The organism is Xanthomonas graminis pv. graminis, assembly GCF_030168915.1.
Lineage (GTDB): Bacteria > Pseudomonadota > Gammaproteobacteria > Xanthomonadales > Xanthomonadaceae > Xanthomonas_A > Xanthomonas_A translucens.
The window spans coordinates 860876-916465 of sequence record NZ_CP076255.1 but is presented as its reverse complement, the minus strand read 5'-3'; the positions used below and the strand labels follow the sequence as shown (position 1 = coordinate 916465).

The following is a 55590-nucleotide window of genomic DNA, read 5'->3' as shown; positions in this document are numbered from 1 at the left end:
CGAGCCGCCGCGCTGCTGGCGGCGACGCGGCGCATGCGCCAGTGACGCGCGTTGGCCGCGATGACGCTGCAGGCACGCATGGCATGCCGGCAAGCGTTTTGAACGCCGGGCTATACGCCAGCCGGACGAGCCGCTACGCTTCGGGCATGAGCGCCAAAGCCGATTTCATCGCGTTGAACCTGTGCGTATTGACCGTCTCGGACACGCGCAGCCTGGCCGAAGACAGTTCCGGCGATTACCTGGTATCGGTGCTCGGCGAGGCCGGCCACCGCCTGTACGCGCGCGAATTGTTGCCCGACGACCGCTACCGGATGCGCGCGGTGGTCTCGGCGTGGATCGCCGACCCGCAGGTCGACGGCATCCTGGTCACCGGCGGCACCGGCTTCACCGGCCGCGACTCCACCCCCGAGGCGCTGCTGCCGCTGCTGGACAAACAGATGCCCGGCTTCGGCGAGCTGTTCCGCGCGATCAGCTTCGAGGAGATCGGCACCTCTTCGCTGCAGTCGCGCGCCTTCGCCGGCCTGGCCAACGCCACCTTCGTGTTCTGCCTGCCCGGCTCGACCTCGGCCTGCCGCACCGCCTGGGAAAGGATCGTGGCCGCGCAGCTCGACGCGCGCACCCGGCCGTGCAACCTGGCCACGCTGCGCCCACGCCTGAAGGAATGATCTGGAACCGCGCATGCCCCTGGACACCACCCTGCGCCTGCTGGCCAAGGCCAGCGGCATGAGCGCGGCGGACATCGCCGCCGCCATCCCGCGCGCCGGCGCGGCCACGGTCAAGGCCTGGCTGGCCGGCGAAAAGATGCCCGGCCGCGACCAGCTCAATGCGCTGGCGCGCGCCTTCGGCGTTCCCGCCGGCGCGCTGCTCGGCGAACTGGCCAGCCAACTCGACCCGGCCCGCACCCGCGGCGAACACGACCTATTGCAGGCCTACCGCACGCTCGACAGCCGCCAGCAGGGCGCGCTGCTGGAAGTGGCGCGCAGCATGGCCGGCACCCGCACGAGACGCAGCAAATGAGCAAACTCAAACGCAAGCAGTACCAGGCATTGATGCAACCGCTGCAACTGGAACTGGCGGCACTGGCGCAGGCGCTGCAGCACAGCGGCGAACGCGTGCTGGTGCTGTTCGAAGGCCGCGACACCGCCGGCAAGGGCGGCGCGATCCAGGCCATCGCCGAACATCTGAACCCGCGCCAGTGCCGGGTGGTGGCACTGCCCAAGCCGACCGACCGCGAAAGCACGCAGTGGTATTTCCAGCGCTACGCCACGCATCTGCCGGCCGCCGGCGAAATGGTGCTGATGGACCGCAGCTGGTACAACCGCGCCGGGGTGGAACGGGTCATGGGCTATTGCAGCGACGCGCAATACCAGGCCTTCCTGCGCCAGGCGCCGCTGTTCGAGCAATTGCTGGTCGACGACGGCATCCGCCTGTTCAAGTACTGGCTGTGCGTGGACCAGGAGCAGCAGGAGAAGCGCTTCGCCGAGCGCCTGCACGATCCGCTGAAGGGCTGGAAGCTGTCGCCGGTGGACCTGCAGTCGCGCGCCCAGTACGCCGAATACACCCGCGCCCGCGAGGCGATGCTGGACGCCACCCACCGCGACCAGGCGCCGTGGACGCTGGTCGATTTCAACGACCAGAAACGCGGTCGCCTGAGCCTGATCCGGCACCTGCTCGACCAGTTGCCCGACACCCCGCTGCAGGAACCGGAGCTGGAACTGCCGCCGCTGAAGCACAAGCCGCGCAAGGAGAAGTTCGGCGTGTTGCAGCCGATCGCGGCGTATCCTGGGTGAGGGCGGGACTCGGGACCGGGGACTCGGGACTCGACGGCGCAGCATGCAACCGACGGTGCACTGGTTTTCTGTAGGAGCGGCTTCAGCCGCGACCGGACACCTCCACAAAGACACGCCGGATTGAAACTCCTCCTGCAGCGGCATTCTGTTGTGAGAGGAGCTTCACCCGATCGCGAAGCCCACCGCCACAGGTGCCGGCCATGGCGCGCGCAGCACCTGCTCGACCCGTGCCGCCGGCGGGCCGTGCTGCAGCCACTGGGCCAGCGCCTCCAGCGCCGCGGCCTCGCCAGCGGCGACGACCTCGACGCGGCCGTCGGCCAGGTTGCGTGCCTGCCCGTCCAGCCCCAACGCCAGCGCGCGTTCGCGGGTGGAGGCGCGGAAATACACGCCCTGCACCCGGCCGGCGACCAGGAAGCGGGCGGCCGCCATCAGCCAGCGGCCTTCGTCTGGCCGGCGACCTTGCCGCCGGCCGCGGCGATCGCCGCCTCGATGTCGTGCGCATTGACCGGCCCCAGGAACTGCTTGGCGACCTTGCCGTCCGGGGCGATCAGATAGGTCATCGGCAGCCCGCGCGGGGTGGCGAAATCGGCCGGCGGCGCGTAGGTGTCGAGGATCGCCACCGGGTAGGCCACCGGATGGTCCTTCAGGAACGCCCGCATCTCCGCCGGCTCGATGTCCTCATAGGCCAGGCCCACCACTTCGATGTTGTCGCGCATCACGTGCAACGCCGACAGCTCCGGCATCTCCTTCAGGCACGGCGCGCACCAGGTGGCCCAGAAATTCACCACCACCCAATGCCCGCGATGCGCGGCCAGGTCGTAGTCGCTGCCGTCCACCGTCTTCACCTTCAACGTCGGCTGCGGCCGGGTCTCCTGCACCACGTTCGGCCCTTCGCCAGCGGCGGGCGCGGTCGGCGCAGCGGGCGCGGCAGGCGCCGGCGGGGCAGGGGGAGCCGCAGGCGCCGGCGCGCCCGGCGCGGCGCCGGCGGCGGGCGAAGGATGCCGATCGCAGCCCGCCAGCAGCGCGGCAGCGGCGAACAACGGGAACAGGATGCGCGGGGTCATGCGAGGTCTCCGATATCGGTGTAAAGATCGCCGACGCGACGTTTCAGCACGTCGCGCAGCGGCATGCGCAATTCGTCCAGCGCGCGCCACGCCGCCTGCCCCAGCGCGTCGTCGCGGCACGGCAGGTAGGCTTCGGCGATCGGGATGCGCAGCTGGCAGTTTTCGTAGAGTTCGGTCAGCGGCACGTCGGCCAGGTCGCGCGCCAGCAGCCATTCGCCATGCGCGGCACGGCTGAGCAGGCGGCTGCGCTCCAGTTCGCACAGCAGTTCCTGCACCAGCGAATCGGTCAGCATCGGCTCCAGTTCCAGGATCCGGTCCTCGTGCAGGCCGTGGCCGTCCTTGCGCGCCTGCGCGAAGCGCCCGAGCAGACGCAGCAAGCCGTAGATTTCGTAGCCGGCCGGCAGCCGCATCGACGCCGGCTGGTAGCGGAAGGCCGCGATCGAGGACGCCAGCGAGGCGCCGAGCAGGATCCCGATCCAGCTCAGATAGATCCACAGCAGGAAGATCGGCACGAACGCGACCGTGCCGTAGATGCGTTGGTAGGACTGGAAGCTGCCCAGGTACAGGCTCAATCCCCACTTCACCAGTTCCAGCAGCGCCACCGCCAGCAGCGCACCTGGCACCGCGTGGCGCAGCTTGACCGTGTGGTGCGGCACCACCCGGTACACCAGGGTGATGCAGACGAACTCGATCAGCACCGGCGCCAGGCCCAGCGCCATCTGCGCCAGTAGCCGGCCTTCGCTGGTGCGGAACAGCGGCAGCGCGAAGAACCGCGCCGACGCCGCCAGCGACGCCGCGGCCAGCAGCGCGCCCAGGGTCAGCACCGTCCAGTACACCAGGAAGCGGGTCAGCCGCGGCCGCGCCGAGACCACCCGCCAGATCCGGTTGAAGGTCTGCTCGACGCTGTTCAAGGTGATCAGCAGCGACACCATCAGCGCGATCGTGCCGGCGCTGGTCAGCTGCCCGGCGCTGGCCGAGAACTGGCGCAGATAGGCCTCCACCGAGCGCGCCGCGGCCGGCACGAAGTTGGAGAAGATGTAGTCGCTGAGCTGGTCGCTCCAGCGGTCGAACACCGGGAACGCCGACAGCACGCCGAACACCACCATCGCCAGCGGCACCAGCGCGAAGATCGTGGTGTAGGCCAGCGAGGCGGCGGCCTGGAACAGGCGGTCGTCGAGGAAGCGCCGCCACAGGAAGCCGGCGAAGCTGCGCATCCGCGCGCGGTCGCGCACCCGCTCCGTCCAGAGATTGACCGTGTCCAAAGGCTGCATCGGCCAAGGGTACCCGATGCGCACGGATGCCGGCATCGCCGATACTGGCGGCCGTTCTGGTGCAAGCAAGCGAGGGCCGCATGGCCGAGATCCTGGTCCTGTACTACAGCCGTGGCGGTTCGGTGGCACGCCTGGCGCGGCAGATCGCGCGCGGTGTCGGCGAAGTGCCCGGCATGGTCGCGCGCCTGCGCACGGTGCCGCCGGTGGCCGCGGTCACCCAGGCCAGCGCGCCGCCGGTCCCCGACAGCGGCGCGCCGTACGTGGACGCCAGCGACCTGCGCGACTGCGTCGGCCTGGCCCTGGGCAGCCCGACCCGGTTCGGCAACATGGCCGCACCGGTCAAGCACTTCATCGACGGGCTCGGCGCCGAATGGGCCAGCGCCACCCTGGCCGGCAAGCCGGCGGCGGTGTTCACCTCCACCGCCTCGCTGCACGGCGGCCAGGAAGCCACGCTGCTGTCGATGCATCTGCCACTGCTGCACCACGGCTGCGTGATCGTCGGCATTCCCTATACCGAACCGCTGCTCAGCAGCACGCGCAGCGGCGGCACCCCGTACGGCGCCAGCCACGTCGCCGGCGCCGACGACGACCCGCAACCCAGCGAGGAAGAAGCGCAGCTGGCGCGTGCGCTGGGCCGGCGCCTGGCCAGCATCGCGCAACGCCTGGCGGCGCCATGAGCACCGCCCGCCTGCGTTATGCGCTGGCAACCACGCTGCTGGTCCTGGCGCTGCTGTACGCGGCCTGGTTCCACGACGACCGCCACCGCCTCGCCGCGCTACTGGTGTTCGCGCTGCCGCCGCTGCTATTGGCGATCGGGGTGCTGCGCGGCTCGGCGGTGGCACGCTTCTGGGCCGGCGTGTTCGGGCTGTTCTGGTTCAGCCACGGGGTGATGGCCGCCTGGAGCCATCCGCCGCAGCGCACCTATGCCTGGGCCGAACTGCTACTGGCGCTGCTGGCGATCGGCCTGTCCAGCGCGCCCGGCATTCGCGCGCGCTTCGCGCGCAAGCGCGGCGCCAAAGCGTCCGGCGGCGGCACGCCCTGAGCGGCCGCCGCCGGCCTGCCGGTATCATGGCGGCCTCGCGCGACCGCGGCCGCGCCCCGTCATGTTCTAGGAACCGGCAATGGAAGAACTCCTGATCGTCACCACCGGCGGCACGATCGACAAGATCTATTTCGACGACAAGTCCGACTACCAGATCGGAGATCCGCAGATCGGCCAGATCCTCAAGGAACTGGGCGTGACCTTCCGCTTCAGCGTGATCCCGATCATCCGCAAGGACTCGCTGCACATCACCGACGAAGACCGCGAACTGATCCGCGCCACCGTCGCCGCGCAGTCCGCGCGCCATGTGCTGCTGACCCACGGCACCGACTCGATGGTGCAGACCGGCAAGGTGCTGCAGACGATCGCGGACAAGACCATCGTGATGACCGGTGCGCTGAACCCGGCGCGCTTCCGCGGCTCCGATGCGGAATTCAACATCGGCTGCGCGGTCGGCGCGGTGCAGTCGCTGCCGGCCGGGGTCTACATCGCCATGAACGGGCAGATCTGGGACCCGCAGAAGGTCCGCAAGAACGTGGCCGCGAACCGCTTCGAACCGGCCTGAGCCGCCATGTCCAAGGCCACCCGTGCCACCCGCGCATTGGACGCGGCCGGCGTCGCCTATCGCCTGCATCCCTACGACTACGCAGCCGAAGCCGGCGCCAAGGGCCTGCGCGGCGCAGGCGCTGGGCCTGCCGCCTGCGCGGGTGCTGAAGAGCCTGATGGCCTGGGTCGACGAGCGCGCGGTGTGCGTGGTGGTGCCCTCCGATCGCCGCGTGCAGCTGAAGAAGCTCGCCGCGGCCGGCGCCGGCAAGTCGGCGCGGATGATGGAGGTGGCCGAGGCCGAGCGCCGCAGCGGCTACAAGGTCGGCGGCATCAGTCCGCTGGGCCAGCAGCGGCCGGCGCCGGTGCTGGTCGAGCAGTCGGCGCTGGCCCCGGGCAGCGTGTGGTTCAACGCCGGGCAGCGCGGCTTGCTGTTGGAAATCGACGCGGCGCGATTGCTCGACGCGCTGCAGGCGCGCGCCTGCGACCTGTGCGAATGACGCCGCTCAGTAGCTGGCGGTCACGCCCACCCCGGCCACGGCGGTGACCGCCTTCACCCGCACGTAGTAAGTGCCGGCAGGCAGGTTGAGCGTGCAGCTCTCGGCATTGGCCGCGGCGATCGAGCGGCAACCGTACAGCGTATCGGTCGGCAGGCTCCCGCCGCGCAGGGACAGGTCAGCGTTGCCGCTGCCGCCGGCCAGAGACAGCTTCAGCCAGGGCGTGCCGGCCGGTACGCTGACCTGGTAGTACAACGAGGTCCCCGCCTTCAGCGCCAGGTTGCCCAGCGGCACGCCGCGGACCAGGGTCTGCGCCTTCAGCGTGGCCGCCACCGCCGCGCCGGCATTGACCAGGCCCGCACCGCAACCAAGCGTGCAGGCCACCGGCAACGCACTGGCGGTTGCCTTCAAGCGCGCCTCCAGCAGCGCCGGGGTCAGCGGGTTCAGCGATGCCGACAGCACCAGCGCGGCCACGCCGGCCACATGCGGCGCCGCCATCGAGGTGCCGCTGTAGGACGCGTAACCGGCCGCGGCCGGGGCCAGGTTGCCGGCATTGAGGGTGGACAGGATGCCCTGCCCCGGCGCGGCGACATCCACCCCGGCGCCGTAATTGGAGAAGCTGGCGCGGGCGCCGGCCCAGGTGGTCGCGGCCACCGCGATCACGTTCGGGCAATTGGCTGGCACGCTGCCGGCGACATTGCTGTTGCTGTTGCCGGCGGCGACCACCACGTTGCTGCCGCGCGCCACGGCGGCGGCGATCGCGCTGGCCATCGTCGCCGAACAGGCGCCGCCGGCGCCCAGCGACAGGTTGATCACCTGCGCCGGGGTCGGATTGGCCGGAACGCCGGCGACGCTGCCGCCCGACGCCCAGACGATGGCATCGGCGACATCGGACAGGTAGCCGCCGCACTTGCCCAACGCACGCACCGGCAGCAGCCTGGCATTGAACGCGGTGCCGGCCACGCCGGCGGCATTGTTGGTGGCCGCGGCGATGGTGCCGGCAACGTGCGTGCCGTGCCAGCTGGACGCCGCACCGGGTGTGCCTGCAGCGCAGGTGCCGGCCGCGTAGCCGTCGCCCGGATCGGTCGCATTGGCGTCGCGGCCGCCGCCATCGCCAGCGACCCGTGGATCGCTGATGAAGTCGTAGCCGGGCAGCACGTTCGCGGCCAGGTCCGGATGCGTGGTGATGCCGGTGTCGATCACCGCCACCACGATGCCCTTGCCGCTGGCCACATCCCAGGCGGGGCGCACGTTGATTGCGGCCGATGTGGTGCCGAACGCCCACTGCTGCGACAGGCCCGGATCGTTCGGCACCAGCGTCGGCCGCAACAGCAGGTCCACTTCCACGCTTTTCACCGCCGGATCGGCCGCCAGACGGCGCATCAGCATCTCGGCCTCGACCCGGTCCAGCGCGCGGTCGGCGCCGACCACATCGGCGCCGGTCGCCAGGCGCCGCAGCGCGGCCAGGCCGAGCGCGCGGCCGCGCCGCGCCGGCACGATGCCTGCCGCATCGGCCAACGGCAGCGCGCGCGCCGACCGCGCGGGACCGACGCCGTCGCGGTAGGTGACGATGAAACGCTGCGGATTCGGCGTCGATGCCAGACCCTGCAGGGCGATCTCGCCAGCGGCGGCGCTGCCGGCGCAGGCCGCCAGCAGCATGGCGGAGACGATCGCGGCGCGGCGACCGCGGCAAGACAATGCACGCTTGGACATCGGACGTTCCCCCTGTAACGCATGGCGCAGTCGGCCGTGCCTGGCGCCGGGCGGGACACCGCGAAGCGCGCTTGGGCCGCGAAGGTATCGCCGCCGCAGCCGGTGAAGACGGTCCTGCGTCCTCCATATCGGCGCTGCCCGTAGACAACGTAGGGGGGAGTGCTGCCAATATTCCGATATGTGACAGCAAGCCACTCGTGTTGCGGACTGCACAGGCAGATCTCCGCGCAGTCGGCGACGACGGCGGACGCCACGCAAAAGAAAACCCCGCGCCGGGGTGCGGGGTTTTCGTCTGTGCAGCATCCGGGGCGTCCTGCCCTGCCGCTGCGTGCGTCGGCCGATGCCGACGCGGCGCCGCCGTCCAGGCGGACGCCGCGCAGCGGACGGATCAGTAGTTCGCGGTCAGGGTGACGCCCGAGAACGTGCTGTACGCCTTGAGCCGCACGTAGTAGGTGCCGGCGCTGGGCGCGTTGAAGGTGCAGGTCTCGTTGTTGCCGTTGAGATACGGACGGCATCCATAGGTGCTGTCGGTCGGCGCACTGCCCAGCCGCACGTACAGATCCGCATCGCCACTGCCGCCGGAGATGGTGACGGTCAGCGAACTGACCCCGGACGGCACCGTCACGGTGTAGTTCAGCTCCGAGCCGCTGCTGGCGCCCAGCCCGCTGACCGGCACGCCATCCTGCAGCGTGTTGCCGCTGGGCGGCGTGCTGCCGCCGCCCAGCGCGGCGGTCACCGCGGCGTTGGCGTCGAGCAGGCCGGCGCCGCAGCCCTGCGAGCAGGAGAAGCTGGCCGCAGTGCTCTTGATGGTGCTCTCCACCTGCGCCGGGGTCAGCGGGGTCGGGGCGACCGACTGCATCAGCGCGACCACGCCGGCCACGTGCGGCGTCGCCATCGAGGTGCCGTTGTAGCTGGCGTAGCTCGGGTTGCCCGGAGTGGTGGTGCCGTCGTTGAGCGTGGACAGGATGCTCGACCCCGGCGCGGAAATGTCGACGCCGCTGCCGTAGTTCGAGTAACTGGCCTTGGCCCGCGAGGAGGTGGTCGCGGCCACCGCGATCACGTTGGCGCAGTTGGCCGGCGACGAGGTGGAGACGCTGGCCGAACTATTGCCGGCCGCCACCACCACGGTGGTGCCGCGGCCGACCGCAGCGTTGATCGCATTCTGGTAGGTGGTCGAGCAGGTGCCGCTGCCGCCCAGCGACATGTTGATCACTTCGGCCGGGGTGGTGTTGGCCGGCACGCCGCTGACGGTGCCGCCGGACGCCCAGGTGATCGCGTCGGCGATGTCGGAGGTGTAGCCGCCGCACTTGCCGAGCGCGCGCACCGGCAGGATCTTGGCATTGAACGCGATACCGGCCACGCCGGTGCTGTTGTGGGTCACCGCGGCGATGGTGCCGGCCACATGGGTGCCGTGCCAGCTGGAATTGGTCGCCGGCGAACCGGAATAGCACTCGTTGGCCGCGGTCCAGTCGCCCTGGTCGGCCGGGTTGTTGTCGCGGCCGTTGCCATCGCGCGCCATGTCCGCATCGCTGACGAAATCGTAGCCCTGCAGGATGTTGGCGTTGAGGTCGGGATGGCTGGTGATGCCGGTATCGATCACCGCCACGACCACGCCGGTGCCGGTGGCCTGGTCCCAGGCCGGGCGTACGTTGATGCCGGCGCTGGTGGTGCCGAAGGCCCACTGGTTGGACAGGCTGGGATCGTTCGGGGTCAGCGCGATGGTCATGCGCTGATCGATTTCGACGGACTCGACGTTCGGATCGGCCGCCAGTTGGCGCATCAGCGCCTCGGCCTCGGTGCGGTCCAACGGCCGGTCGGCCTTGATCACTTCCGAGCCCACCGCCAGGCGGCGCAGGCTGGTCAGCCCCAGTGCGCGGCCGTTGTTGGCCGGCATCGCTGCGGCGACCGATTGCAGCGTCGAGCGCAACGACGGCGAAGTGGCGGCAGCACTTGCGCTGGCGACGGAGGCAGCGTCTTTGGTCTTGACGATGAAACGTTGCAAGGTCGGCTCGGCGGACAGGCCGGAGAGGTTGACGTCGCCGGCGAATGCCGGCGTCGCCAGCAACAGCGAGGTCACTGCGGACGCTCCAAGCACGATCAGCCAAGGACGCTGGCGCGAACCACGTTGCGAAATATCGGACATTCGAAACTTCCTTTTCGTTGATTGCCACCTGACGGCGATTTTTCGCGCTGCAAAGGCCAGAACAGGCACGGACTCCGAACGCAGCGCGATTCCCAGGCCGGCCCTCTGTTGCCAGCCGTTCATCCAACGCTATCTCAATACAGGCGCGTATGGACGGAGCACTGATCGTCCAAAATCCATAATTGTGACTTAGTTCACTCTATGATGCAGCGTCCACTTCGCTTTTCGCGACAAATCAATGCGCGAACTGCAGACAGTTTCTGAAAATTACTGTAATGCGCGGAGTGATCACGCGCGACACAGGATCGGCCTGGGCCGGACAATCGTGTCTTGGCTACCGGCGCCGCGGGGCTGACGCGCCCACGGCGGCAACGCCGCGGGGTGCGGCGCGCTTGCGCAAGGAAGATCGACGCTGGGCGCAGCGGTTGCCACGCCCAGCTCGGCGCCCACCAGTGGCGGCGGGCGAAGAACGCCGGGACTCAGCCCAGCCGCAGCAGCCAGCCGTGGCGGTCGGCCACGCGGCCGTACTGGATGTCGGTCAGTTCCTGGCGCAGCGACAGGGTCACCGGGCCGGCCGGCGCGGCGAGATCGCCGACCGCGAAGTCCTTGCCCTTCAACTGGCCGATCGGGGTCACCACGGCGGCGGTGCCGCAGGCGAAGATCTCGGCGATCTCGCCCGAGGCCACGCCCTCGCGCCATTCGTCGATGCTGACCTGGCGCTCGACCACGTGCATGCCGCGATCACGTGCCAGCTGCAGGATGCTGTCGCGGGTGATGCCCTCAAGGATGCTGCCGGACAGCGCCGGGGTGACCAGGCTGCCGTCGCGCATCACCAGGAACACGTTCATGCCGCCCAGCTCTTCCAGGTACTTGCCCTCGACCGGGTCCAGGAACAGCACCTGCGAGCAGCCCTGCGCCTGCGCCTGCTGCTGCGGCAGCAGCGAGGCGGCGTAGTTGCCGCCGCACTTGGCCGCGCCGGTGCCGCCCTTGGCCGCGCGCGCGTAGTCGGTGGACAGCCAGATCGCCACCGGCGCCACGCCCTTGGCGAAGTAGGCGCCGGCCGGGCTGGCGATGACGTAGTAGCCGGCCTTCTGCGCCGCACGCACGCCCAGGAACGCCTCGTTGGCGATCATGAAGGGGCGGAAATACAGGCTGGTCTCCGGCGCCGACGGCACCCACGCGGCATCGACCGCGATCAGCTGACGCAGCGATTCGACGAACAGGTCCACCGGCAGGTCCGGCAGCGCCAGGCGCTGCGCCGAGCGCTGCAGGCGCTTGCCGTTGGCGTCCGGGCGGAAGGTCCAGATCGAACCGTCGGCATGGCGGTAGGCCTTGATGCCCTCGAAGATCTCCTGGCCGTAGTGCAGCACCGAGGCGGCCGGATCCAGCGCCAGCGGGCCATAGGCGCGGACCTGGGCATCGTGCCAGCCCTGCTCGCGGTCCCATTCGATGGCGACCATATGGTCGGTGAAGTAGTTGCCGAAGCCCGGCGCGGCGAGAATCTGCGCGCGCTCGTCGGCGCTGCGCGCGGTGGTGGACGGGATCAGGCGGAACTGCGAAGACGGCTCGGTAGCGGACACCGGGGTTTCCTGTGGTAGTCGAGGGACGGCCGTGCCGCTGCATCATCCGAGCGCAGCGGCGGCGCCCTGTCCCGGCCCCAGGTCGCGCAGTCGCGCGGGTCAGAGCATGCCGGTTTCGAGGCGCGCGGCCTCGGACATCATATGCCGGCCCCACGGCGGATCGAACACCAGTTCGACATCGGCCTCGGCGATGGTCGGGATCAGCTCCAGCTTGCTGCGCACGTCGTCGACCAGGATCTCGCCCATGCCGCAGCCCGGCGCGGTCAGCGTCATCTTCACCTCGACCATGCGCTGGCCGTCCTCGCGCGGCTGCACGCCGACCTCGTAGACCAGGCCCAGGTCGACGATGTTGAACGGGATCTCCGGATCGAAGCAGGTGCGCAGCTGTTGCCAGATCAGCGCCTCGACCTGCTCGTCGCCGGCGCCTTCCGGCAGATCCAGGCCCGGCGGCGGTTCCTTGCCGATCGCGTCGCCGTCCTTGCCGGCGATGCGGAACAGGTTGCCTTCCACGAAGACCGTATAGCTCCCGCCCAGCGCCTGGGTGATGTAGCCGTAGCTGCCGGCCGGCAGGGTCACCGCGTCGCCCTGCGGCACCATCACCGCCGCGCAATCGCGTTCGAATTGGACAGGTTCGCTGCTGCGTGAGTACATGGGGGCGATATGGGGGCTGGCCCCGCCGGTGCAAGTCGCCCAGTTTATCCGAGTGCGCGGGGAACGCGGTGGAGGGTATCCTGTGTCGATTCTCAGGGAACATCGCATGCCGCCCTCCTCCACGCCGGCCAGGACTTCGCACTGGCTATGGCCCTTGCTGCTGTGCCTGGGCTGTTTCACCGCCCTGATCGCCTGGATGCTGGTCGCATTGAGCCTGGGCCACCAATCCGGCTGGATGGCGGTACTGGTGGCGCTGGAGGTCGCGTGGATGCTGCGCCTGGGCAGCCTGCCGCGCGGCAGGCTGCGCATCGCCGTGGCGGTGCTGGCCACCGCACTGGTGATCGTCGCCGCCAACTGGGGCATCGCCGCCGCGCACGTAGGCGCGGGACTGGGCCTGGATGCGTGGGATTCGTCGCTGAAACTGGGCGCGCGCTACGCGTGGACGCTGACCGTGCTGGCCAACCGCCCCGGCGACGTGCTGTGGCTGGGCATCGGCCTGATCGTGGCCTATTTCAGCGCGCGTTGAGGGAGTGGTCGCGGCTGAAGCCGCTCCTACAAGGAGCCGGCAAACCCTGTAGGAGCGGCTTCAGCCGCGACAGCATCCATCGGCACCGATCGCCGGCGCCGGTTCAATGCCCGCCGTCGAGCGCCTTCAATTCGCTGACCAGCGCGCCGGCCGCCTCGGCGCCGTCGCCGTACAGCATGCGCGTGTTGTCGGCGTAGAACAGCGCGTTCTCGATCCCGGCAAAGCCGGTGCCCTTGCCGCGCTTGATCACCACCACGTTCCTGGAATTGACCACGTCCAGGATCGGCATGCCGAAGATCGGGCTGGCCGGATCGGTCCTGGCCACCGGGTTGACCACGTCGTTGGCGCCGATCACCAGCGACACGTCGGTGCTGGGGAACTCGGGATTGATGTCGTCCATGTCGGCGATCAGGTCGTAGGGCACGCCGGCCTCGGCCAGCAGCACGTTCATGTGCCCGGGCATGCGTCCGGCCACCGGGTGGATCGCGAACTTGACCTTGACCCCGCGCTCGATCAACCGCTGCGCCAGCTCCCAGATCTTGTGCTGCGCCTGCGCCACCGCCATGCCGTAGCCGGGCACGATCACCACGCGCTCGGCGTAGGCCATCATCGCCGCCACGTCGCCGGCCTCGATCGGCTTCTGCGCGCCGCTGATCTCCTGCGCCTGGCCGCCGCCGCCGAAGTTGGAGAACAGCACGCCGCTGATCGGCCGGTTCATCGCCTTGGCCATCAGCCGGGTCAGCAGGATGCCCGCCGCGCCGACCATCATGCCGGCGATGATCAGCGCCTCGTTGCCCAGCACGTAGCCCTCGAACGCCACCGCCAGGCCGGTGAAGGCGTTGTACAGCGAGATCACCACCGGCATGTCGGCGCCGCCGATCGGCAACGTCATCAGTACACCCAGCGCCAGCGCAACCGCGAAGAACGCCACGATCGCCAGCGGGCTGAGCCCGATCGCGGCCCAGGCGCCCAGGCCCAGCATCGCCACGAACACCAGCAGGTTGAACCCCTGCTGGCCGGGGAAGGTGACGCGCTTGTCCAGCCGCCCGTCGAGCTTGGCCCAGGCGATGACCGAGCCGGACAACGAGATCGCGCCGATCGCCGAGCCGACGATGGCCAGCGCCAGCGTGGTCGCGTCGGGCTGGCGCGCGGCCAGCGCGGCGATTGCGCTTTCGCTCCAGTGCGAGGTGTCGCGGTGTGCCAGGAACGAGAAGCGCAGCAGTTCCACCGCGCCGATCGCCGCCGCCGAGCCGCCGCCCATGCCGTTGTACAGCGCGACCATCTGCGGCATGTCGGTGATGGCGACCTTCTCGGCCGAGAACCAGGCCGCACCGGTGCCGATCGCGATCGCCAGCAGGATCAGCGGCAAGTTGTGCAGGCCCGGCAGCAGGAACGTCGCCGCGGTCGCCAGCAGCATGCCGAACCCGGCCCAATGGATGCCGCTGCGCGCGGTCTTGGGCGAGGCCATGCGCTGCAGGCCGAGCAGGAACAGGGTGGCGGCCACCAGGTAGCTGGCCTTGACCAACCAGGACAAAGCCTCGGCAGTGGTCAGGGTCACGGCCTGGACTCCGGCTTCTTGCTGGACTTGAACATCTCCAGCATGCGCTCGGTGACCACGTAGCCGCCGGCCGCGTTGCCGGCGCCGAGCAGCACGGCGAGGAAGCCCACCGCCTTCTCCAGCGTGGTGTCGGCGTGGCCGAGCACCACCATCGCGCCGATCAGCACGATGCCATGGATGAAGTTGGAACCGGACATCAACGGGGTATGCAGGATCACCGGCACCCGCGAGATGATCACATGCCCGGCGATGGCCGCCAGCATGAAAATGTACAAGGCCACGAAACCGTCGTTCATTCTCGCTTCTCCCGGGCGCCGCGCCCGACCGCCGCAATCATAACCGGCTGCTGAATCGGCGGGCGATGGCCGCCGGGCGGGTCTCGCTTGCCCGGCCTGGGCCGATCGAGCGCACGCCCCAGGCCGGCCGCCATCGGTAGACATCGACCCGATGCCCGGTCAACCCCGGCGCCGGCAAGACGTTCTCCACGGTATCCCCGCGCCAGGAAGCTAAGCTGTGCTGGTGAGCACGCCCGCCCTCGAATCCCCATCGGCCGACAGCGACAGCGACGACGCCATGCGTCCGCTGCCGGTGTCGCTGGACGCGTTCCTGGCCGAGATCGGCCCGCGCGCGTTCCGCTTCGCCGAGGCCGGCCTGCGCCAGCGCGAGGATGCGCTGGATGCGGTGCAGGACGCGATGATCAAGCTGCTCGCCTACCGCGAGCGGCCGGCGCAGGAATGGACCCCGCTGTTCTGGAGCATCCTGCGCCGGCGCATCATCGACCTGCAGCGCCGCCGCGGTTTCCGCCTGCGCTTCTGGGCGCCGGCCAGCGAGCGCAGCGAGGACAGCCAGCCGGACTGGGCCGACGAAGGCCCGACCCCGGCGCAGCGCCACGAGCAGCGGCAGACCCATGCGCGGCTGGTCGCGGCGTTGCGCGCCCTGCCGGCGCGGCAGCGCGAAGCCTTCACCCTGCGCGTGCTCGAGGAGCTGGACGTGGCCACCACCGCACGCGCGATGGGCTGCTCCGAAGGCTCGGTCAAGACCCATCTGTCGCGCGCCCGCGAGGCGTTGCAGAAACATCTGGAGGACGTCCGGTGAAACCCGACCCCACACATTCGGCCACATTCGACGCGCAGATGCGCCGCGCGCACCAGGCCTCGCTGCAGGCGCTGCCGGCGCCGACCCTGGCGCGACTGCGCGCCGCCCGCCACGACGCCAGCCGCGCGCACGCCGCGCCGGCGCGGCGTTGGGGCTGGCTGCTGGCCGCGGCACCGGCGCTGCTCGGCGCCGCATTCGGCATGCACCTGTTGCTGCGCCCGGCGCTGCCGGTCGCGGTCCCGGCCGGCGTCGCCGGCACTGCGGCGGCGGCCGCGGTCTCGGCGAGCGCCGCCGCGCAAGGCGACGGCGACGACAGCGCGGCCGGCCTGCTCGACGAAAACCCCGACCTGTACCTGTGGCTGGGTTCCGATACCTCGCTGGCGATGGAATGAACACGATGAACCGCCTGATCCGCATGTCCCTGGCGCTGGCCCTGCTGGCCGCCGCCACCCCGCTGGCGGCGTTCGCCGCGCCGCCACCGCCACCGTCGCCGTCGTCAGGTGCCGACACCGATGCGGGCCCGCCGCTGCCGGACTGGGAGCACCTGAGCGCACAGCAGCGCGAGCTGCTGATCGCGCCGATGCGCCAGCGCTGGAACGATGCGCCGCAGCAGCGACGCAGGATGCTCGAGCATGCGCAGCGCTGGCAGAGCATGACCCCGGAACAGCGCGAACGCGCACGCAAGGGCGCGCGCCGCTACGAAGACATGAGTCCGCAGCAACGCGAAGAGGCGCGCGTGCTGTTCGAACGCCTGCGCGCCTTGCCGCCGGAGCAGCGCAAGGCGCTGCGCGAGCGCTGGGAAGCGATGACCCCGCCGCAGCGCGACGCCTGGATCAAGGCCAATGCTGGCGCGGACACCCCGCCAGCGCCGGATTCCAAATGAGCGCCGGAGAGGCGCGCCAAGGCGGCTGCAGGGTTTTTCGAAGCTGTTTACAGGCTGTCGCCGCGGCCGCGGGGTGATCTGGGCATCGATCGTGACGAGGGCGACGCGCGAACAAGGGCTGTCGCCGATCGCATCGGCCGCCATAAACCCGCGAGGCGATATCGCGCCATCGCCCGGATCGAAAATGCGCAGGCGCGTCGCCCTGGAGGCTTGGCTCGCGGATTGGCAGCCGGCTGCCTGTTGTGGGAGCGACTTCAGTCGCGACGGGCGTTACCGGTAGAGCGCGTCGCGACTGAAGTCGCTCCCACAGTTGGCTCCCACAGGTCGCCCGCCGCCTGCAGCTTGCGGACCCGATTAGGGCCGGCACGATGCGGGAAATGTTGGGAGAAAACGCTCTGGCGCCGCCAGCAACTGTCGCATCGCGGCGTCGGTGCCGGCCACCGTGGCAGGCGTGGCCCGCGGCCGAGCGCGCCGAGCGACCGCTCAGCCGGTCCAGCGCGTCTTGGCCAGCAGTTCGTCGTCCCAGTCGTAGCCGATCGCGCCGTCCTTCAGGAACAGCGCGACGAAGTTGTAGACGTTGCGCGCATACATCTCGCTGGCGTGCAGCGCGCCCATGCTGGCCAGGTCGAGCGGGCCGGCGACGGCCACGCCGGCGTGCGCGATGGTTTCGCCGGGGCGGGTCAGTTCGCAGTTGCCGCCGGTCTCGGCGGCCAGGTCCACCACCACGCTGCCAGGCTGCATGCCCTCGACCATCGCCGCGCTGAGGATCTTCGGCGCCGGCCGCCCCGGCACCGCGGCGGTGCAGACCACCACGTCGATGCCCTTCAGGTGCTCGGCCAGGCGCCGTTGCTGCTCGGCGCGCTCCTCCTCGGTCAGCTGCCGCGCATAGCCGCCCTCGCCCGCGGCGCTGACCCCCAGGTCGAGGAACTTGCCGCCCAGCGATTCGATCTGCTCGCGCGTTTCCGGGCGCACGTCGAAGCCTTCGACCTGCGCGCCCAGACGCCTGGCGGTGGCGATGGCCTGCAGGCCGGCCACGCCGGCGCCGACGATCAGCACCTTGGACGGGCGGATGGTGCCGGCGGCGGTGGTCAGCATCGGGAAGAAACGCGGCGCCAGCTGCGCGGCGATCAGGGTGGCCTTGTAGCCAGCCATGCCGGCCTGCGAGCTGAGCACGTCCATCGCCTGGGCGCGGGTGGTGCGCGGCAGCCGTTCCAGCGGGAAGACGACCAATTGCCGCGCCTGCATCGCCTCGGCGCGCGCCGGATCGGCCTGCGGCTGCAGGATCCCGACCACGCCCGCGGCGGGCTTGAGCTGGTGCAGCGCGGCGACCGGCAGCGGCTGCACGCACAGCACCAGATCGGCCTGCGCCGGGGTCGCGGCATCGGCGAGTTGCGCGCCGGCGGCGAGATAGGCCGCATCGACGAAGCCGGCGGACACGCCGGCGTCGGGTTCGACATACACCTGCGCACCGAGCGCGACTAGCTTCTTCACCGTCTCCGGCGTCGCCGCCACACGGCGTTCGCCGTGCGCCGTTTCCTTCACCACCAGCACCTGCACTGCCATGCGATTCCCCGTGCGTTGCCCGCCCTAGTCGGCGCCGATGCTACAGGGTCCGCGCGGCGCTGGCAGCGCCGGGGGGGGAACGGTTAGTGGACAGCTGTTTGTAGGAGCGGCTTCAGCCGCGACGCTTTACCGACAGTGCCTGTCGCGGCTGAAGCTGCTCCTACAAAGGCAGTAACAGCTCTCGCGGAGCCCGGGAAGGCGGCGAGACAGAATCCATCCGCCTCGCGCCAACGGCCCTCAATGCAAGGTCGTGCTCTGCGGATCGAGCCGGTCGATGACGCCCTGCATCGCGCTGTCGAAGGCGCCGTCGTTGATGTGGCTGCGCAGCCGGCCCAGCCGCACCATCACCGCCAGTTCCTCCGGCGAGACCACGCAGAAGCGCACGCCGCGGCGGTTGACGAACAGCAGCCGCGCCGAGATCGGGCTCACCCACGACAGCTTGCCGGTCTGCACCTTGCCGTCGCGATCGATGAAATCCAGCCAGGTGCCGATCGGCATCGCGCGGAACCGGTCGGCGTCGGCGTTGTCGTAGTCCTCGGTCGTTTCCGCCGCGGTGACCTCCACCGGCTGCGCCTCCTGCAGCGGCGGCTGCGGCAGCGCCACCTGCGGCAACTCCGGCAGCGGGCGCTCCAGTTCCGGTCGCAGTTCGGCCACGGCCTGCAGCGTGTCGTGCAGCGCATTGATCGCCGCAGCAGCCGCCTCCGCATGCAGGCCGACGCTGGCGAAGACCTTGTGCAACGGCCCCTGCCAAGCCTGCAGCCAGGGCTTGCCGACGATATGCCGCCGCGCCTCGGCCGCTTCCTCGAGCAGGCCGTCGGCCAGCGCCAGCGCATCGCGCACGCCGGCGCCGTCCTCGCCCTCGCGCAGCACCGCCATGGTCAGGTGGTGCTGCCACGGCTGGCGCAGGAAATCGTCCAGCGCCTGCGGCAACGGCACGCCCTGCAGCCGCAGCTGCAGCTCGGCCTCGGCGCGCTGCCGGGCCAGTTCCAGCTTTTCCTGGCCGCGCTGGGTCTCGGCGGCGCGGCGCTCGGCGATTTCGATGCGGCGCCGGTGCTGGGCCAGGAAATCGCGGAACTCCTCTTCCAGGGTCAGGAAGATCGCCAGGTTCTCATTGAAATCGGCGACCAGCCGCTCGATGATCTCCTCCACCTTGCCCATCAGCACGCGCTCGGCCGGGCTTTCGCCGGTATTGCCTTCGCAGGCCTCGGCCAGCGCGTTGAGCAGGCGCCGCGCCGGATGGGTCTTCTGCACGAACATGCGCCGGTCCAGCAGCGCGACCTTGACGAACGGCACCACCAGGCGTTCGATCATCTCGCGCGAGCGCCCTTCCAGGTCGCGTTCGTCGAGCATCACGTCGAACAGCATGCCGACCAGGTCGATCGCATCCTCGTCGACCGGATCCAGCCGCGCATGCGTGGGGTCCACGCCGAACTGGGTGGCGTTGGACAGCACCTCGCTCTTGAGCCGCTGCGCCAGCGATTCGCCGTCGTCGCCGATCGCCGCGCGCAGCGTGGCGCTGGGCGTGGCCTGCAGCAGCGACAGCACCGAGATCATCTCGCGCTGGCTCAGCGAACGCTGCTGGCCGACCGCGGCGCTGGCCGCGGCGGTGGCGTTCTCGCGCGCGCTGCGGGTCTGCTGCAGCAGTTCGTGCAGCGCTTCCAGCAACATGCCCTGCTGGCTGGCGCCGGTCTCGGCGGACTGCGGGTGGCTGCGGCTCTGCGCCCAACGGTCGACGAAGCGGCTGGCCCAGGCCGGCGCGTGGTGGTCGTCGTACTCGCCGGTCTCGGCGGCAGCGCCGCGGTCCTCGCCGACACCGGCCGCGTCGCCGCGCGCCTGGCGTTCTTCCGGAGCGGGCGCACGCCGCGGCGGCGGCGGTGGCGGCCGGGGCCGCGAGATCTCCGGCATCACGCCGGCCCGCGCCAGGCTGTCGTCCAACTCCTGGTAGAGCCTGCCGATGCCGGCGGTGAGATCGCGCTCGCACAGCTTGATCAGCACCAGCCGCACCTCCGGGGCCAGGTCGCTGGTGGAGAAGGCGGCATGCACCGCGACGCCGATGTGTTCGGGGCCGACCGGATTGGTGTCGGCGTCCAGTTCCAGGCCGCCGGCGATCCAGCCCAGGCGGCGGTCGATGCGGTTGAGCACCGACTTCCATTCGCGCAGCAGCACGCTGGCCAGGTTGCGCACCGCCAGCCGCGATTCCAGTTCGCTTTCCGACACCAGGCTCAGGCCCTGGCCGTAGCCGGCCAGCGCCACTTCGGCCGACAGCGGCGTGCCGGCGTCCAGCGCCTGCCAGGCCTGGTCCAGCTGCGCACGGAAGCGCGCGGCGATCTCGTCGCGGCGGCGGCGCAGTTCGCGCATGCCATCCAGAAACAGCAGTTGCGAGGCGCCGGCGCTTTCGGCGCGGTCGAACAGCACGTCGTCGAAATGCGCCAGTGCGGCGGCGAACGCCTGCCCCAGCACCGGCAGCATGCCCTCGCGCGCCTGCATCAACAGATGCGGGTCGCGCGCGGGATGTGCGTGCGGCGAGCTGGGGCTGAAACTCATGCGCAAAGGCTCCGCGCCGGGACCGGCGCAAGAAAAAGAGTAAAAGGAAGTCGAACGGACACGGCCCCTGTTTCCGCTTGTGCATGGTAGGCAAGGTACCTGAACATCAACCGTGATGCGCTTAGCATTTCAAACTCCGGGGCGTGACCTCTACCCTCATCCTAGGCGGTCCTTGCACAACGCCGGCTGCAGCGCGACGCGAACCCGCCCCTGGCGCCGCGGATTCAGGCCGCGACCGCGACCCGCTGCAGGCGGTCCACCGCCCCCTGCATGGCGCTGTAGAACGCATCGTCGTCGCGGTGCAGGCGCAGGCGATCCAGCTGCACCATCATCGCCAGCGCTTCCGGCGAGGCCACGCACAGGCGGCCGCCGCGGCGGTTGACGAACATCAACCGCGAGGAGATCGGGCTGACCCAGGACAGCTTGCCCGGTTGCACGCGCCCTTCGCGATCGACGAAATCCAGCCAGGTACCCATCGCCAGGGTGCGGAAATACTCGGCAGTACGGTGGTCGACATCGGAGGCCTGCGCCGGCTCCGGCAGCGCCAGCACCGGCTCGGCCGTCGCCCCCTCGGGCGCGACGGCGGCGGCGAGGGCCACGGGCGCGGGCGTCGCGGCCTGCAGCGGGCGCGCATGCGCCAGATCGTCCAGGGCCGCGTGCAGGCCCAGCCACGCGGCGTCGGCGGCGGCCGCATCCAGACCGACGCTGGTCCACAACCGCAGCAACTCGGCGCACTGCGGCTGCAGCCAGCCGCCTGCCGGCACGGCGCCGCCGGTCTGCGCCTGGCGGCATTGCGCCAGCACCGCGTCGCCAAGCGCCAGCGCCGCGCTCACCGCCACGCCATGGCCATGGTCGCGCAACGCCGATTGCTGCAGGTACTGGCACCAGGGCTGACGCAGGAAGGTCTCGACCGGCGCCGGCAGCACGCTGCCGTCCGCGCCGCGCTGCAGGCGCTCGTCCACGGCCTGCGCGGCCAGGTCCCGCGCCTTGTCGCGGCGCTCCTCGGCGCGCTGCAGTTCGGCCGCGCGGCGCTCGGCGATCTCCACCCTGCGCCGGTACTGCTCATAGGCGCTACCGAATTCCGCCTCCAGGGTCAGGAATACCGCCAGGTGCTCGTCGAAATCGCGCACCACCCGCTCCACCACGTCCTGCGCCTGCGCCAGCAGCACCTGCTCGATCGCGCTGTCGCCGGCGTTGCCGTCGCAGGCATCGGCCAGCAGGTTGAGCAGACGCCGCGCCGGATGCCCATCGCGCACGAACAGGCGGCCGTCGATCAGCGCCACCTTGGCCAGCGGCACCAACATCTGCCCGAGCAGTTCGCGTTGCGCCGGCTGCAGCACGCATTCGTCGAGCATGACCTCGAACAGCAACCCGACCAGGTCCAGGGTGTCCGCATCGGCCGGCTCCAGGCGGGTGGCGGCCGGATCCAGCCCCAGCGCCGCACCGATTGCCACCAGCTGCCGGCGCAGGCCCTGCGCCAGCGGTCCGCCGTGTTCGCAGATCGCGGCGAAGCCGGCCAGCGGCGTGGTCTGCAGCAGCGACAGCACCGACAGCAGTTCGCGCGGCGACAGGCTGCGGCGCGCGTCGTCCGCGGCATCCGCCGTGGCCGGCTGCGCCTCGTGCAGCAGGGCGCGCAGTGCCGGCGGCAAGACCGCCTGGTCGTCGCGCGCATGCGCGTCCAGCGCGCGCGCGGCGTGGCGCGGCGCGGCCGACAGCGGCGCGGCGGCAGGCCAGGTCTCGAAGAAGCGGCTGATCCAGTCCGGCGCCGCGTCCTCGCCGCTGGCGCCGTTGCGCGGGATGGCGCGGCGGCGCGCGCGCGCGGGCGGCAGCGAACGCGCACGCGCGACCTGGTCCAGGCGCTGCTCCAGCCGGGCGTACAGCTCGCCGACCCGTTCCTGCAATTGCTGCTCGCAGATCCTGACGATCGCCAACTGCACCTGCGGCGCCAGTACCAGGCCGTGCAGCGCCGCATAGACCGCGGCGCCGACGTGTTCGGGACCGAACGGGTTGTTGTCGGCATCGATGCGCTGGCCGCCGGCGATGAAGCCGAGGAAGCGGTTGAGCCGCATCAGCTCCGGGCGCCAGCGGTGCTGGATCGCGCCGGCCAGGTTGCGCACTGCCAGGCGCACGTCCAGTTCCTGCGCGGAAACCAGGCTGAGGTCGCCGCGCGCGCGCGCCAGGGTGTGCTCCACCGATAGCGGGCGGCCGGCCTCCAGCGCCTGCCAGGCCTGCGCCAGGTGGCCGCGGAAGCGCGCGGCGATCGGCTCGCGCTGCTGCCGCAGCAGCTGGATCGCCTCGAAATAGTCGTTCTGCATCGCCCCGGCGCGCTCGGCCAGGCGCAACAGCGCATCGGCGAGCACGTCCAGCACCTCGCCGAACGCCTGTGCAAGCGGCACCGACACCACGTCCCGGACCTGGTCGAGCAGGTCCGAGTGGCGGCTGGGCAGCAGCTCCTCGGCATATCCGGCGATTATCATGGCGGCGTGATACGCAAGCGCAAGTGAGACCGACATCAATTCGGACGTTAGCGGCAGATCATGGATGAAGCTTGGCTCTCCGTATAACCGCGGCATCCGCTGCCGCTGTTGGGCGCGCGACTATAATTCTGCGCCCACCCCACGGAATCGAGACTATGCGCACACTTCACTCGCTGCAAGCGCTGGATGAGCGCCGCTCGGTGCCGTCCAAGCAATTGGGCGAGCCGGGACCCGACGAAGCCACCCTGCTGGCGATGCTGCGCTCGGCGGTGCGCGTGCCCGATCACGGCAAGCTGGTGCCGTTCCGGTTCCTGCGCATCGCCGGCCAGGCGCGCCTGGCGCTGGGCGATTTCCTCGCCGAACGCACCCTGCAGCTCGACCCGGGCGCGCCGCCCGCCGCGGTGGAGAAGGATCGCGAACGCTTCGCGCATGCGCCGCTGGCGATCGTGGTGATCGCGCGGCTGCAACGCGAGGCGAAAGTGCCGGAGATCGAGCAATGGCTGAGCGCCGGTTCGGTCTGCTTCGCGCTGCTGCAGGCGGCGCAGGCGCATGGCTTCGGCGCGCAGTGGCTGACCGCCTGGATGGCTTACGACGAGGCGGTGGCGGCGCGGCTGGGCCTGGCCGAGAACGAGCGTATCGCCGGTTTCATCCATATCGGCACGCCGCGCATGCAGGTGCCGGAGCGCGAGCGCCCCGATCCGCAGCAGCTGCTCAGCGACTGGATCCCGTGAACGCGGCGCCGCCGACGCGGCCGCTGTACCTGATCGACGCCAGCCTGTACGTGTTCCGCGCCTGGCATTCGATCCCGGACGAGTTCCAGGACGCGCAGGGTTGGCCGACCAACGCGGTGCACGGCTTCGCCCGCTTCCTGCTCGACCTGCTCGAACGCGAGCGCCCGCAACACATCGCCATCGCCTTCGACGAAGCGCTGGACAGCTGCTTCCGCAATCGCCTGTATCCGGCCTACAAGGCCAACCGCGCGCCGGCACCGGATGCGCTGCGCCGGCAATTCGCGCACTGCAAGGCGCTGTGCGCCGCGCTCGGCCTGGGCGTGCTGGCGCACCACGACTACGAGGCCGACGACCTGATCGGCAGCGCGCTGCACAGCATGCGCGGCGCCGGCTTCCACGGCGTGGTCGTGTCCGCCGACAAGGACCTGTCGCAACTGCTGCTGCTCGACGGCGACGAACAGTGGGACTACGCGCGCGGCCAGCGCTGGGGCGCGGCCGGAGTGAAGGCGCGGCACGGCGTGCACGCGCAGCAGATCGCCGACTACCTGGCGCTGACCGGCGATGCGATCGACAACATTCCCGGCGTCACCGGCATCGGCGCCAAATCGGCGGCGATCCTGCTGGCGCATTTCGGCGACCTGGACACGCTGCTGGCGCGAATCGACGAAGTGGCGTTCCTGCGCCTGCGCGGCGCCGCGCAGATGGCGGTGCGCCTGCGCGAGCAGCGCGAGCACGCGCTGCTGTGGCGGCAACTGGCCACCATCGCGCTGGATGCGCCGCTGGATTCGGCCGCGCCCGGCTTCGCCCGCGGCCAGGCCGACGCCGACATGCTGCACGGCCTGTGCGAAGCGCTGCGCTTCGGCCCGCTGACCCGGCGCCGCTTGCTGCAGGCGGCGGGGCTGGACGCCACGCTGCGCTGAGCACGGCATCGCCGCACGCACGCCGCACGCATCGCCGCGACACCGATGCCACTACACTGAGGCACAGCCGGGCCGCGCGCTGCCGCGGCCGCGCTATCCTCTTCCGAACCGAGCGAACGCCGCCCATGACCCGCCCCGATTCCCCGCCCCGCATCGTCTACGAAGGCAAATACCAGCGCATGGTGGTGCGCGGTACCTGGGAGTATTCCGAACGCGTGCATGCCGGCGGCCTGGCCGCGATCATCGTCGCGGTGACCCCGGACGACGAGGTGCTGTTCGTCGAGCAGTTCCGCGTGCCGCTGCAGGCGCGCACCATCGAGATGCCGGCCGGACTGGTCGGCGACATCGACGCCGGCGAATCGATCGAGCTGTCGGCGGTGCGCGAACTGGAGGAAGAGACCGGCTGGACCGCCGACCACGCCGAAGTGCTGATGATCGGCCCGACCTCCTCCGGCGCCAGCAACGAAAAGGTCGCCTTCGTGCGTGCCAGCGGCCTGCACAAGGTCGGCGACGGCGGCGGCGACGCCAGCGAGGACATCACCGTGCACGCGGTGCCGCGCGCCCGCGCCGCGGCCTGGCTGGTGCAGAAGATGGGCGAAGGCTACGAGCTGGACGCCAAGCTGTGGGCCGGGCTGTGGATGATCGAGCACCGGCTGGACGGCACCCCGCGTGGTTGAGCCGATTGCGCGCGCGGACGCCGGCCCGCCCCTGCTCGGTGCCGGCGATCCGCCGCCCTACCGCGTGCACCAGGCGCAGGGCCGCTCGCCCTACCTGCTGATCGCCGACCACGCCGGACAGCAGGTGCCGCAGGCGCTGGCCGGCCTCGGCCTGCCGCAGCACGAACTGGACCGGCACATCGGCTGGGACATCGGCATCGCCGGGGTCACCCGCGCACTGGCGCAGGCGCTGGATGCGTTCGCGATCGAGCAGACCTATTCGCGGCTGGTGATCGACTGCAACCGGCCGCTGGCGGCGCCGGGTTCGATCGCCGAGCGCAGCGACGGCACCGTGGTGCCGGGCAACCTGGGGCTGGACGCCGCGGCGCGCGCGGCGCGCGCCGCGGCGATCTTCGTTCCCTACCACGCGCGCATCGCCGCGGAACTGGACCGGCGCCGCGACGCCGGCCTGGCCACCATCCTGATCGCCATGCACAGCTTCACCCCGTCGATGGCCGGCGAGTCGCGGCCCTGGCATGCCGGCGTGCTGTATCAGCGCGATGCCCGTTTCGCGCAGGCGCTGCTGGCCGAACTGTGCGCCGAACCGGGGCTGGTGGTCGGCGACAACCAGCCGTATTCGGTCAGCGACGCCACCGACTACGCGATCCCGGTGCATGCCGAGGCGCGCGGCCTGGCGCACGTGGAACTGGAGATCCGCCAGGACCTGATCGCCGACCCCGCAGGACAGCGGCAATGGGCGCAGCGCTTGCTCAGCATGCTGAATCGGTTGCAAGCTGGCTTCACATCGGGCTGAGCGCAGGCTGCGCACTCTCGATCATCGCCGTCCGTTCAACGCCCTAGCCTTATCCACCGGAGCCTCCCCCATGCTCATCCGCCTCGGCTACGAGATCCGCTATCGCTTCCTGCAGCCCACCCCGGTGCTGGCCATGCTCGACATCCACGACAGCCGCCGCACCGACATCGTCGTGGCCACCGCGCTGCAGACCGAGCCGGCGATCCCGCTGCGCGGCTACCGCGACCAGTACGGCAACAGCTGCACGCGCATGCTCGCCCCGGCCGGCGTGCTGACCCTGCGCGCCGACGCGGTGGTGCGCGACAGCGGCCTGCCCGACCAATATCGCTACGACGCGCCGCAGACGCCGGTGCAGGAGCTGCCGGAGGACACGTTGATGTACCTGCTCGGCAGCCGCTATTGCGAGACCGACCTGCTCAGCGGCATGGCCTGGGACCTGTTCGGCAGCGCGCCGACCGGCTGGGCGCGGGTGCAGGCGATCTGCGACTACGTGCATGCGCAGATCCAATTCGGCTACGAGCACGCGCGCCCGACCAAGAGCGCGGCGCAGGCACTGCAGGAAGGCCGCGGCGTGTGCCGCGACTTCGCCCACTCGGCGATCGCGCTGTGCCGCTGCATGAACATCCCGGCGCGCTATTGCACCGGCTACCTGGGCGACATCGGCGTGCCCGCCTCGGCGGCGCCGATGGACTTCTCCGGCTGGTTCGAGGCGTTCCTGGACGGCCAGTGGTACACCTTCGACGCGCGCCACAACCTGCCGCGCATCGGCCGGGTGCTGATCGCGCGCGGCCGCGACGCCGCCGACGTGGCGATCAGCAACACCTTCGGCTACAACACGCTGGAATCGTTCGTGGTATGGACCGACGAGACCGACCAGGCGCGCCTGGATCCGCGTCCTGCCGCCGCCAGCGGCGTCGGCACCGGCGCCGCCGCGCTGCACACCGAAGGGCTTTATCTCTAGCGTGGCTTGGTTGCAGCTGGGGGCGCTCGCGGGAGCGGGAGTCGGTCGCGAGCGCTAGTCCCCAAGCCCTCCAGGTCTGATGCCGCGGGAACATTCGGCGAGGCGATGGACGCTCCGGCCCATTGTGGAAGGGACTTCCGTCCCGACTGCAGCGCACTTCCAGGACTCAGCGCCCCCCTCGCCCGCACCTGGGGCGCACCTGCCGCGAAAAGCGGTAATGGTCCCGCAGGATGTAAGGCGGCAGCGCACTGCGTGGGCGTGCGCCGCGGACGGCGGCGCACGCCATGCCCAGCTCAGGCGAAGGCGTCGGTGGCGCGCACCAGAGCGTCGACGTTTTCCGCCTCGAACGCGGAATGGCCGGCGCTGGGGGTGATCTGCAGCGTCGCCTTCGGCCAGGCCTTGTGCAGCTCCCAGGCGCTCTGCGCCGGACACACCACGTCGTAACGGCCCTGCACGATCACGCCGGGAATATCGGCGATCTTCCCCGCGTCGCGCAGCAACTGGTCTTCCACCTCGAAGAAGCCGCCGTTGACGAAGTAGTGGTTCTCGATGCGCGCGAACGCCAGCGCGAACTGCGCGTCCTCATGGCCGTCGACGAAATCCGCATCCACGTGCAGGAAGCTGGTGGCGCCCTCCCACACGCTCCACGCGCGCGCCGCAGCCAGGCGCGTGGCCTGGTCGTCGCTGGTGAGGCGGCGATGGAATGCGGAGATCAGGTCGGCGCGCTCCACCTGTGGAATTGCCGCAACGTAATGTTCCCAGGCATCGGGGAACAGGCGGCTGGCGCCTTCCTGGTAGAACCACTCCAGTTCCCAGCGGCGCAGCAGGAAGATGCCGCGCAGCACCAGCTCGGTGACGCGCTGCGGATGGGTCTGCGCATAGGCCAGCGCCAGGGTCGACCCCCAGCTGCCGCCGAACACCTGCCAACGCGCGATGCCGAGCGTTTCGCGCAGCGTCTCGATATCGGCCACCAGATCCCAGGTGGTGTTGTCGACCAGGTCCGCGTGCGGCGTGGAGCGGCCGGAGCCGCGCTGGTCAAACAGCACGATGCGGTACTTGGCCGGATCGTGGAAGCGGCGCATCTTGGCATTGCAGCCGCCGCCCGGCCCGCCGTGCAACAGCACCACCGGCTTGCCCTGCGGGTTGCCGCACTGTTCGTAGTACAGCGTGTGGCGCGCGTCCACCGGCAGCATGCCACTGTCGAACGGTACGATCTCGGGATATAGCGTGCGCATGGCGGTTCCTGCCTGAAAACTGGATTTTACCCGCGGATGGCGTGTTGGCGGCGCTACCCGCAGCAAACGCCGCAAAGCAGCCGCACCGATGACGTCTGCGAGGCTACCCCATGATCGGCCCGCCCCTGCCGCCAGGCCCTTCCTGCTGCCGTTGCTGCGCCTCCAGCGCCAATTGCTGCTCGCGCTGTTGATTGAGCAACTGCACCTGCTGCACTGTTTCCTGCATCGGCGCGGCCTGCTGCGACACATCCATCGAGGTACGCACCCCTGGCGTCGTGCCAGCCACCCACATGGCGTCCCCGGCCATCAGCACCCGATCGATCTTGCCTGCATCGGCGATCCCAGCCTGCTTGGCAGCGAGCATCGCCTGCGCCACATGCGCGTCGCCGATATGCGCCGGCACGTCCTGGCGGATCCGCGCGAACATCGCCTGATCCGCCGCCGACAGTGCGGCAATGCTGTGTGCCTGCTCGGCCGTAGGTTCTGCCGGCGCCGCCTGGCCGACAAGGTGCGGCGAACGCAGCTGCGCCCACTGGCTGGCGTAGTCGTGCATCTCCAGCGATTGCGCCTGGCGTGGATCGACCTGCACCGTTTTCGGCGGATCGAAGGCACTGAAACGCTGCAGCCCTTGCACCTGACCATCCGGCCCCATCGCCACTTTGGTGATGCGCAGTCCCTCGCGCTCGCCCTGCACCAGCAGCGCAGCCGCCACCTTCTCGCTATGTGGACCGGAGGCGATGCCTTGCCCGGCTTCCATGTAGTGCACTTCGCGCAAGGTCTTCGAGAACTCGGGGTGGCCGGGATGCGCCGGATCGCGCAGATCCGCAGGTCGCTGCGCTGCAGTAGGGGCAGTACGGACTGCGTCGTGCTCAGGCTGGGCAGCGTGCGATGCGTCCGCCGGCAACGACGCGGCCGCCGGAACGGCGCGCGTTTGCGCCGGTTCCTGTTCCTGCGCCTGCTCGCGCACTTGCCCGGATGCCAGCGCCTTCACCAGCGGGTAAGTCTGTTCCAGTTCCTCACGCAGGTTGCCCTGCGCCTGACTTGGGCCGAACCAGCCCTGACGGGTCCACGCGCCATCCGCGGTGCGCGTATAGAGCTCTCCATCCGAGGCAGGCAGCGTTCCCTGGGCGGTGCGCGCATGGTTCACTGCCTCGGGGACCGGGCCGTAGCGGTCCCATCCGGCCTGCGCATGTTGTTCGGCATAGCCTGCCGCGATCGCCGCCGGAGTCCGCGCCGCGTTGTAGGCCATTACCGACCGCGCATACGCCTCCAATGCGGCCGCCTTGTCCGGCGTGGCGGACTCGCGATGGCGGTGCATGACATTGCGCTCGAGCAGGCCATCGCTCACCTGCCGGGTCCATTGCCCGCTATGCGCATCCCGCTCCCAGGCGCTGTCGCGCAGGCTGCGGGTATCGTTGGCGTCGGCCGGGATGCGGTAAGGATCGACCGGCACGTCCGGGGTCGCCAGGCGCAGTTGCACGGCGCGACTGGCCGCCTTGTAGTTCAGCTCATCGGCCACCTGCGGCGGGGCAGTTTGTGTGTGGGTAACGGAGAGGCCATGGTCGCCGAAGGCGTCCACCACTTCTCGGGTCCAGCCCTTGTCGGGCGCCGCGGGGTCGAAGCGCCAGGCCACCCCGTTGCGATCGGTCTGGTTGTTGATGCGGCGCTGCTCCAGCCATTGCACCGCCTCGTTGCTGCCCATCGCGCCCAGCACGCCGCCGGCCAGACCAGTGAGCACCAGCCCCGGCCCGGTTTCCACGCCGGCCAGCGCGCCGATCTCCGCCCCGACCACCCCGCCCGCCCAGCCACCGACGTTGCGCGCACCGAACTGCAGCAGTTGCGCCTGCGCCCCCACGTCGTTGCCCTGCGCATGCAACTGACCGGCAGTGCGCGCGGTCTCCGCCGCGTCGTAGACCGTCGCCGCGGCGCCGGCCATGCCCAGCCCGCGTATCGCTACCGGTTTGACGCGCACGTTGAAATCGGCGGTATGCGCCGTGGCGGCCTGCCGTTCCACACCCTCGACCACACGACCTTCGGCGCGCTCGTGCAGCACGTGCGCAGCGATCTCAGGTACGACTTTCTCATTGCGGGACAGGTTCTCGGGGAGCGCACCATGCCACCTGCGTTGCGCCTGCCAACCTTCATTTAAGCCTCGAGTGACAGCCGGGTCCTTCAAGCGTATCTCGCGCCCATCGTGAAGTGCCTGTCCAGCCGCGCGCGAATCGTGGCGACTATCGTAGAGTTCCATGCCTTCCCGGTTGAAGATGCGGATCGGCGCCGTAGTCTGTTGCTGAACTATATCCAGGCTAGCGGGTAGTTTGTCGTAGATGGCATCGCGTGCAGCTTCGGGCACGTAGCGGCCGTAGCCACGTTGATCCAGCGATCTTGAGAATCGTTCATCGACTCCATGCTCGCTTTCCAGCTTGTGAGCCGCCATCGCCCTTATTTCCACGCCATAGCCACGCGCCTGCAATTTCTTGATCAGATCTACGCTCCATTCGCCATTGCTGAGCGTCGTATCGAAGATCACATTCTTCTTGCCTTCCACGGCTGCATCCAGCAGCTCTTGCGCCCATCCGCCAGCATCAGCGTGGGTTTGGCTCGACCATGTGTAGGGGTGTTCGGCACGGAATTTTTCTACTTGAGGATGAAATTCACGCAACTCATCTGGATCAACCTTGATCACACCTCCACTGAGCTCCACTTCTGCCATCCTGGCGAGGGTTCCTTTGCCAGCCCCCGGCTGGCCCGCCAAGATGACAGCCTTGGGAGACTCGAAGGAAGACTTCTCCAAGAATCCGCTCTTGGGAATAATTTCTTCATTGAACACTCTTTGATGCTCATCATCTGGAAGCTTCTGGTTACTCACAGTCGCCCCCGATTTTCTTCGAAATAGGCGCGCAAATCAGCCATCCCACCCATATTCAAACGCGCGTACCCAACAGCGAAATCTTTCTTCCTGGCATTTTCAATCGATACCGGATCGCCACTCACCCTGGCAATTTCAAGCTCCTTACGGGCTTCCGATATGAAGGAGCCCAGTTCGTCCTCCAGCAGCCATATCGCCAATTCGAACGGAGGCGTCATCTTTGAAGGCTGCTGTAAAACGCTATTCAGTCGATACTGAAGCCGGTCAACGAGCGCAGGATAGTCCTTGAGGATATCCAGCAACTTTTGCGGCACTTTCGGAGGGTGAAGATCATTCACGTGACGCGTCCTTAGCAAGATCAGATTATTCAAATACGAACACTTGTGGCACACGCATCCAAACGCGATGGTGAGGCGCAATGGCTCCGCACAAGGCCTGCTGGGGAGCATTTCTTGCCGCGTTCTTTAGGCTCTCGTTGAGACTACGAGGGAGGACAGGGACGCGCAAGCACGTTTCGCGCCGTTCATCAAAGCGTGTCCGGCTGTATGTGACACATAAATCGGCAGCTACGCGGCTTGCGTGCATGCCACCGGTGCCATCCGGGATACCGCGCTATGCCCCCATGCTTTTCGGCGCCTATATCTGGCAGCGAAGATAGGGCAGCGACCCGAGATCAAGCAACCGGCCAGCGCCCCAGCGTCACCCGGTCGCGCGCTTCCAGGTCCTGGTGGGTCGCCACGGCATCGAAGCCGGCATCGGCCAGCAGCGCACGCACCGCCGCGCCCTGCTCCCAGCCGTGCTCCAGCAGCAGCCAGCCGCCCGGCTGCAGATGCGCCGATGCGCCGGCGACGATCACCCGGATGTCGTCCAGCCCATCGGCGCCGGACGCCAGTGCGCTGGCCGGTTCGTAGCGCAGGTCGCCCTGCGCCAGGTGCGGGTCGCCGGCGGCGATGTACGGCGGGTTGCTGGCGATCAGGTCGAAGCGCTGCCCGGCCAGCGGCGCCAGCCAGGGACCATGGGCGAAAGCGACGTTGTGCAAGCCGTGCGTGCGCGCATTGGCTTGCGCCACTGCCAGCGCCGCCTCGCTGAGGTCGGTGGCCAGCACCTGCGCCTGCGGCCGTTCGCTGGCCAGCGCCAGCGCGATCGCGCCGCTGCCGGTGCCCAGGTCGGCGACGCGGCGGCCCGGCGCCGCGTCCAGCCGCTCCAATGCCAGCTCCACCAGGCGCTCGGTGTCCGCGCGCGGGATCAGCGTGGCCGGGCCGACCGCCAGGTCCAGGGTCCAGAAACCGCGGCGGCCGGTCAGATAGGCCACCGGCTCGCCCTGCGCGCGCCGCGCCAGCAGGACGTCAAAGCGCTCGGCGGCATCCACGGGCAGCGGATCGCGGGCGTGCGCGAACAGCCAGGCGCGGTCGCGCCGCAGGGCGTGGATCAGCAAGGCTTCGGCATCGGCACGGTCGATCTGCGCGCAGGCCGCGCGCAGCAGGGACTCGGGGGTGGGGGCGTTCATCGGCGTCACGATGCCGCAGCGGTGCGGAAAAGCCAACGTGGTAGAACGTGGGGACTGCGTGCTCCCCCGCAGCGCAGCAAAGAGCCAGGCTTGAAGAGTGATAGGAAAAACCTATCTATTCAATTCCATCAATCGATTTGAGATATCTATCGCACCCTCCTATGATGAGCCTCGTTCTATCCCCCGTTCCCCTTCGCAACCACGAGGAAACTCCATGTCTTTGATCAACACCCAGGTCCCGCCGTTCAAGGCCAACGCTTACAAGAGCGGCGAATTCATCGAAGTCACCGACGCGGACCTGAAGGGCAAGTGGTCGGTGCTGATCTTCATGCCGGCCGCCTTCACCTTCAACTGCCCCACCGAAGTGGAAGACGCCGCCGACAACTACGCCGAGTTCCAGAAGATCGGCGCCGAGGTCTACATCGTCACCACCGACACCCATTTCTCGCACAAGGTGTGGCACGAGACCTCGCCGGCCGTCGGCAAGGCGCAGTTCCCGCTGGTCGGCGACCCGACCCACCAGCTGACCCGCGCGTTCGGCGTGCACATCGACGAGGAAGGCCTGGCCCTGCGCGGCACCTTCGTGATCAACCCGGAAGGCGTGATCAAGACGCTGGAAATCCACGACAACGCGATCGCCCGCGACGTCACCGAGACCCTGCGCAAGCTCAAGGCCGCGCAGTTCGTCGCCTCGCATCCGGGCGAAGTGTGCCCGGCCAAGTGGAAGGAAGGCGAAAAGACCCTGAAGCCGTCGCTGGATCTGGTCGGCAAGATCTAAGCCGCGCCCCACTCCCATCTCCGCCGCTTCGGCGGGGGTGGGGGTGAACCGCAGCCCGCGTCGCGGCCGGTACGCCCGCCTTACGCCAGCCACCGGCAGCGCGCGCCGGCTGCGGTTCACCCCTCCTCCCAATTCTTACGGCGGTCTGCCCCTGCGGCAGCAACGCCTTCCCCGCGCTTTGCCCATCGTCAGGAGTCCGCCATGTTGGATGCCGATCTGAAAACCCAGTTGAAGGCTTACCTGGAGCGGGTCGTTCGGCCCATCCACATCACCGCATCGGTGGACGACGGCGCCAAGTCGCGCGAGATGCTCGACCTGCTCGAAGACCTGGTGCTGCTGTCGGACCAGATCAGCCTGGACGTGCACCGCGACAGCGCCGAGCGCACGCCGTCGTTCGCGCTGGGCAGCCCCGGCCACGACATCCACCTGCGCTTCGCCGGGCTACCGCTGGGCCACGAGTTCACCTCGCTGGTGCTGGCGCTGCTGCAGGTCGGCGGGCATCCGTCCAAGGCCACCGCCGAGGTCATCGAGCAAGTGTGCAACCTGCCCGGCGAGTACGTGTTCGAAACCTATTTTTCGCTGTCCTGCCAGAACTGCCCGGACGTGGTGCAGGCGCTGAACCTGGCCGCGGTGCTGAACCCGAACATCCGGCACGTGGCGATCGACGGCGCGCTGTTCCAGGACGAGGTCGAGGCGCGGCAGATCATGTCGGTGCCCACCGTATACCTCAACGGCGAAGTGTTCGACCAGGGCCGCATGAGCCTGGAGCAGATCGTGGCCAAGCTCGACACCGGCGCGGCCAAGCGCGATGCGGCCAGCATCGCCGCCAAGGCGCCGTTCGACGTGCTGGTGATCGGCGGCGGCCCGGCCGGCGCGGCGGCGGCGATCTATGCCGCGCGCAAAGGCATCCGCACCGGCGTGGCGGCCGAGCGTTTCGGGGGCCAGGTGCTGGACACGATGGCGATCGAGAACTTCATTTCGGTGCAGGAGACCGAAGGCCCGAAGATGGCCGCGGCGCTGGAGCAGCACGTGCGCCAGTACGACGTGGACATCATGAACCTGCAGCGCGCCGAGCAACTGATTCCAGCCGGCGCCGACGGCCTGGTCGAGATCAGGCTGGCCAACGGCGCGTCGCTGAAGAGCCGCAGCGTGATCCTGTCCACCGGCGCGCGCTGGCGGCAGATGAACGTGCCCGGCGAGGACCAGTACCGCAACAAGGGCGTGGCCTATTGCCCGCATTGCGACGGCCCGCTGTTCAAGGGCAAGCGCGTGGCGGTGATCGGCGGCGGCAATTCCGGCGTGGAAGCGGCGATCGACCTGGCCGGCATCGTCAGCCACGTCACCCTGGTCGAGTTCGACGCCAAGCTGCGCGCCGACGAAGTCCTGCAGCGCAAGCTGCGCAGCCTGGGCAACGTGGACATCATCGTCAACGCGCAGAGCACCGAGGTGATCGGCGACGGCAGCAAGGTCACCGGGCTGGTCTACAAGGACCGCGTCGGCGGCGACGTCCACCGCGTGGCGCTGGAAGGCATCTTCGTGCAGATCGGCCTGCTGCCCAACACCGAGTGGCTGCAGGGCACGGTGGCGCTGTCGCCGCGCGGCGAGATCGTGGTCGACGATCGCGGCCAGACCTCGCTGCCCGGCGTGTTCGCCGCCGGCGACGCCACCACGGTGCCGTACAAGCAGATCATCATCGCCATGGGCGAAGGCTCCAAGGCGGCGCTGAGCGCGTTCGACCACCTGATCCGCAGCAGCGCGCCGGTCAGCAGCGCGGTCGCCGAAGCCGCCTGACCCGGTCACGCCGCATAGACCCCGCGCCGCGACCCGGCGCGGGGTCTATGCTGTTCCCAGCACAGCCCGCCCCGCCAAGGAACCTGCCGATGAACCTGCGTGATCTGAAATACCTGGTGGCGCTGGCCGATCACAAGCATTTCGGGCGTGCCGCGGCGGCCTGTTTCGTCAGCCAGCCGACGCTGTCCACGCAGATCAAGAAGCTGGAGGACGAACTGGGCGTGCCGCTGGTCGAGCGCGCGCCGCGCAAGGTCATGCTGACCCCGGCCGGGCGCGAGGCGGCCAGCCGCGCGCGCGGCATCGTCGCCGAGATCGAGCAGATGAAGGAAGCGGCGCGGCGCAGCCAGGACCCGGAAGCCGGCACGGTGCGCCTGGGCATCTTCCCGACGCTGGGCCCGTACCTGCTGCCGCACGTGATCCCTGGCATCCGCGAGCGCTTCCCGCAACTGGAACTGCTGCTGATCGAGGAAAAGAGCGACGTGCTGCTGACCCGGCTGCGCGAAGGCAGGCTGGATGCGGCGCTGCTCGCGCTGCCGCTGCACGACGATCAGTTGCATACCGAATTCCTGTTCGAGGAACCGTTCGTGCTGGCGGTGCCGGATGGTCATCCGCTGGCCCAGCGCGATTCGTTGAGCATGAGCGAACTGCACCAGCAACGGCTGCTGTTGCTCGAGGACGGCCATTGCCTGCGCGAGCAGGCGCTGGACGTGTGCCACTTGTCCGGCGCGCTGGAAAAGGCCGAATTCCAGGCCACCAGCCTGGAAACGCTGCGGCAGATGGTGGCCGCCAATGTCGGCGTGACCTTGCTGCCCCTGCTGGCGGTGCAGCCGCCGGTGGCGAACTCGTCCAATATCCATCTGCTGCGCTTCGACGATGCCTCCGGCCCAAGCCGACGCATCGCGATGCTGTGGCGCCGCAGCTCGGCGATGAGCGATTTCCTGGAGCAGTTGGCGACGCTGTTCAAGGCGCTGCCCGAAGCGCTGCTGTCGGCCAAGGCCGCACCGACCGCGTCCGCTCCGGTGGCCGCCGCGCTGCCGCGCGTGGCGACGCTCTGAGCACAGCGCCGCGCCGTTGGCGCAAGGCGTACGGGCGACGCTGACGCCCGGTTTACAGTCCTCGGTGCGACAATCCCGTCATTACCTGTGTAAAGGAATGCGGATGACATCTATCGGAACCGTGCTCGGCCGCCATCGCAACAATGCGACGCTGTCGATCCTGGTCATGCTGTTCGGCGTGGCGCTGCTGGCCTGCGGCGTCCTGCTGTTCGTGGTGCGCGACAAGGTCGCGCCGGACGCGGCGCAGACGCTGCAATGGATCATGCTCGGCCTGGCCCTGGTCGGCGTATTGACCATCCTGCTGGGCTGGGCGATCCGCCGCGGCGGCTGGGAACAGGGCGAGCTGGGCGTGCGCCAGTTTCCCGAGCGCAGCGACGGCACCTATCTGTATCGCGACATCGTCGAGACCTGCCAGTTCTACCGCGCCGGCCTCTCGGTCAACCTGGGCTGGCGGCGCGAAGGCCAGGACCAGTGGCAGGCGGCCAACGGCAACATCGGCGGCTACTACACGTTCCTCGACCGCTTCATGCACGGCTACCTGCAGGCGCGCGTGCCGGTGCTGATGGCCAAGCTCGATGCCGGGCAGACGCTGAGCTTCCGCATGGTCACCACCGCCGGCGCGATCCGCCGCGAATTCGCGGTCAACATGAAGGGTTTCACCCGCGGCCCGATCGAAACCGTGCAGCTGAGCCGCGAGCGTCTGGCCTTCGCCGACAACGAGATCCGCATCGACGACATCGTCGGCATGGACGTGTCGGCATGGACCTCGCGTCTGCAATTCCAGTTGCGCGGCGGCAGCAAGGTCAGCGTCAGCTACACCGCCTTGTTCGACGGCCCGCTGCTGCTGGCGGTGCTGGAGCAACTGCTGCCCACGCAGCCGCACGTCACTACTGCTGGTTGAGCGCGGCCATCGGCCCTGCGGCCGATGCCACGCAGCAGCCAGCGCCATCCGGGCGGCGCCTCGCAGCGCCGCCTTTTTCATGACTTGAGGAGTTTGCCATGTCCTCGCAACCGCAAAGCGGCCTGCCCCCGTCGCTGATCGTGTCCAGCCACGATCTGGCGCGTCTGGAGGCCTTGCTCGAATCGCCCGCATTGCGGCAGCACCCGGCCGCGCTCGCGCTGGCCGAAGAACTCGGCCGTGCCACGGTGGTGGCGCCCGAACAGATTCCCGCCGATATCGTCGCCATGCACTCGCACGTGGAATGCGAAGACGAACTGCACGGCGAATGCCACCAGCTGACCCTGGTCTATCCGCACGAAGCCGATGCCGCGCAAGGCCGCGTCTCGGTACTGGCGCCGGTCGGCAGCGCCCTGCTGGGCCTGGCCGTGGGCCAATCGATCGAATGGCAGGCCCCCGGCGGCCGCCCGCTGCGGCTGCGCGTGCTCGCGGTGCAGGCGGCGGACGCCGCCGCGCGCGCAACGCGTTAACGTGCGCAGGGCTACCCTTCACTTCATTCGTTCCGAGAGCTATCGATGATGTCTTCCGCTCCTTCCAAGCTGGCCCAGCTGCGCGACCTGTCCGTGGTCGTGGCCGATACCGGCGACTACGATGCGATCAAACGGCTCAAGCCGGTCGATTGCACTACCAATCCGACCCTGGTGAAGAAAGCCCTGGACCTGCCGGTCTACGCCGAGTTGATCGACGAGGCGCTGGCCTGGGCGCGCAGCCAGCACGGCGACCACGCCGCCCTGGTCGACGAGATCGCCGACCGCCTGACCATCGGCGTGGGCAGCAAGCTCAGTGCGCTGGTACCCGGGCGTGTGTCCACCGAGGTGGATGCCGACCTGGCCCACGACACCATCGCCACCATCGCTAAGGCGCACAAGTTCATCGCCATGTACGCCGAGCGCGGCGTGTCCAAGGACAAGATCCTGATCAAGGTCGCCGCGACCTGGGAAGGCATCGAGGCCGCGCGCCAGCTGCAGAAGGACGGCATCGACTGCAACCTGACGCTGATCTTCAACCGCACCCAGGCGCTGGCCTGCGCCGAGGCCGGCGTGTTCCTGATCTCGCCGTTCGTCGGCCGCATCCTGGACTGGTACGTGGCCAACGGGCAGACCCCGTCCAGCATCGACGAAGACCCGGGCGTGCAGTTCGTGCGCGGCGTGTACGCCGAGTTCAAGCGCCGCGGTTCGCAGACGGTGGTGATGGGCGCCTCGTTCCGCTCCACCGCGCAGATCGAGGCGCTGGCCGGCTGCGACCGCCTGACCATCTCGCCGGAGCTGCTGGAAAAACTCGACGCCGACCATGGCGAGCTGCCGCGCAAGCTCTCGCCCGGCCAGGCCGACGGCGCGCAGATCGCGCAGATCGATGCCCAGCAGTTCGCCACCGACCTGGCCGCCGATCCGATGGCAACCGAGAAACTGGCCAGCGGCATCGACACCTTCGCCAAGGACCTGCAGACGCTGCGCGACACGATCCGGCAGAAGCTGGCCGCCTGAGCGACAGCGCTGCACCAGCGCGACCGAGAGCGGCGGCGACGTCGCTCTTTTTTGGGTGCAGGCACTAGGGAAACGGGAAGAGGGAATGGGCAATGCGGGTGTCCGCTGCGCCGCCGATTTCCGGCTCGCTAGACGACCGCGCAGCGCGTGGGCGCTGCGCGACCGGTTCAGGCATCCAAGCCGAGCGGGCAGCTGACCCCGGTGCCGCCCAATCCGCAGTAGCCGCCCGGGTTCTTGGCCAGGTACTGCTGGTGTTCGTCTTCGGCGTAGTAGAACGGCGGCGCCGGGAACAGGATTTCGGTGGTGATCTCGCCGTAGCCGGCCGCGCGCAGGCGCTGCTGGTAGGCGTCGCGGCTGGCGAGCGCCGCAGCGTATTGCGCCTGCGTGCTGCAGTAGATCGCCGAACGGTACTGGGTGCCGGTGTCGTTGCCCTGGCGCATGCCCTGGGTCGGATCGTGGCTTTCCCAGAAGGTCTGCAGCACCTGCTCGAAACTCAGCGCCTGCGGGTCGAACACCACGAGTACCGCCTCGGTGTGGCCGGTCTGGCCGGAGCACACTTCACCGTAAGTGGCGTTGGGCGTCTGCCCGCACGCATAGCCTACAGCGGTGCTGAACACGCCCGGCAGCGACCAGAAGGTGCGCTCGGCGCCCCAGAAGCAGCCCAGCCCGAACTGCACCTGGTGCAGGCCGGCGAACGCGTCGCGCAGCGGGTGGCCGTTGACGAAATGGCGGTTGTGCAGCGGCAGCGGCTGCGCGCGGCCGGGCAGGCTTTCGCCCGGGCGCGGCAGGCGCTGCTTGAAGGCACCGATTCCCAACATGGCGCGGACTCCTGGCATCGAAAGGGATGCCTCCTGGATGGCGCTGCCGGCGCCGGCTTTCAAGGTGCGCGTGGCGCAGCGCCGGGGACGCCGACGCCGCACGGCGCCATGGCGGCGGGCCGTTGTCGACCCGCGCCAGGCGTCCGCCAGGTCAATGCGCCGCGGTCTTGCTGCCGGCGCTGGCCACTTCCGGCATCGCCGAGCTGTGGTGGTTGATGATCAGCCAGCGGCCGTCGCGCTTCTCGTAGACGAAGGTGTAGCGCGCCTGCACCTTGCGGGTGCTGCCGTCCGGATTGCTCAGGGTGAAGGTGTAGACGCCGGCATCGACCGCGCTGTCGTCGTCGAGCAGTCGCACCTGGCGGTAGTTGATGACGCCCTGCGGTTTGGCCGCCAGGAAGTGGTCGAAGTAGTCCTTGATCTCGGCGCGGCTGGCGCGGACCTGGTTGGACACGGTCGGCAGCAGCACGCCGTCGCGGGCGTACAGGTCGGCGACGCGATCGGCGTTGCCGGTGGCCAGCGCCGCGTTCCAGCGGTCGAACAGGCCGGCGATCTCGCGCTCCTCGCCCGCGGCCGGCAGCGACGGCCGGGCGTCGTAGTGCATCGCCGGGGCCGCCAGCGCGGTGGTGGTGGACAGGCTCAGGACCAAAGTGAACAGGATGCGACGCATGGTGGATCTCCGCTGTGGATGAGGGAATGCCGTCTCGGGGCGAAGCCAGTATTGGCAGCCGCGGCTTGCGTAAAATCCGCTGGGCGGCATATCCTCGAATATGCCGATCGGCATAGTGGAGAACAGCATGCAAGCCCCGCTCAATGCAGGCCAATGGCGGCAGGAACTGCGTCGCGAAGCGGCCGATAGCGCGCGCTGGCAGGCGGTGGCCGACGCCGCCGACGCGGTGACCCGCGCCGCGGGCGCCGAGCAGGCCGGAGCCGCCGCGCTGCGTCTGGCGCGCGAGCTGCTGGATGCGCCGCACGCCGCGGTACTGGCGCTGCGCGGCAGCCGCAGCCTGGTGCTGGCCAGCCATGGCGATGCGCTGCCGCCCGGCGCCAGCGTGGCCACCGACGGCCCGGCGCTGTCCTGGCGCCTGGCCGCACGCGCGGGCGAGGCGGCCGAGCTGTGCGTGCCGATCGCCGCGCTGGGTACCCCGCTCGGCACGCTGTGCCTGGGCTGGAACGCGCGCATGGTGCCGGCGCAGGGCGACGTGCAGGCGATCGCCACCATCGCCGCGCTGCTGGCGCCGGCGGTAGCCGAACCGGCGCGCGCGCCGCGGCGCCGCAAGCCGGCGCCACCGGACCGGCTCGGCGCGCTCAGCGCGCGCGAACGGCAGGTGCTGGCGCTGCTGCCGCGCGGCCTGACCAATGCCGGGCTGGGCGCGGAACTGGGCATTTCCACCGGTACCGCCAAGGTCCATGTGGAGCGCATCCTGCAGAAGCTGCAGCTGTCCGATCGCACCCAGGCGGCGGTATATGCGGTGCAGGCGGGGATGGCGCTGTGAGCGCGGCGACGCTGCGCTGGAACGATTGGCCGCTGACCCGCAAGAGCCTGGCGGTGGTCGCGCTGCCGCTGTTGCTGCTGCTGGCGGCATTGCTGGCGATCTACAGCGTGGAACGGCAGAACGTCGCCGCCGAGAACGACGTGCGCCAGACCCTGGAAGTGCTCAGCGACCTGTACGAGGCGCATGCGCTGCTGGCCGAAACCGCGGCCGGCGTGCGCGGCTACCGGCTGGTGCGGCAGGACGCGTTCCTGACCCCGTACCGCGACGCCGAACCGCGCCTGCAGACCGTGGTGCAGCGCCTGGCGCAACGCATCACCGATCCACGCCAGGCGCAGCGCTTCGCCCGCATCCAGCCGCTGTTCGCGGAGAAGATGCAGGGCTGGCGGCGGCTGCTGGCGCCGGACCTGAGCCGCGAGGAAGAGATCCGCCAGCTCAGCGAAGGCAAGGTCAAGCTCGACATCCTGCGCGCCGAACTGCGCGAGCTGCGCAATTACGAGACCGCGCAGCTACAGATCCGCACCGCCAAGGCGCAGGCGCTGCGCCAGCGCAACCTGCTGATCACCCTGTGCGCGGCGATGCTGGGCGGACTCGGCGCGGTGTTCGCGGTGGCCTGGTTCGCCTCCTCGCTGTCGCGGCGGCTGCGCGTGCTGTCGGCCAATGCCGACCGCCTGGGCGAAGGCCTGCCGCTGGCGCCGCAGCTGCGTACCGGCGACGAACTGGGCCAGGTCGCGCAACGCCTGGACCAGGCCAGCACCCTGCTCGCCGCGCGTGCCGCCGAGGCGCAGTCGGCGCGGCGCGAGGCCGAGGCCGCCAACCGCGCCAAGACCGAGTTCCTGTCGCGCAGCAGCCACGAGCTGCGCACCCCGCTCAACGCCATCCTCGGTTATGCGCAGGTGCTGGAAATGGACCTGCCCGGCGCGGCGCAGCGCGGCCAGCTGCAGCACATCCTCGGCGCCGGGCGACACCTGCTCGGGCTGATCACCGAGCTGCTGGACATCGCCCGCATCGAGTCCGACCAGCTCGACCTGAGCCCGCAGCCGGTGCCGGTGCGCGCGGCGATCGAGGAAGCGCTGGGCCTGGTCGCGCCCGAGGCGAACACCCGCGGCATCGTCCTGCAACCGCTGCAGATCGCGCCCGCCTGGACCGTGCGTGCCGATCCGCAGCGTCTGCGCCAGGTGCTGATCAACCTGCTGTCGAACGCGATCAAGTTCAACCGCCCCGGCGGCGCGGTGTGGGTGAGTGCCGAGCAGCAGGACGCGTGCCTGTGCATCGCCGTGCACGACCAGGGCCACGGCCTGTCGGCCGAGCAGGTGCAGCGCCTGTTCACGCCGTTCGAGCGGCTCGGCGCGGAGCGCTCGGCGATCGAAGGCACCGGCCTGGGCCTGGCGTTGAGCAAGCGCCTGACCGAGGCGATGGGCGGGCGCATCGCGGTGGACAGCAGTCCGCAGGGTTCGCGGTTCGGGATCGCGCTGCCGCTGGACCGGCCCGCCGACGTGCCGGCAGCGCATCCGGCCATCGCCGCGACCGCGGCCGGCGATGGCCAGCGCAGCGTGCTCAGCGTCGAGGACAATCCCTCCAACCAGGCGCTGATCCGCACCTTGGCCGAGCGCCGCCCGCGCTGGCGCCTGCACGAGGCGGCGACGCTGGCGCAGGCACGCGCGCAGTTGCAACAGGCCCGCCCCGACCTGATCCTGCTCGACCTGCACCTGAGCGACGGCAACGGCGAGGACCTGCTGCGGCAACTGCGCGCGCAGCCGCACACCGCAACGATCCCGGTGGTGGTGGTCAGCGCCGATGCCACGCCCGCCACGCTGGCGCGGGTGCAGGGCGACAATGTGCGCGCCTACCTGACCAAACCGCTGGACGTGGCCGAATTCTTCACCGTTCTGGACCGACACCTCGCATGACCCGCAACGATGTCCTCGCCTCGCGCATCCTGATCGTCGACGACGAACCGGCCAACGTCCGCCTGCTCGAAGACCTACTGCAGCGCGAAGGCTTCCAGCAGGTGGTGGCGACCACCGATCCGCAACGGGTGCTGGGCCTGGTCTCGGCGTTCGCCCCGGACCTGATCCTGCTCGACCTGATGATGCCGGAGCTGGACGGCTACGCGATCCTGGAGCAGCTGTCGCGGCTGGCGAGCGCGTCCAGCTTCCTGCCGGTGATCGTGCTCACCGCCGACCCCAGCCGCAGCGCGCGCCACCGCGCGCTCGGCCTGGGCGCCAAGGACTTCCTGACCAAGCCGCTGGACACCTTCGAAGTGGCGCTGCGGGTCTGGAACGTGGCCGAGACCACGGTGCTGTTCAAGCGCCTGCGCGCGCTGGCTGATCCGGAAGCGGTGCCGCCTGGGTGGAGAGGTTGAGGTGGAGCCGGGACTCGGGACTCGGGACTCGGGACTCGGAAAAGGCTGAGCGGCGGCGGCGCGCAGCACAAGCCCAGCGCCGCGCTTACTCTCTTTCCGCAGACAGTCGCAGCCTTGCGCTCGCCGTTCACTGCGAGTCCCCAGTCCCCAGTCCCGAGTCCCGGCCCCACACCTACATCGCCCGCGTCACCCACCCGCCCAGGCCCAGCGCCATCAGCACTTCCTGCGCTTTTTCCAGCAGTTCGTCGGCCACGCACACTTGCACCACGCCGAACGGCAGTTCGCCGGCGCCGCCGAGCAGCGCCTCGCCGAACACGAACGCGGTGATGCCGGCATCCTCCAGGGCGTGCTTGGCCAGGTGCGCATCGATCAGGTGCTGGGCGCGATAGGCGATCTGCATGGCCCGCCCTCAGCCGCGCGCCGCGACTTCGGCAAGCGCGACTTCGGCGGCGGCGCCGGCGCGCCATTCGCGCATCGCCGGCAAGGCCTCCAGGGCCGCCATGTACTGCGCTGCCGGCGCCGGCACGGCCACCCCGTAGCCGGCGAAGCGCACCGCCACCGGCGCAAACATCGCATCGACGATGCCGAAGTCGCCGCACAGGAACGCGCCGCCGACGCCATGGGTCTCGCGCAGCGTCGCCCACAACTGCACGATGCGCGCGATATCGGCCTGCGCCTCGGCGTCCCAGCGCTGGCCGTCGGGCTGGCGGCAGGCCTGCATCGGCAACTGCCGGCGCAACGCCAGGAACCCGGAATGCATCTCGCACGCCGCCGCGCGCGCCTGCGCCCGCACCTGCAGCGCCGCCGGCCAGCCGCGGCCGCCCAGCCAGCGCTCATTGGCGTATTCGCAGATCGCCAGCGAATCCCAGAGTTGCAGTTCGCCGTCCCACAGCGCCGGCACCCGCCCGGTCGGCGAATAGGCGCCGATGCGCGCGGCGAACGCGGGCGTGTCAAGCGCCAGCGGTACCTCTTCGAACGGCACCGCGAAGTGCCGCAGCAGCAGCCACGGCCGCAGCGACCACGAAGACAGGTTCTTGTCGCCAATGACCAGACGGGGAAGCGGCATGGCGCATGCTCGGGGGTGGACGGATCCGCAGCGTACGCGGCGGCGCGGCCCGCGGCCAGCTCGGCTAAACTTGCGCTTTACTTATCTGCTGAAGCGCGCATGCCCGAGACCCCCGCCACCGACGCCACCGCCCCGGCCGAGAAGAAAGACTTCATCCGCCAGATCGTCCGCGAGGACCTGGCCAGCGGCAAGCACGCGGCCATCCGCACCCGCTTCCCGCCCGAGCCCAACGGCTACCTGCACATCGGCCACGCCAAGGCGATCTGCCTGGATTTCGGCATCGCCGCCGAGTTTGCCGGGCGCTGCAACCTGCGCTTGGACGACACCAATCCGGCCAAGGAAGACCCCGAGTTCGTCGCCGCGATCCAGGACGACGTACGCTGGCTGGGCTTCGACTGGGCCGAACTGCGCCACGCCTCGGACTACTTCGAGGTGTACTACCTGGCCGCGGAGAAGCTGATCGCCGACGGCCACGCCTTCGTCTGCGACCTGAGCGCCGAGCAGGTGCGCGAATACCGCGGCACGCTGACCGAGCCGGGCCGCAATTCGCCGTACCGCGCGCGCAGCGTCGAAGAGAACCTGGACCTGTTCCGGCGCATGCGCGCCGGCGAGTTCCCCGACGGCGCACGCACCCTGCGCGCCAGGATCGACATGGCCAGCGGCAACATCAACCTGCGCGACCCGGCGCTGTACCGGATCAAGCACGTCGAGCACCAGAACACCGGCAACGCCTGGCCGATCTACCCGATGTACGACTTCGCGCACGCGCTGGGCGACGCGGTGGAAGGCATCACCCACTCGCTGTGCACGCTGGAATTCGAAGACCACCGCCCGCTGTACGACTGGTGCGTGGACAAGGTCGATCTGGCCGGCCATCCCGAGCTGCTGCAGCCGCTGCTGGACAAGGGCCTGCCGCGCGAAGCGGCCAAGCCGCGGCAGATCGAGTTCTCGCGCCTGAACATCAACTACACGGTGATGAGCAAGCGCAAGCTGACCCAACTGGTGACCGAGCAGTTGGTCGATGGCTGGGACGACCCGCGCATGTACACCCTGCAGGGCCTGCGCCGGCGCGGCTACACGCCGGCGGCGCTGCGCCTGCTGGTGGACCGGGTCGGCATCAGCAAGCAGGACTCGGTGATCGACTTCTCGGTGCTGGAAGGCTGCCTACGCGAGGACCTGGATGCGGCGGCGCCGCGGCGCATGGCGGTGATCGACCCGCTCAAGCTGGTGCTGGGCAATCTGCCCGAAGGCCACAGCGAGACGCTGGTGTTCTCCAACCATCCCAAGGACGAGCGCTTCGGCACGCGCGAGGTGCCGTTCTCGCGCGCGCTGTGGATCGAGCGCGAGGATTTCGCTGAAGTCCCGCCCAAGGGCTGGAAGCGGCTGGTGCCGGGCGGCGAAGTGCGCCTGCGCGGCGCCGGCATCGCCCGCGTCGATGAGGTGGTCAAGAACGCTGCCGGCGAGATCGTCGAACTGCGCGGCTGGCTGGACCCGGAATCGCGTCCCGGCATGGAAGGCGCCAACCGCAAGGTCAAGGGCACCATCCACTGGGTCAGCGCGACGCATGCGCTGGAGGCGGAAATCCGCCTGTACGACCGCCTGTTCTCGGTGGAGAAGCCCGACGACGAATCCGACGGCAAGACCTACCGCGATCATCTCAACCCGGCGTCCAAGCGCAGCGTGCGCGGCTACGTGGAGCCGGCCGCCGCGCAAGCCGCGCCGGAGCAGGCGTTCCAGTTCGAGCGCAGCGGCTACTTCGTCGCCGACCGCTACGACCACAGCGCGGCCACCCCGGTGTTCAACCGCAGCGTGACCCTGCGCGACACCTGGACCGGCAGCCACGGCGCGGGCTGACGCAATCGCGCCGCGCCGACCGTTTCCCGCTTGCCGCCGGCGCGCGGCCGCCACCCGCCGCGCCACGGACACGGTTGCCGGCAGGCGCTGCCTGAGCGCATGCCGTGCCGCTCCGGCCGCCTCGGCGCCGGAGTTGCCAGCGTCGCACTTTCCAACGGCAGCGGCGGCACATTAGCCTAGCGTCCATGTCGCCCGCGCCCACCCTGAGCCTGCGCAGCGACGGCCATGCTGGCGCACTACGCAACGAAGCAACAGGACACGGCATGCGCAAGCGTTTGTGGGCGGGAGTGGGTAGCGGCATGGCGGCCGGTGCGCTGTGGGGACTGGTGTTCCTGGCGCCGCAGTTGCTCGCCGGGTTCTCGCCGTTGCAGCTGGCGGTGTCGCGCTACCTGGCCTACGGCACGGTCGCCGCGCTGCTGCTGGCGCCGCGCTGGCGTGCCGCCAGCGGTGCGCTCGGAGCGCCGGAATGGTGGGCGCTGCTGCGGCTGAGCCTGCTCGGCAACATCGTCTACTACGTGTTGCTGGGCAGCGCCGTGCAATGGGCCGGCGGTGCGGCTACCGCCTTGATCATCGGCCTGCTGCCGGCGGTGGTCACGCTGCTCGGTTCGCGCGCGGCCGGCGCGATGCAATTCCGCCGCCTGGCCGCGCCGTGCGCGCTGTGCGTGCTCGGGGTGGCGCTGGTAGCGGCGCAGACGCTGGACACCGCGCATCCCGCGCCGACCAGCGTGGGCACGCGCACGGCCGGGCTGGCCTGCGCGGTCGGCGCACTGGCGTGCTGGTCGGCATATTCGATCAAGAATGCGCGCTGGCTCACGCGCCGTCCCGACATCTCCGGGCGCGACTGGTCGCTGCTCACCGGCGTGGTCACCAGCGCGCTGGCGCTGACCCTGGCGATCCCCGCATTCGCGTTCGACCACGCACACGCGGCAGCGCAGTGGACACGCTTTTGGAGCGTGGCGATCGTGCTGGGCGTGTTCGCCTCGGTGATCGGCAACGCCTGCTGGAACCGCGCCAGCCGGCTGCTGCCGCTGACCCTGGTCGGGCAGATGATCGTGTTCGAAACCGTGTTCGCGCTGCTCTACGGTTTCCTGTGGGAGGCGCGCTGGCCCACGCCGCTGGAAGCCTTGGCGATCGCCTGCCTGCTTGCCGGCGTGCTGTGGTGCGCCTGGCTGCATGCGCCCCCGCAGCTGCGCAAGGCGGATGCAACCTTGGGTTAAGGCGTGGCGCCTAGACTGCAAGCGCCACTTTCCGGCGCAAGGAAATCTCTCCATGTCCGCTGCTTTCCGCACCTCCTGCACCAGCCTTGCGCTGCTCGTCCTGCTCGCCGGTTGCCACAACGCGCCGTCTTCCGCCCCGTCCCAGGCGGCCGTCGCGGCACCCGCGCCGGCGGCCGCGACGGCCGCGGCCAACGGCAAGTGCGACGCCATGCCCGACCACGACTACGACATGCCCGCCGCGCGCTTCGACGAAACCGCACAGCAGCTGGCGCATGCCACCGGCTGCGGCATCGTCTACGACGATCTGTCGCTGTCGCCTCTGCAGGTCAAGGCAGTGAAGGGCCGGATCAGCATCCGCCAGGCGATCCACCAGGCGATCGACGGCACCGCGATCCAGGTCAAGCAGGAAACCGCCGACAGGATCATCGTCGGCCGCCGCTGAGTTGCCGGCGCCGCGGCCATGCGCGCTACCATGGCCGCGGTCTCTCGCACGGAAGGTCGCCATGTCCAGTCGTCTCGCGCTGCTGCTGTGCTGCCTGTGCCTGTTCGCCGGCACCCTCGTCTTCAGCGGCTGCGCACGCAGCGAAGGCGCCAAGCCCGCCGCGCACGGTTTGCCGGTGAAGGTGGACACCACCTGCCGCAGCGACGCCGACTGCGCGGTCAAGGACGTCGGCAACTGCTGCGGCGCGATGCCGGCCTGCGTCAACCGCGATAGCCCCACCGATCCGCACGGCGTGATGGCGCAATGCCAGGCCAGCGGCCGCATGAGCGTATGCGGCTCGCCCGCGATCGGCGGTTGCCAGTGCGTGGCCGGGCAGTGCAGCGCCAAGGGCGTGCAAGCCGATACACTGCGCGCCCCCCAGCCTGCCGAACCCGTCCGCTGATGCTCTACGCGCAAGTCCACCTCACCCTGCCCGCCTGGATCCACGATGCGGTCGATCCGCAGGCGGTCTATCCCGGCGACGCCGACAAGGTGGCGCTGGCGGTGGAACTGTCGCGACTGAACGTGGACGCCGGCAGCGGCGGCCCGTTCGGCGCGGCGGTGTTCGGCCCGGACCATCGCATCATCTCGGTCGGGGTGAACCGGGTGGTGCCGCAGACCACCTCGCTGGCGCACGCCGAGAACATGGCCTACATGCTCGCGCAACAGCGCCTGCAGACGCCGCGACTGAACGCTGTCCTGGCGCCGGTGACCCTGGCGACCTCGGCGCAACCGTGCTGCCAGTGCTATGGCGCGACCATCTGGGCCGGCATCGATCGGCTGCTGATCGGCGCCAGCGCCGAAGACGTGATGGCGCTGACCCCGTTCGACGAAGGCCCGCTGCCGGCGGACTGGATCGGCGAACTGGAACGCCGCGGCATCGAAGTGGTGCGTGGCCTGCACCGCGACACCGCCTGCGCGGTGTTGCGCCACTATGGCGAACTCGACAGCCCCCGCTACTGACCGCCGCCCGGCGAAGGCTTCCTCCATGTCCTCCCTGAACGGCCTGCTGTGCTATTGCCGGCAAGGCTTCGAGCCCGAACTGGCGGCCGAACTGAACGATCGTGCCGCGCGCGCCGACCTGGCCGCCTACGCACGCACCGAACGCAACAGCGGCTACGCGCTGCTGGTCTGCGAGAGTGCCTTGCCGCCGCGCGCGCTGCCGTGGCGCGGGCTGATCTTCGCGCGGCAGAAACTGCGCCTGCTGGCCGAACTGCGCGAGCTGAATCCGGCCGACCGGATCGCACCGATGCTGCAGGCGCTGAGCGGGCACAGCCGCTTCGGCGACCTGTGGGTCGAGCACCCGGATTCGGACGAAGGCAAGCAGCTGTCCGGGCTGGCGCGCAGTTTCGGCAACGCGCTGCGTCCGGCGCTGCGCAAGGCCGGCCTGCTCAGCGACAAGCCGCAGCCGAAGTTGCCGCGCCTGCATGTGTGCTTCCTCGCCGGCACCCACGCCTTGCTGGCCGTCGCCGACAGCGACGACAGCGCGCCGTGGCCGCTGGGCATCCCGCGCCTGAAGCTGCTGTCCGAGGCACCTTCGCGCTCGGCGCTGAAACTGGAAGAAGCGCTGCTGGCGCTGCTGGCGCCGGAGGAACGCGTGGCGCTGCTCAAGCCCGGCATGCGCGCCGCCGACCTGGGCGCCGCGCCCGGCGGCTGGAGCTGGGTACTGACCCGCCAGCACCTGCACGTGACCAGCGTCGACAACGGCCCGCTGCGCCAGCACGTGCTCGACAGCGGCCTGGTCGATCACCTGCGCGCCGACGGCTTCCACTGGAAGCCGCCGCAGGCGCTGGACTGGATGGTCTGCGACATGGTCGAGCAGCCGCGCCGCGTCGCCGAGCGCATGGGCACCTGGTTCCGCGAAGGCTGGTGCCGGCACGCGATCTTCAACCTCAAGCTGCCGATGAAGAAGCGCTGGGACGAGACCCAGCTGTGCCTGGACCTGTTCGCCGAGCGCGCCGAGCGCCCGCTGCAGATCCGCGCCAAGCAGCTGTACCACGACCGCGAAGAGATCACCGTGCTGGCGATGTCGCTCTGAAGTTGCGGGCATCCACTGCGCCCGCCAACAGCGCCTCCTGTAGGAGCGGCTTCAGCCGCGACAGGATCTCGCCGGTAACGCCCTGTCGCGGCTGAAGCCGCTCCTACAGAAAATCGAAACAAGCGCGAGGAAAAGCGCCCAGGCATCGCTCGACCGCGGGCACAGAACCACCTTACCCGCTACAGCACGATCCGCTTGCCACCCTCGCGCGCAGAACGGTAGATCGCATCGATCACGCGCATGTCGCGCAGGCCTTCCTCGCCTGGCGCGCGCATCGGCGTGCGGTTGAGGATCGCCAGCGCGTCCTCGTCCATCTGCAGCGCCTGCTGGTGACGCACCTTCGCCTCGAACACGCGGCCGTCGCTGGCACGGCCGCGGATGCCCTCGTAGCTCTGGAACGGCGCCAGCTCGTACCAGCCGCGCTCGCACTCGGCACGCAGTCGGTTCATGTTGCGGCCGAAGCTGGTGGCGCCGTCGGCGATCACGTCATGCGGGAATTCCAGCTTGAACTGCATGTGCTCGTCGACCTCGTCGAACAGCTCCGGCCGGTCGGTGGAACGGGTCGCGCTGACCGCCAGCGGCTCGGCGCCGACCGTGTAGCGCGCCGCGTTGAGCGAATACACGCCCATGTCGTACATCGCGCCGCCGCCGAACTGCGCGCGCAGCCGCCACGGCCGCTGCGCCGGATCGGTGTCGCCGTAGCCGTTGTAGCCGGCCTCGGCGCGCACCGTGCGCAGCGCGCCGAACGGGCGCTCGCCGGCCAGCGCGATGATCCGCCGCGTGTTCGGCTCGTGCTGCATGCGGTAGCCGATGCTCAGCCGCACCTTGTTGCGCGCGCACGCGGCGATCATGGACTGCACCTCGTCGGCATGCATCGCCATCGGCTTCTCGCACCACACGTGCTTGCCGGCGGCGGCCGCGCGCAGGCTCAGCGGCGCATGCAGATAGGTCGGCGTGACCACGTAGACCACGTCGATGTCCGGGTTGTCGGCGATGCGCTCCAGATCGTCGTAGCCGTAGACGTTGCGATCGGGAATGCGGTAGCGCGATTGCCACTGCACAATCTTGTGCGGCGAGCCGGTGACGATGCCGGCCAGCCGGCAGTGCCTGGTCAGCGCCAGGCCCGGTGCCAGGCGCTCGCTGGCGTAGCTGCCCAGCCCGACCAGCGCCACCCCCAGCGGTTTCTTCGGCTTGCCGCGCGGGGCCGCCCACAGCGGCGATGCCAACAGGCCTGCCCCCGCCGCGGACAACCCGGCGAGCAGCACACGGCGACGATTCGGCGAGGACAGCGACATGCGGATCTCCCTGATGGCCGGACACACTGTGTCGAAAACCTTAGCGCATCGCTGGCCCGGCGATGTGAGCGCGCTCGCGCTGCCGTCGGCGCCTGGCAACCCGGCCGTCCCGCGGCGCGCCGGATCGCGCCATCCCATCCCACCTGCCGTCTTCGCCGCCAGCGGCCGCGTCTTGTTACCGGCTCGCCTGGGCCGCCGAGGTGGCCGCACAGGGCAACCCGAAGGCCATAGAATGCGGCTGGGATACGCATCGCAGCGTCGTCTCAGTCCGCGCAATCGCGGTCGGGCATCCTGCCTGCACTGACTGGAGAGCCGCGCACATGCAGCCGATCGAACTGAAAGACCCGGCCGGCTTCGCCGACGAATTCCTGCGCCTGACCCTGTTGCAGGGCTTCCAGTCGCTGACCAAGCGCGACCTGGAATTGCTGATCTTCGTGCTGCTGGAACGCGACGGCGCGATCTCGCGCAGCCATTCCAACAACGCGGTGGCGCTGCGCCTGCGGGTGACCCCGGCCAAGGTGAAGGGCCTGCGCCGCGACGGCTATGCGCGCTGGCGCGCGCTGGTGCCCGAAGACGGCGATGCCGCGCTGGAGCGGATCGTGGCCAGCGTGCTCACCGAAGACAACCTGCGCGCCGGGGCAAAGCACGTCAGCGAACGCAGCAAGAAGGAAGGCTTCCTGGCGATCCGCATCGAGCATCCGGACGACCAGCAACGCTTCGAGCAGGCCATCGTCGAGGTCGGCGCGATGCCGGTGTACGAGCGCAATCGCGACGTGGTCGCGGTGCGCTTCGACACCTTGCTGAAGATCGCCGAGCGCTGGAACTACCTGCAAGCGGAGCCGGAGAAGGTGATGCGCGAATTGCAGAAGCTCACCCCGACCGCCGAGGAAGTGGCAGAACTGTTGAAGAAGGACGTGGCCAAGCTACGCTGGGAAGATGTGCGCCGCGCGCTCAACAGCCTCGGCGCCAAGGCCATCGCCAGCACCGCCGAGGGCGGGCTGAAGGGATTGCTGAAACTGGCGTTCCCGTTCATCCCCGGCTGAACCTGCCGCGCCGTCCCATCAGTCGAACCATCGGAGTCCGCCGTGTCCATGCACTGCCTTTCAGCCCTCGTCGCCGTTCTGCTGGCCGCCGCCATCGTCCCGGCCGCCGCGCAGAACCTCAACCCGACCTCGAGCGTGGTCACCGAGCCGTTGCGCGACATGCCGGCGAGCGTGGTCCTGGCGCAGCCGCTGAGCAGCGGCGAGGTGACCCACCAGGTGCGGCTCGACGTCCCCCATGGCCAGGCGCCGGTCACCGTGCGCACGGTCCAGCCCGACAACGTCGCCGGCAACTACCGCATCGACTTCGACGCGCTGGACAGCGACCACGACGGCTCCATCAGCCGCAGCGAAGCGCAGGCCAACCCGGCGCTGGCCGACGAATTCGATTCGCTGGACCCGCAACGCCGCGGACGCCTGAGCCGCGAGCAGCTGGCCGGTTGGCTCAGGTAGGCAGCGCGGCCGGGTCGGCACCGCATCAGGAACGGTCCTGGATTGCCTTGATCCAGCAAGCGCACCCAGCAGGCTTGCCGCAAGTCACTGTGGTGGGAGCAACTTCAACCGCGACGAGCGCAGCGGCGGATCTTCCTGGCGCCGGTCGCAGTCGGGACTGAAGTCCCTCCCACAGTGCACCCAGCAGACTTGCCGCAAGTCACTGTAGGAGCGGCTTCAGCCGCGACGAGCGAAGCGCTGGACCTGACGGCAGCGGACAGCGGCGGCACTGACGCCTTTGCTGGAACGACGCACGCCGCTGGCGCCATCCGCATCGCTACACCCCCGACGCGCGCTTCCAGAACCCATGCATCAACAGCGGCAGCCTGCCGGCCAGGCCCAGCAGCGGGCCGCGCAGCAGGGTCAGGTGCATGTCGTCGTTGGAGAACAGCCGGTTGATCGCATCGAACCCATAAGCGGCCACGGTATTGTCGCTGCGGCGGCCGCGCGCCCAGCGCGCCAGCCGGTGCGGCGCCGACCAGTCGACCCGCCGCGCCTGCGCCTGGCGCACCTGCGCGGCCAGCGCGGCGACATCGCGCAGGCCGAGGTTGACGCCCTGCCCGGCCAGCGGATGCACCACGTGCGCGGCATCGCCCAGCACCAGCAGGCGGCCGCGATGGTAGTCCTCCACCAGTTGCCGGCGCAGCGGGAATCCGATCCGCGGCGACAGCGCGCGCACCGCGCCCAGCCGCGCACCGAAGGCCTGGGTCAGCTCGGCGCCGAACGCCGCATCGTCCAGCGCCAGCACCCGCACCGCCTCGGCCTCGGGCAGCGTCCACACGATCGAACTGCGGCCGTCGGCGAACGGCAGGAACGCCAGCGGCCCGCCGGGCAGGAAGCGCTGCCAGGCGGTGTCCTGGTGCGGCACCTCGGTGTGCACGAAGGCGACCACGCCGCGTTGGCCGTAGTCGTGCGCCGGAGCGTCCAGCCCGGCCAGGCCGCGCAGCGTGGAATCGGCGCCGTCGGCGGCGATCGCCAGACGCGCGTCGAGCCGGCTGCCGTCGTCCAGGCGCAGGCGCACGCGCTCTTCCGACACCTCCAACGCATCCACCCGCGCCGGACAGTGCAGTTGCACCCCGGCTGCCGGCAGCGCCGCCCACAGTTGTTCGACCAGCAACGCATGCTCGACGATCCAGCCCAGCTGATCGCGACCCAGCGCATCGGCATCGAAGTCCAGCTCGCCGCCGCCACCGGCATCCCACACGCGCATGCGCCGGTAGGCCTGGGCGCGCCGCGCCAGCACCTGCGGCCACACGCCCAGCGCCTGCAGCAGCGCAGCATTGTCCGGGGCGAACGCGTACACCCGCAGGTCCGGCTCGGCCGGCGACCAGCGCGGCGGCTCGCGGCCCTCGACCAGGGCCACCGCCAGGCCTTCGGCGGCCAGCGCCAACGCGCAGGCCGCGCCGACCACGCCGCCGCCGACCACCACCGCGTCCAGCACCCCGCGCCGGCTCATGCCGTCGCCTCCCGGCACAGCTGCGGCACGTCGCCGCGAAAGCCCATCGCGCCACCGACCAGGAACGACTGCAGCGGCGCGGCCTGCGCGGCCGCCAGCAAGCCCAGGCTGCGCAACGGGCGTAGCAGCGGCGCGGGATTGGCGGTCAGCCGCGCCAGACCGCCGGAGAAGGTCACCGTGCGCTGCCGGTCCTGCTCGCGGCGCTGCGCGTAGTGCTGCAGCAACGCCGGCGCGCCCGGATCGGCACGGTCGCGCTCGATCAGTTCGGCCAGGGTCAGCGCATCGCGCAGGCCCAGGTTGAAACCCTGCGCACCCAGCGGGTGCAGGGTCTGCGCGGCGTTGCCGAGCAGCACCGCACGCGCGTCGGTCAGGCGCCCGGCCAGCACCTGCACGATCGGATAGGCGCTGCGCTCGCCGCTGCCCAGCAGGCGGCCGACGCGCCAGCCCAGCGCCTCCTGCAGGCGCTGCAGCCAGGCGGCCTCGTCGAGCGCAGCCACCGCGTCGGCCTGTTCGGCGGCGACCGCGTGGATCGCGCCGTAATGGCGGTCGCCGCGCGGCAGCAGCGCGGTCGGGCCGTCGTCGCGGAACCGCTCGTAGGCGGTGCCGTCGGGCTGGCGGCTGCCGCGCACCCGCGCCACGAACAGGGTCTGCTGGAAATCGTGGCGGGCCGCATCGATGCCCAGCGCGCCGCGCACCGCGCTGGCGCTGCCGTCGGCGCCGACCAGCAGGCGCGCCTGCAGCACCTCGGTCGCGCCGTCCCGGGCGATGCGCACGCCGCGCAGCGCCGCATCCTGGCCGGCCTCCAGCGCCAGGAACTGCGCCGGCCGGTAACGGCTGACGTGAGTCGCTTCGGCCAGCCGCGCTTCCAGCGCCTCGCCGAAATCGCGCGCCACCACCACCTGCCCGAACGCCTCGCGCCCATAGTCGGCCGCCTCCAGCCGCACCCGGCCGAAGTCGCCTTCACGGCTGACATGGATGCGCCGGATCGGTCCGGTCGGCGTGCGCAGCCGCTGCATCACCCCCAGCGCGCCCAGCGCGTTGACCGTGGCCGCGGCGAAGCTGAGATTGCGCTGGTCGAACACCGGCGGCAGCGCGCCCGGCGGCGCGGCCTCGACCAGGCCCACGTCCACGCCCAGGCGGTCCAGCGCGATGGCCAGGCTGGCGCCGACCAGGCCGCCGCCGACGATCACTACGTCATGTCGTTTGCTCATCCGGCCATGATACGACCGGTGTCCGAATCGCCGGTGATCGGACTGCACGGTTCGCGCGTGCGCGTGGT

At 69.9% G+C, this 55590-nt stretch carries 55 protein-coding genes and 1 pseudogene; 33 read left to right on the top strand and 23 right to left on the bottom strand.

The features are described from left to right. Positions 1-146 precede the first annotated feature (146 nt). Genes moaB through ppk2 form a run of 3 tightly spaced genes read left to right on the top strand, consistent with a single transcriptional unit; the run spans position 147 to position 1790 of the window. The gene (moaB, locus tag KHF85_RS03950) at positions 147-665 is read left to right on the top strand and encodes a molybdenum cofactor biosynthesis protein B (RefSeq protein WP_053841088.1); all 519 of its coding nucleotides are present in this window, start codon (positions 147-149) and stop codon (positions 663-665) included. Between the two features lie 13 nt (positions 666-678). Next, entirely contained in the window at positions 679-1017 is a 339-nt protein-coding gene (locus tag KHF85_RS03945; RefSeq protein WP_039007540.1) for a helix-turn-helix domain-containing protein, read from the top strand. Continuing rightward, positions 1014-1790, top strand: coding sequence for a polyphosphate kinase 2 (gene ppk2, locus KHF85_RS03940; RefSeq protein ID WP_237652189.1), 777 nt, complete (start codon positions 1014-1016; stop codon positions 1788-1790). Before KHF85_RS03945 ends, ppk2 begins: the two co-directional genes overlap by 4 nt. Positions 1791-1952: 162 nt before the next feature. Here the strand turns inward: ppk2 and KHF85_RS03935 are convergent, their stop codons facing one another. From KHF85_RS03935 to KHF85_RS03925, 3 genes are read right to left on the bottom strand one after another with little or no spacing between them, the layout of a single operon-like run. Beyond that, complete coding sequence (locus tag KHF85_RS03935; RefSeq protein WP_284568609.1) at positions 1953-2219, bottom strand: acylphosphatase; 267 nt, start codon at positions 2217-2219, stop codon at positions 1953-1955. Continuing rightward, positions 2219-2854 carry a TlpA family protein disulfide reductase gene (locus tag KHF85_RS03930; RefSeq protein ID WP_409976652.1) on the bottom strand — a complete coding sequence of 212 codons (636 nt, stop codon included), beginning with the start codon at positions 2852-2854 and terminating at the stop codon, positions 2219-2221. Before KHF85_RS03930 ends, KHF85_RS03935 begins: the two co-directional genes overlap by 1 nt. Beyond that, on the bottom strand, positions 2851-4125 hold the full coding sequence (locus KHF85_RS03925) for a YihY family inner membrane protein (protein ID WP_064539502.1): 1275 nt from the start codon (positions 4123-4125) through the stop codon (positions 2851-2853). Before KHF85_RS03925 ends, KHF85_RS03930 begins: the two co-directional genes overlap by 4 nt. Positions 4126-4205: 80 nt before the next feature. On the opposite strand from KHF85_RS03925, the gene wrbA reads away from it, so the two are divergent. The 4 genes and pseudogenes from wrbA (at position 4206) to KHF85_RS03905 (ending at position 6210) form a co-directional block, all read left to right on the top strand. Further along, a complete protein-coding gene (gene wrbA, locus KHF85_RS03920) occupies positions 4206-4802 on the top strand; it encodes an NAD(P)H:quinone oxidoreductase (RefSeq protein WP_284568608.1) in 597 nt (198 codons plus the stop codon). Beyond that, the gene (locus tag KHF85_RS03915; protein WP_284568607.1) at positions 4799-5167 is read left to right on the top strand and encodes a DUF2069 domain-containing protein; all 369 of its coding nucleotides are present in this window, start codon (positions 4799-4801) and stop codon (positions 5165-5167) included. The genes wrbA and KHF85_RS03915 overlap by 4 nt, the downstream gene beginning before the upstream one ends. A gap of 79 nt (positions 5168-5246) precedes the next feature. Continuing rightward, complete coding sequence (locus KHF85_RS03910; protein ID WP_064539500.1) at positions 5247-5732, top strand: asparaginase domain-containing protein; 486 nt, start codon at positions 5247-5249, stop codon at positions 5730-5732. 6 nt (positions 5733-5738) lie between these two features. Next, a pseudogene (locus tag KHF85_RS03905) lies at positions 5739-6210 on the top strand (aminoacyl-tRNA deacylase). A 6-nt stretch (positions 6211-6216) separates the two neighbouring features. Here KHF85_RS03905 and KHF85_RS03900 read toward each other — a convergent pair. From KHF85_RS03900 to sufT, 4 genes are all read right to left on the bottom strand, one after another. After that, positions 6217-7920 carry a S8 family peptidase gene (locus KHF85_RS03900; RefSeq protein WP_409976651.1) on the bottom strand — a complete coding sequence of 568 codons (1704 nt, stop codon included), beginning with the start codon at positions 7918-7920 and terminating at the stop codon, positions 6217-6219. A gap of 388 nt (positions 7921-8308) precedes the next feature. Then, a complete protein-coding gene (locus KHF85_RS03895) occupies positions 8309-10063 on the bottom strand; it encodes a S8 family peptidase (protein ID WP_284568606.1) in 1755 nt (584 codons plus the stop codon). Positions 10064-10542: 479 nt separating this feature from the next. Next, positions 10543-11610 carry a branched-chain amino acid aminotransferase gene (locus tag KHF85_RS03890; RefSeq protein WP_409976690.1) on the bottom strand — a complete coding sequence of 356 codons (1068 nt, stop codon included), beginning with the start codon at positions 11608-11610 and terminating at the stop codon, positions 10543-10545. A 132-nt stretch (positions 11611-11742) separates the two neighbouring features. Beyond that, positions 11743-12294 (bottom strand): putative Fe-S cluster assembly protein SufT, encoded by a 552-nt coding sequence (gene sufT / locus KHF85_RS03885; protein WP_237652197.1) that lies wholly within the window; start codon positions 12292-12294, stop codon positions 11743-11745. 106 nt (positions 12295-12400) lie between these two features. Here sufT and KHF85_RS03880 point away from each other — a divergent pair, with 106 nt between their 5' ends. Beyond that, a complete protein-coding gene (locus tag KHF85_RS03880) occupies positions 12401-12820 on the top strand; it encodes a hypothetical protein (RefSeq protein ID WP_009578036.1) in 420 nt (139 codons plus the stop codon). A gap of 103 nt (positions 12821-12923) precedes the next feature. On the opposite strand, the gene KHF85_RS03875 is transcribed toward KHF85_RS03880, so the two are convergent. Beyond that, positions 12924-14378 carry an NAD(P)(+) transhydrogenase (Re/Si-specific) subunit beta gene (locus KHF85_RS03875; RefSeq protein WP_284568604.1) on the bottom strand — a complete coding sequence of 485 codons (1455 nt, stop codon included), beginning with the start codon at positions 14376-14378 and terminating at the stop codon, positions 12924-12926. Beyond that, complete coding sequence (locus KHF85_RS03870) at positions 14375-14674, bottom strand: NAD(P) transhydrogenase subunit alpha part 2 (RefSeq protein WP_009578032.1); 300 nt, start codon at positions 14672-14674, stop codon at positions 14375-14377. Before KHF85_RS03870 ends, KHF85_RS03875 begins: the two co-directional genes overlap by 4 nt. Before the next feature lie 217 nt (positions 14675-14891). Here KHF85_RS03870 and KHF85_RS03865 point away from each other — a divergent pair, with 217 nt between their 5' ends. Genes KHF85_RS03865 through KHF85_RS03855 form a run of 3 tightly spaced genes read left to right on the top strand, consistent with a single transcriptional unit; the run spans position 14892 to position 16356 of the window. Beyond that, complete coding sequence (locus KHF85_RS03865; protein WP_009578030.1) at positions 14892-15473, top strand: RNA polymerase sigma factor; 582 nt, start codon at positions 14892-14894, stop codon at positions 15471-15473. A gap of 38 nt (positions 15474-15511) precedes the next feature. Further along, positions 15512-15865: a hypothetical protein gene (locus tag KHF85_RS03860; protein WP_284569468.1), complete on the top strand. Its 354-nt coding sequence runs from the start codon at positions 15512-15514 to the stop codon at positions 15863-15865. A gap of 5 nt (positions 15866-15870) precedes the next feature. Further along, the gene (locus tag KHF85_RS03855; protein WP_284568603.1) at positions 15871-16356 is read left to right on the top strand and encodes a DUF3106 domain-containing protein; all 486 of its coding nucleotides are present in this window, start codon (positions 15871-15873) and stop codon (positions 16354-16356) included. A 483-nt stretch (positions 16357-16839) separates the two neighbouring features. Here KHF85_RS03855 and KHF85_RS03850 read toward each other — a convergent pair whose 3' ends face one another. From KHF85_RS03850 to KHF85_RS03840, 3 genes are all read right to left on the bottom strand, one after another. Then, entirely contained in the window at positions 16840-17919 is a 1080-nt protein-coding gene (locus KHF85_RS03850) for an NAD(P) transhydrogenase subunit alpha (protein WP_284568602.1), read from the bottom strand. Positions 17920-18156: 237 nt separating this feature from the next. Continuing rightward, positions 18157-20463 (bottom strand): DUF1631 domain-containing protein, encoded by a 2307-nt coding sequence (locus KHF85_RS03845; RefSeq protein ID WP_284568601.1) that lies wholly within the window; start codon positions 20461-20463, stop codon positions 18157-18159. Positions 20464-20687: 224 nt separating this feature from the next. Continuing rightward, positions 20688-22940, bottom strand: coding sequence for a DUF1631 family protein (locus KHF85_RS03840; protein WP_284568600.1), 2253 nt, complete (start codon positions 22938-22940; stop codon positions 20688-20690). A gap of 155 nt (positions 22941-23095) precedes the next feature. On the opposite strand from KHF85_RS03840, the gene KHF85_RS03835 reads away from it, so the two are divergent. From KHF85_RS03835 to KHF85_RS03815, 5 genes are all read left to right on the top strand, one after another. Further along, a complete protein-coding gene (locus tag KHF85_RS03835) occupies positions 23096-23671 on the top strand; it encodes a nitroreductase family protein (protein ID WP_003473063.1) in 576 nt (191 codons plus the stop codon). Then, positions 23668-24591: a 5'-3' exonuclease gene (locus KHF85_RS03830; protein ID WP_284568599.1), complete on the top strand. Its 924-nt coding sequence runs from the start codon at positions 23668-23670 to the stop codon at positions 24589-24591. The genes KHF85_RS03835 and KHF85_RS03830 overlap by 4 nt, the downstream gene beginning before the upstream one ends. A gap of 125 nt (positions 24592-24716) precedes the next feature. Further along, positions 24717-25268 carry an NUDIX hydrolase gene (locus tag KHF85_RS03825; RefSeq protein WP_284568598.1) on the top strand — a complete coding sequence of 184 codons (552 nt, stop codon included), beginning with the start codon at positions 24717-24719 and terminating at the stop codon, positions 25266-25268. Further along, complete coding sequence (locus KHF85_RS03820; RefSeq protein ID WP_284568597.1) at positions 25261-26061, top strand: N-formylglutamate amidohydrolase; 801 nt, start codon at positions 25261-25263, stop codon at positions 26059-26061. The genes KHF85_RS03825 and KHF85_RS03820 overlap by 8 nt, the downstream gene beginning before the upstream one ends. A gap of 70 nt (positions 26062-26131) precedes the next feature. Continuing rightward, on the top strand, positions 26132-27022 hold the full coding sequence (locus KHF85_RS03815; protein ID WP_009577632.1) for a transglutaminase-like domain-containing protein: 891 nt from the start codon (positions 26132-26134) through the stop codon (positions 27020-27022). 293 nt (positions 27023-27315) lie between these two features. Here the strand turns inward: KHF85_RS03815 and pip are convergent, their stop codons facing one another. The 4 genes from pip to prmC form a co-directional block, all read right to left on the bottom strand. Next, complete coding sequence (gene pip / locus KHF85_RS03810) at positions 27316-28257, bottom strand: prolyl aminopeptidase (RefSeq protein ID WP_284568596.1); 942 nt, start codon at positions 28255-28257, stop codon at positions 27316-27318. A 103-nt stretch (positions 28258-28360) separates the two neighbouring features. Continuing rightward, on the bottom strand, positions 28361-31126 hold the full coding sequence (locus tag KHF85_RS03805) for a zeta toxin family protein (protein ID WP_284568595.1): 2766 nt from the start codon (positions 31124-31126) through the stop codon (positions 28361-28363). Further along, positions 31123-31464, bottom strand: coding sequence for a hypothetical protein (locus KHF85_RS03800; protein ID WP_284568594.1), 342 nt, complete (start codon positions 31462-31464; stop codon positions 31123-31125). The genes KHF85_RS03805 and KHF85_RS03800 overlap by 4 nt, the downstream gene beginning before the upstream one ends. Before the next feature lie 335 nt (positions 31465-31799). After that, positions 31800-32633 (bottom strand): peptide chain release factor N(5)-glutamine methyltransferase, encoded by an 834-nt coding sequence (prmC, locus tag KHF85_RS03795; protein WP_284568593.1) that lies wholly within the window; start codon positions 32631-32633, stop codon positions 31800-31802. Positions 32634-32847: 214 nt separating this feature from the next. On the opposite strand from prmC, the gene ahpC reads away from it, so the two are divergent. The 6 genes from ahpC (at position 32848) to tal (ending at position 38699) form a co-directional block, all read left to right on the top strand. Next, on the top strand, positions 32848-33411 hold the full coding sequence (ahpC, locus tag KHF85_RS03790) for an alkyl hydroperoxide reductase subunit C (RefSeq protein WP_053836221.1): 564 nt from the start codon (positions 32848-32850) through the stop codon (positions 33409-33411). 201 nt (positions 33412-33612) lie between these two features. Further along, complete coding sequence (ahpF, locus tag KHF85_RS03785) at positions 33613-35202, top strand: alkyl hydroperoxide reductase subunit F (RefSeq protein ID WP_284568592.1); 1590 nt, start codon at positions 33613-33615, stop codon at positions 35200-35202. A gap of 89 nt (positions 35203-35291) precedes the next feature. Then, entirely contained in the window at positions 35292-36257 is a 966-nt protein-coding gene (locus tag KHF85_RS03780; RefSeq protein WP_284568591.1) for a LysR substrate-binding domain-containing protein, read from the top strand. Between the two features lie 103 nt (positions 36258-36360). Continuing rightward, complete coding sequence (locus KHF85_RS03775; protein ID WP_284568590.1) at positions 36361-37158, top strand: tetraspanin family protein; 798 nt, start codon at positions 36361-36363, stop codon at positions 37156-37158. A 98-nt stretch (positions 37159-37256) separates the two neighbouring features. Further along, a complete protein-coding gene (gene rnk, locus KHF85_RS03770) occupies positions 37257-37685 on the top strand; it encodes a nucleoside diphosphate kinase regulator (protein ID WP_284568589.1) in 429 nt (142 codons plus the stop codon). 48 nt (positions 37686-37733) lie between these two features. Next, entirely contained in the window at positions 37734-38699 is a 966-nt protein-coding gene (tal, locus tag KHF85_RS03765; protein ID WP_284569467.1) for a transaldolase, read from the top strand. 167 nt (positions 38700-38866) lie between these two features. Here the strand turns inward: tal and msrA are convergent, their stop codons facing one another. Together msrA and KHF85_RS03755 are read right to left on the bottom strand one after the other, a co-directional pair. Beyond that, positions 38867-39517, bottom strand: coding sequence for a peptide-methionine (S)-S-oxide reductase MsrA (gene msrA, locus KHF85_RS03760; RefSeq protein ID WP_284568588.1), 651 nt, complete (start codon positions 39515-39517; stop codon positions 38867-38869). 151 nt (positions 39518-39668) lie between these two features. Beyond that, a complete protein-coding gene (locus tag KHF85_RS03755; RefSeq protein WP_064538249.1) occupies positions 39669-40184 on the bottom strand; it encodes an SgcJ/EcaC family oxidoreductase in 516 nt (171 codons plus the stop codon). Between the two features lie 127 nt (positions 40185-40311). Between KHF85_RS03755 and KHF85_RS03750 the strand changes: the two genes are divergently transcribed. From KHF85_RS03750 to KHF85_RS03740, 3 genes are read left to right on the top strand one after another with little or no spacing between them, the layout of a single operon-like run. Then, entirely contained in the window at positions 40312-41010 is a 699-nt protein-coding gene (locus tag KHF85_RS03750; protein ID WP_284568587.1) for a helix-turn-helix transcriptional regulator, read from the top strand. Continuing rightward, complete coding sequence (locus KHF85_RS03745) at positions 41007-42917, top strand: ATP-binding protein (protein WP_284568586.1); 1911 nt, start codon at positions 41007-41009, stop codon at positions 42915-42917. The genes KHF85_RS03750 and KHF85_RS03745 overlap by 4 nt, the downstream gene beginning before the upstream one ends. Beyond that, complete coding sequence (locus KHF85_RS03740; protein ID WP_009577442.1) at positions 42914-43372, top strand: response regulator; 459 nt, start codon at positions 42914-42916, stop codon at positions 43370-43372. Before KHF85_RS03745 ends, KHF85_RS03740 begins: the two co-directional genes overlap by 4 nt. A gap of 172 nt (positions 43373-43544) precedes the next feature. Here KHF85_RS03740 and KHF85_RS03735 read toward each other — a convergent pair whose 3' ends face one another. Both KHF85_RS03735 and KHF85_RS03730 read right to left on the bottom strand, forming a co-directional pair. Then, positions 43545-43772 (bottom strand): putative signal transducing protein, encoded by a 228-nt coding sequence (locus KHF85_RS03735; RefSeq protein WP_003472682.1) that lies wholly within the window; start codon positions 43770-43772, stop codon positions 43545-43547. A gap of 9 nt (positions 43773-43781) precedes the next feature. Then, positions 43782-44438, bottom strand: coding sequence for a glutathione S-transferase family protein (locus tag KHF85_RS03730; RefSeq protein ID WP_284568585.1), 657 nt, complete (start codon positions 44436-44438; stop codon positions 43782-43784). Positions 44439-44537: 99 nt separating this feature from the next. Here KHF85_RS03730 and KHF85_RS03725 point away from each other — a divergent pair, with 99 nt between their 5' ends. The 6 genes from KHF85_RS03725 to rlmM all read left to right on the top strand — a co-directional run bounded on the left by KHF85_RS03725 (position 44538) and on the right by rlmM (position 50028). After that, positions 44538-46292 (top strand): glutamine--tRNA ligase/YqeY domain fusion protein, encoded by a 1755-nt coding sequence (locus KHF85_RS03725; RefSeq protein ID WP_284568584.1) that lies wholly within the window; start codon positions 44538-44540, stop codon positions 46290-46292. Positions 46293-46555: 263 nt separating this feature from the next. Further along, positions 46556-47509, top strand: coding sequence for a DMT family transporter (locus KHF85_RS03720; protein WP_284569466.1), 954 nt, complete (start codon positions 46556-46558; stop codon positions 47507-47509). A 52-nt stretch (positions 47510-47561) separates the two neighbouring features. Then, entirely contained in the window at positions 47562-47951 is a 390-nt protein-coding gene (locus KHF85_RS03715; protein ID WP_284568583.1) for an STN domain-containing protein, read from the top strand. A 61-nt stretch (positions 47952-48012) separates the two neighbouring features. After that, positions 48013-48393 carry a hypothetical protein gene (locus KHF85_RS03710; protein WP_284568582.1) on the top strand — a complete coding sequence of 127 codons (381 nt, stop codon included), beginning with the start codon at positions 48013-48015 and terminating at the stop codon, positions 48391-48393. Next, the gene (locus KHF85_RS03705; RefSeq protein ID WP_284568581.1) at positions 48393-48953 is read left to right on the top strand and encodes a nucleoside deaminase; all 561 of its coding nucleotides are present in this window, start codon (positions 48393-48395) and stop codon (positions 48951-48953) included. Before KHF85_RS03710 ends, KHF85_RS03705 begins: the two co-directional genes overlap by 1 nt. Positions 48954-48987: 34 nt before the next feature. Beyond that, positions 48988-50028, top strand: coding sequence for a 23S rRNA (cytidine(2498)-2'-O)-methyltransferase RlmM (gene rlmM / locus KHF85_RS03700; protein ID WP_284569465.1), 1041 nt, complete (start codon positions 48988-48990; stop codon positions 50026-50028). A gap of 179 nt (positions 50029-50207) precedes the next feature. On the opposite strand, the gene KHF85_RS03695 is transcribed toward rlmM, so the two are convergent. Beyond that, entirely contained in the window at positions 50208-51323 is a 1116-nt protein-coding gene (locus KHF85_RS03695) for a Gfo/Idh/MocA family protein (RefSeq protein WP_284568580.1), read from the bottom strand. 320 nt (positions 51324-51643) lie between these two features. Here KHF85_RS03695 and KHF85_RS03690 point away from each other — a divergent pair, with 320 nt between their 5' ends. Together KHF85_RS03690 and KHF85_RS03685 are read left to right on the top strand one after the other, a co-directional pair. Beyond that, entirely contained in the window at positions 51644-52366 is a 723-nt protein-coding gene (locus KHF85_RS03690) for a hypothetical protein (protein ID WP_284568579.1), read from the top strand. A gap of 42 nt (positions 52367-52408) precedes the next feature. After that, positions 52409-52816: an EF-hand domain-containing protein gene (locus KHF85_RS03685; protein WP_409976650.1), complete on the top strand. Its 408-nt coding sequence runs from the start codon at positions 52409-52411 to the stop codon at positions 52814-52816. 316 nt (positions 52817-53132) lie between these two features. Here the strand turns inward: KHF85_RS03685 and KHF85_RS03680 are convergent, their stop codons facing one another. Further along, the gene (locus KHF85_RS03680) at positions 53133-54311 is read right to left on the bottom strand and encodes a UbiH/UbiF family hydroxylase (protein ID WP_284568577.1); all 1179 of its coding nucleotides are present in this window, start codon (positions 54309-54311) and stop codon (positions 53133-53135) included. Continuing rightward, entirely contained in the window at positions 54308-55522 is a 1215-nt protein-coding gene (gene ubiH, locus KHF85_RS03675) for a 2-octaprenyl-6-methoxyphenyl hydroxylase (RefSeq protein WP_284568576.1), read from the bottom strand. The genes KHF85_RS03680 and ubiH overlap by 4 nt, the downstream gene beginning before the upstream one ends. Between the last annotated feature and the right edge of the window lie 68 nt (positions 55523-55590).

Coding starts and splice junctions, on each gene's coding strand:
- moaB (WP_053841088.1), top strand. CDS start 147: ATGAGCGCCAAAGCCGATTTCATCGCGTTGAACCTGTGCGTATTGACC.
- KHF85_RS03945 (WP_039007540.1), top strand. CDS start 679: ATGCCCCTGGACACCACCCTGCGCCTGCTGGCCAAGGCCAGCGGCATG.
- ppk2 (WP_237652189.1), top strand. CDS start 1,014: ATGAGCAAACTCAAACGCAAGCAGTACCAGGCATTGATGCAACCGCTG.
- KHF85_RS03935 (WP_284568609.1), bottom strand. CDS start 2,219: ATGGCGGCCGCCCGCTTCCTGGTCGCCGGCCGGGTGCAGGGCGTGTAT.
- KHF85_RS03930 (WP_409976652.1), bottom strand. CDS start 2,854: ATGACCCCGCGCATCCTGTTCCCGTTGTTCGCCGCTGCCGCGCTGCTG.
- KHF85_RS03925 (WP_064539502.1), bottom strand. CDS start 4,125: ATGCAGCCTTTGGACACGGTCAATCTCTGGACGGAGCGGGTGCGCGAC.
- wrbA (WP_284568608.1), top strand. CDS start 4,206: ATGGCCGAGATCCTGGTCCTGTACTACAGCCGTGGCGGTTCGGTGGCA.
- KHF85_RS03915 (WP_284568607.1), top strand. CDS start 4,799: ATGAGCACCGCCCGCCTGCGTTATGCGCTGGCAACCACGCTGCTGGTC.
- KHF85_RS03910 (WP_064539500.1), top strand. CDS start 5,247: ATGGAAGAACTCCTGATCGTCACCACCGGCGGCACGATCGACAAGATC.
- KHF85_RS03900 (WP_409976651.1), bottom strand. CDS start 7,920: ATGTCCAAGCGTGCATTGTCTTGCCGCGGTCGCCGCGCCGCGATCGTC.
- KHF85_RS03895 (WP_284568606.1), bottom strand. CDS start 10,063: ATGTCCGATATTTCGCAACGTGGTTCGCGCCAGCGTCCTTGGCTGATC.
- sufT (WP_237652197.1), bottom strand. CDS start 12,294: ATGTACTCACGCAGCAGCGAACCTGTCCAATTCGAACGCGATTGCGCG.
- KHF85_RS03880 (WP_009578036.1), top strand. CDS start 12,401: ATGCCGCCCTCCTCCACGCCGGCCAGGACTTCGCACTGGCTATGGCCC.
- KHF85_RS03870 (WP_009578032.1), bottom strand. CDS start 14,674: ATGAACGACGGTTTCGTGGCCTTGTACATTTTCATGCTGGCGGCCATC.
- KHF85_RS03860 (WP_284569468.1), top strand. CDS start 15,512: ATGCGCCGCGCGCACCAGGCCTCGCTGCAGGCGCTGCCGGCGCCGACC.
- KHF85_RS03855 (WP_284568603.1), top strand. CDS start 15,871: ATGAACCGCCTGATCCGCATGTCCCTGGCGCTGGCCCTGCTGGCCGCC.
- KHF85_RS03850 (WP_284568602.1), bottom strand. CDS start 17,919: ATGGCAGTGCAGGTGCTGGTGGTGAAGGAAACGGCGCACGGCGAACGC.
- KHF85_RS03845 (WP_284568601.1), bottom strand. CDS start 20,463: ATGAGTTTCAGCCCCAGCTCGCCGCACGCACATCCCGCGCGCGACCCG.
- KHF85_RS03840 (WP_284568600.1), bottom strand. CDS start 22,940: ATGATAATCGCCGGATATGCCGAGGAGCTGCTGCCCAGCCGCCACTCG.
- KHF85_RS03835 (WP_003473063.1), top strand. CDS start 23,096: ATGCGCACACTTCACTCGCTGCAAGCGCTGGATGAGCGCCGCTCGGTG.
- KHF85_RS03825 (WP_284568598.1), top strand. CDS start 24,717: ATGACCCGCCCCGATTCCCCGCCCCGCATCGTCTACGAAGGCAAATAC.
- KHF85_RS03815 (WP_009577632.1), top strand. CDS start 26,132: ATGCTCATCCGCCTCGGCTACGAGATCCGCTATCGCTTCCTGCAGCCC.
- pip (WP_284568596.1), bottom strand. CDS start 28,257: ATGCGCACGCTATATCCCGAGATCGTACCGTTCGACAGTGGCATGCTG.
- prmC (WP_284568593.1), bottom strand. CDS start 32,633: ATGAACGCCCCCACCCCCGAGTCCCTGCTGCGCGCGGCCTGCGCGCAG.
- ahpC (WP_053836221.1), top strand. CDS start 32,848: ATGTCTTTGATCAACACCCAGGTCCCGCCGTTCAAGGCCAACGCTTAC.
- ahpF (WP_284568592.1), top strand. CDS start 33,613: ATGTTGGATGCCGATCTGAAAACCCAGTTGAAGGCTTACCTGGAGCGG.
- KHF85_RS03780 (WP_284568591.1), top strand. CDS start 35,292: ATGAACCTGCGTGATCTGAAATACCTGGTGGCGCTGGCCGATCACAAG.
- KHF85_RS03775 (WP_284568590.1), top strand. CDS start 36,361: ATGACATCTATCGGAACCGTGCTCGGCCGCCATCGCAACAATGCGACG.
- rnk (WP_284568589.1), top strand. CDS start 37,257: ATGTCCTCGCAACCGCAAAGCGGCCTGCCCCCGTCGCTGATCGTGTCC.
- tal (WP_284569467.1), top strand. CDS start 37,734: ATGTCTTCCGCTCCTTCCAAGCTGGCCCAGCTGCGCGACCTGTCCGTG.
- msrA (WP_284568588.1), bottom strand. CDS start 39,517: ATGTTGGGAATCGGTGCCTTCAAGCAGCGCCTGCCGCGCCCGGGCGAA.
- KHF85_RS03755 (WP_064538249.1), bottom strand. CDS start 40,184: ATGCGTCGCATCCTGTTCACTTTGGTCCTGAGCCTGTCCACCACCACC.
- KHF85_RS03750 (WP_284568587.1), top strand. CDS start 40,312: ATGCAAGCCCCGCTCAATGCAGGCCAATGGCGGCAGGAACTGCGTCGC.
- KHF85_RS03740 (WP_009577442.1), top strand. CDS start 42,914: ATGACCCGCAACGATGTCCTCGCCTCGCGCATCCTGATCGTCGACGAC.
- KHF85_RS03735 (WP_003472682.1), bottom strand. CDS start 43,772: ATGCAGATCGCCTATCGCGCCCAGCACCTGATCGATGCGCACCTGGCC.
- KHF85_RS03730 (WP_284568585.1), bottom strand. CDS start 44,438: ATGCCGCTTCCCCGTCTGGTCATTGGCGACAAGAACCTGTCTTCGTGG.
- KHF85_RS03725 (WP_284568584.1), top strand. CDS start 44,538: ATGCCCGAGACCCCCGCCACCGACGCCACCGCCCCGGCCGAGAAGAAA.
- KHF85_RS03720 (WP_284569466.1), top strand. CDS start 46,556: ATGCGCAAGCGTTTGTGGGCGGGAGTGGGTAGCGGCATGGCGGCCGGT.
- KHF85_RS03715 (WP_284568583.1), top strand. CDS start 47,562: ATGTCCGCTGCTTTCCGCACCTCCTGCACCAGCCTTGCGCTGCTCGTC.
- KHF85_RS03710 (WP_284568582.1), top strand. CDS start 48,013: ATGTCCAGTCGTCTCGCGCTGCTGCTGTGCTGCCTGTGCCTGTTCGCC.
- KHF85_RS03705 (WP_284568581.1), top strand. CDS start 48,393: ATGCTCTACGCGCAAGTCCACCTCACCCTGCCCGCCTGGATCCACGAT.
- KHF85_RS03695 (WP_284568580.1), bottom strand. CDS start 51,323: ATGTCGCTGTCCTCGCCGAATCGTCGCCGTGTGCTGCTCGCCGGGTTG.
- KHF85_RS03690 (WP_284568579.1), top strand. CDS start 51,644: ATGCAGCCGATCGAACTGAAAGACCCGGCCGGCTTCGCCGACGAATTC.
- KHF85_RS03680 (WP_284568577.1), bottom strand. CDS start 54,311: ATGAGCCGGCGCGGGGTGCTGGACGCGGTGGTGGTCGGCGGCGGCGTG.
- ubiH (WP_284568576.1), bottom strand. CDS start 55,522: ATGAGCAAACGACATGACGTAGTGATCGTCGGCGGCGGCCTGGTCGGC.